Genomic DNA, 57,671 nt, shown 5'->3' with positions numbered 1-57,671 from the left:
GAGCAATCGTTGCCGCGCGTGCTGGCCGATCTGCCGGCCGTCGCGCGCGTGATCGTCGTCGATAACGCTTCGACCGACGGGACCGCCGAGGCCGCGGCCGCCGCCGGGGCGAGTGTCGTTCAAGAAGGTCAACGGGGATACGGCGCCGCGTGCCTGCGCGGCCTGTCGGAGATTGAAAGGGCCATTGCGGCGGGCCAACCGCCGCCGCGCGTCGTGGTCTTTCTCGACGGCGACTACAGCGATTATCCCGAGCGGCTGCCCGACCTGGTTGCGCCGATTCTCGCAGGCAAGGCCGATTTCGTGCTGGGCTCGCGGCTGTTGGGCGAGCGCCAGGCGGGGGCGATGCCGCCGCAAAGCGTGTGGGGCAATCGCCTGGCATGCTTCTTGATGCGGTGGCTGTTCGGTGCCCACTACACCGACTTGGGGCCGTTTCGCGCCATCGACTATCAAGCCCTCAAGTCGCTCGGCATGGTCGACCAGAACTTTGGCTGGACGGTCGAGATGCAAATCAAGGCCGCGCGTGCGGGATTGCGGACGCTCGAAGTGCCCGTCTCTTATCGCTGTCGCATCGGCCAGAGCAAAATCAGCGGCACGCTGGTCGGCACGATCAAGGCCGGGTATAAGATTCTCTTTGTTATTGCCAAATACGGTCTTACGCGCCGCCGATCATGACCTCGCTCATTAAATCGTTGCTGTTATTCCTTGTGGCGGGCCTCTGCGAGATTGGCGGTGGCTGGCTGGTGTGGAAGTGGCTGCGCGACGCTCGGCCCGTCTGGTGGGGCCTTGCCGGCGCGGCGGTCTTGGTGGCCTACGGGATCGTGCCGACGTTTCAGTCGAGCCATTTTGGCCGTGTGTACGCGGCCTATGGTGGGTTCTTTATCGTGCTCTCGCTCGGCTGGGGCTGGTACTTTGACGGCAACCGGCCCGACTTGCCTGATGTCGTGGGCGCCTGCATTGCATTGGTCGGGGTGTGTTTGATGATGTATTGGCCTCGCTACGCGTGAAGCGCATTTCCTCCACATCATCGCTTTTCACGCTGGGCGCCGTTTCAGCGTGCGCTTACCTGCTCATCGCCGCCAGTGGCCAAAGCCTGCACGAAGAAGGTTCCGGCGGCCACTCGCTGCTGGTGAGTCTCAGCTTGTTTGCTCTGTGCTTCGCCTGCTACCTTGCCGCCGTCGGCATCGCCATGCGCACAACTCGGAGTCGCGAGTCGCTGTGGATCGTCATCGCGGGAGCGGTGATTTTCCGCGGTCTGTTGCTGTTTTCCGGTCCGATCGAAGAGATCGACCTCTATCGGTATCTCTGGGACGGCGCAGCAAGCGCCGCGGGCGTCAATCCCTTCCGGTATGCACCGCAGCAAGTGCTTGCCGCGGACATTGCCGACGACTTGCCCGGCGATCTGGCGAAGCTCGTGGCTCTGCGCGATCGTTCGCCGGTGTTGGCCGGGATCCTGGCCCGCGTACACTTTAGCGAGCTGCCCACGATTTATCCGCCCGTGGGCCAGGTCGTGTTCGCATTGGCGACCGCCATGACGCCGGACGCGGCCTCCGTGCGGACGCGAATGACGATCATGAAGGCCTGGTTCGTGCTGTTCGACGTGTTGACAATGGCGATCGTCATCAAGCTGCTACGCCGCGTCGGCCGGCCAGCGGCTGCCGTGGTGATTTACGCCTGGTGTCCGCTGGTGATCAAAGAAATCGCCAACAGCGGGCATTTGGACAGTCTGGCCGTATTTCTTACAGCTCTCTCCAGTTACCTGGCGGTCAAAGCGTTGTTTCCTGTAGGTCAGGCTTTCCAGCCTGACGTTTGTCAGGCTGGAAAGCCTGACCTACGACTTGCCGTCGTCCTTGGATTAGCGGTGGGGGCCAAGCTTTACCCCGTCGTGCTCGCGCCGCTGTTGCTGCTGGCCATCGCCGCGCGGTGCGGCTGGCGAGCGGCTGCGATCGCGTCGTTCTTCTTCATAGCCACGACCGTTTTGGTGTTAATTCCCATGTGGCCGAGTCGCGTCGGTCCCGCGTGGAAGCCGCCGCCATCGGTCGAGCAAGCCGGCGCCGAGCATCCGCCTTTGCCGCCGGAAGAGACTGACCTCGCGCCGCGCGACCCGAGCCAGAGCGTGCGCGCCTTTCTGAGCTATTGGGAGATGAACGATTTTCTGTTCCTGCTGGTCATGGAAAACGTTCGCCCGACCGAAGAGTTGCCGGCGCGCGAGCGGGCCTGGTTTTCGCTTGTGCCCGAGGGTTGTCGCAGAGCGCTGGCCGGCGCGCTCGTCGACAGGCTCGGGCTTGATGCCGATGTCGCGCCGTTTCTGTTCACTCGCGCCATAACGGCGCTGGTGTTTTTGCTGCTGGCGGGAAGCTTTGCCTGGCGCGCCACCCGGTGTTCGTCGGCCGAAGATTTTCTCCGCCAGGCCTTCTTGACGGTCGCCTGGTTTTGGTTGCTGCTACCGACCGGAAATCCGTGGTATTGGACTTGGGCCATGCCGCTGTTGCCTTTCGCGCGCTCGCGGGTGTGGCTCGCGCTCAGCGGGCTGGCGATGCTCTATTACCTTCGTTTCTGGCTTGTGTATCACTATCCGCAGCCGGGGCTTCTCGGCACGCCTTACGCCGGCGGGCCATTTTTCGACTATGTCGTGACCTGGTTTGAATTTGCGCCGTTCTTCATCGCGCTCGCCTGCTCGTGGCTTTGCCTGAGGCGCGTGCCGGCCCTGGGGCGCAGCCACCGCATTCAACGGAAAACAGGCCGCCCAAGCATCGAAGGCCCTTGACAATTGGGCCCTCTAAGGGAAGAATTGGCCAAGTTGACGTGGTGCGCATGCCGATGATGCGCGCGGACTTCGCAAAATCGAGCCGTTTGGCCATGACCTTTTTCCGCACACGACTGTCGGCCGCCGTAGCCTGGGTGATGATTCCCCTGGCTGCGTGGGCCGGCATGCCCAGCACCGCATGCCTGTGTGCCAACGGCCACGTGAAGCTTTTCTGCCAGCACCTGCCGGCCAAAAAGCATTCTGCCGCGAATCAAACTGCCTGCGCAGCGAGTTGCTGCGCGCACGAAACAGCCGATGCGGAAGCCGATTGCTGTGGTGGCGGCTTCTGCTGTCATGGCGGCCAGTCAGACCACGCGGGCATCGGATCCAAGGCGTGCTGCAAACCGATTCTCTCGGCGCCGAGCGTGGCGCCGCAAATTGTGAGCGTGCCGTGCGATCAGGCTCCGGCCGTCGTCGCGGTCGTTCAGCAAGTCGGCGCGCTGGTCCACCCCTCGTTTATCGTGGACGCGGCCGAGTTCGATAGCGGCCCACCCCTTGACCGAGTCATCGTCTTTCGGTCGCTCTTGATCTGATTCTCTCTTTCTCCTTCGTGCTCGCGCAGCGCTTGATGCTGCGCGCGTAGGGCTGTTTTGGCCCGTTTCCTAAGCGAAGGCGACACTCGGCCTTTCGTCCGCGAGCGCGGACCGCCGCAGTGTGCCGATTTTCAATCAGGTGAGACCGCGCCGGTGCGACCTCCAGGCGGAAGTCGGCGGCGCACTCGATAGAAGGAGTGTTTTATGTTGAAGACGTTTTCCATGCTTGTTGTCGTCGCGGCCATGACCTTAACCGGCGCCAGTTCGGCACGCGCCGCCAGCGGCGGTTGCCCGATGGGCACGACCGCGGCGCCGGCCCCCGCCACGGCGCGGGCCCCGGCGCCTCGCGCTCCCGCGGCCGCGGCACGGCCGCGAACGCAAACCATCCGGCGTTACTCCGCCGCGCCCGGCGCGTACCGTGCGCCGTCGATGCGGAGCTACCGCTCGAACGGTTCCAGCGGCCCCTCGTACTCGGCCACTCGGAAGATCCTGGGTTACTAACGGCAGGGCGGGCACCGCCCACCATGAATTGCGTTGAGACGAGCCACGACGGCCAATCTCAGCACCGCTGATTTCGGCGCATTACCCGGCCCAAGACTCTCGTCTTGGGCCGGGGCCGCCGGAAACGGCCGGGGCGGTTGTGGCGCAGGCGTCCCGCCTGCTTTCCGCAGGCGGGACGCCTGCACCACAAGTCAGGCGAGGTCGATGCGTTGGTTTTTTCTCAACTACCTCGATTGTGAAGGAGAATGAAATGCAGAAGTTGTTTTCGATGCTCGTGATCGGCGGCGTGGTCAGTGCAACCGGGTTGCCCGCGTTGGCTTGCGGTGGCGGCGGTGGTGGGGGCTGCGCCATGTCGGGCGGAAGCGGCTACGGTTACGGCGGCGGCCGCGCCGTGGCCAGCGGCAAGATCGCCGGACGCGCTCCGATGCTGGCCCAAACGGCGCCCGCGACCAACCGCGCACCAGCCGGCGCTGCCACGACCGCGATTGCCCGCGGCAAGCCATCGGCCGCCTCACCGGCCGTTCGCACCGTGGCTGCCAGGGCGAAGGCTCCCGCCGCGCCGATCTATACCTGCCCGATGCACCCGCAAGTCCAATGGACCAAGCCGACCGACTGCCCGATCTGCGGCATGAAACTGAAGCTCAAAGCGACGAAGCCGGATGCCACGAAGCGCAGCGCGCCAGCGGACGAACACGCCGGCATGGAGATGGACGAGATGGGCGACATGCCGGGCATGGGTCAGGGCGCGATGAGCGGCATGGACGACATGAGAATGTGCCCTGGATGCATGATGAACATGGGCGGCATGTCGGGCATGAATGGCAAACAAGCGCCCGCCGCGTCGCAAAAAGCGTCCGGCGGAGCGATGCGCATGGCCGGCATGGGGTGCGGCTGTTGAAGTTGACCTGACCCGAAGTCCGTAGGGTGGGACCAGCGAGCTTGCGAGCGCCGGCCCACCATAATCGACCTCGCCAACGGTGGGCCGGCGCTCGCAAGTTCGCTGGTCCCACCCTACCTTTGAACACGAACAACTTAAGGGACTAAAACGATGAAACGATTGCTGACCGTTCTGGCGATCTCCGGAACCATGATGGTGGCCCACCGCGCGATTGTCGCCCAAGACCTGAGCTCTCGTGCCGACCGCAAAATCACCGGCCAATACTATCTGCCGCATTCGACCTCAGCCTATCACCGCTCGGCGATGGAGCACGCCCGCGTGCTGAACTATTACGGCGAGAACTACAAGGCCGTGCCCAAGGAAATCACGCAACAGCACGTGGCCGAGGTCAAGCGGAACGTCGATCTCGCCAAGAAGGAGTTGGCCAAGCTGAAGCCCGAAGCCGCCAAAGACAAAAAGCTGCAAAAGCCGCTGGCGGCAATGGAGGCCCATTTGGCCACGTGTGATGAGCTTTGCCAGATGCTCACCGACGTAGCCGTCAAGACCGGCGGGTCGGACAGCGAAGCGATTTGCGATTGCTGCCAGAAACTCGAAAGCGAGCTCAAGGCGGCCGAGGCGGAGAACGACAAGATCAAGGAGCAGCTTGGCGTGGCGCCGAAGAAGAAATAGGCGACTGGTGGGCCGGCGCTCGCAAACTCGCTGGTCCCACCCTACGGAGACGGCGGCCGCACACGGGACCGGAGGGTTAGCACCAACGGCCGGCCCGTGTCGCGGCCGCCCCGCCGAATTTCGGATTTTCGATTTTGGATTTTGGATTGCACGCCAAACGAAGCACCGGGGCATCGCCTGGCCGCAAAGCGATTCGGCAGCGCCGGCGCCGAACTGGCCAGGCTCTGCCCGAGCCACCTGAACCCTGAACCCTGAACGCTGAACCCCGAACCCTCAACCCTATGTCCGACCGCTACAACAACCGCCTGCCGCCGCCGCCACACGACGAACCCGAACCGATCGACGAGGGCGGCCTGCGCGCCCCGCCCGAACTCACCGGCTGGCGAAAAGCCTGGTGGTGGTTCGATTTCATCATCCTGGTCAAATTGGCCCGGCTGCGGTTCATCGGCATCCTGGCGGCCATCGGCATCGTGATCACGCAATGGGACACGCTGGTCGCCTACTACGACCGCTATACCCGCCCGGCCGAAGCGGCCACGGTCGCGTCGAGCGACGTCGAGTGGTTCTGCCCCATGCATCCCGCGGTGGTCCGCGACAACAGCAAAGAGAAATGCCCGATCTGCTTCATGCCGCTCTCGAAGCGCAAAAAGGGCGACGTCCACGAAGAGGCCCTGCCGCCCGGCGTGGTCAACCGCGTGCAGATCTCGCCCTATCGCGTGGTGCTGGCCGGCGTGCGCACCTGGAGCACCGACTACGTGCCGCTGACCAAGCAGGTGAGCGCCGTGGGCTTCATCGAGTTCAACGAACGCGAAGAGCGGAAAGTGAGCGCCTGGGTCGGCGGACGAATCGACAAGCTGTACGTGAACGAGACGGGCACCACCGTCGACGCCGGCGAGGTGCTGGCCGATCTCTACAGCCCCGATCTCTACAGCGGCATGCGCGAGTTCGTCGGTGCCGTGCAGGGCGGAGACCGGCGAATGGCCGCCAGCACGCGCGAGCGGCTGCGGCTGTTGGGCATCAGCGACGACCAGCTCGACGAGCTGGCCAAGACCGGCAAGGCCAATACGCACCTCAAGATTCGCTCGCCGATCACCGGGCACATCATCCAGAAGTACGTCGTCGAGGGGCAGTACGTCGAGACGGGCACGCCGCTCTACGACGTGGCCGACCTATCGACCGTCTGGATTCAGGCCCAGGTGTATGAGGAAGATTTTCCCTTTTTGCCTCAGCGGCAGACGCACCGGCCGATTCCCGCCGACAGCCCGGATGCCTTGCCCGTCGTGGCCACCAGCCGTGCCTTTCCGGGCGAGCCGTTTCACGGCAAGCTGGCGTTCGTCTATCCGCACGTCGACGAGGCCACGCGCACCGTCACGATTCGTTGCGAGCTGCCCAACCCCGGCCACAAGCTGCGTCCCGGCACGACCGCGACCGTGACCATCGAAGTGCCGCCGCGCGACGTGGAGATGCTCCGCGACGCGGTGGCCGACGATGCTCCGCGTCAGGCCCAGCTCGGCGAAGGGCTGGTGCTGGCCGTGCCGGAAAGCGCGGTGATCGATACGGGCAAGCAGCGGATCGTCTACCGCGAGAGCCTGCCCAACGTGTTCGAGGGGGTGCAGGTGGAGCTGGGGCCGCGCATGAACGGGCCCCAGGGTGCGATGTTTTACCCGGTGCTGTCGGGACTGAAGCCGGGTGATTTGGTGGTGGCGACGGGCTCGTTTCTGGTCGATGCGGAAACGCGGCTCAACCCGGCGGCCGGCTCGATCTACTTTGGGGGCAGCGGCGGCGGATCGAAGAGCGGCTCCGGCGTGACCACCGTGCGACCGTCGACGCCCGAGGATCCCGACGCCAAGATCGAGGCCGCGTTGGCCGGTCTTTCGCCGGCAGACCGGCGAACCGCCGAGTCGCAAAAGTTTTGTCCGATCTTGAAGAACAACCGCTTGGGATCGATGGGTCCGCCGGTGAAGCTCGAGGTGGACGGCCAGACGGTGTTCGTCTGCTGCGCGGGCTGCAAGAAGCAGGCGCTGGAAGATCCGGAGAAAACGTTGGCGCAAGTGACCAAGCTGCGCGGCGGCAGGCCCGCCAGCGGCGATGCGGCGAAGGCGCCGACACCCGCGCCGTCCAGGCCGGCCAAGAATGACCCGGATGCGCGGATCAAGGGCGCGCTGGCCAAGCTCTCGCCCGAGGACCGCAAGTTGGCCGAGGAGCAGCGCTTTTGCCCGGTGGAAGAAGAGAACCGGCTCGGCTCGATGGGCAAGCCGGTAAAGCTGCTGATCGATGGTCAGCCGGTGTTCCTCTGCTGCGCCGGGTGCGAAGAGGGCGCGAAAGCCGACCCGAAAAAGGCGCTCGCCAAGGTCAAGGATCTGAAAGAGCGGGGAAAGCCACGGATGAAACACAGATGAAACACGGATTAAAAACAAAGAATGTCGCTGGGCCGTGCCAGACGATGACCGTCGCCACGCCACAAACTAAGGAGTGTGCTGGTTCGATCCTTGACGAATGTTTACCTCCAGGCCGTCCCCTTTCATTCTTTATCCGTGTTCCATCCGTGGCCGTTAATCTTGACCGTTCCTTTTCCGCCACCGATGAAACCCTCCCATGATTGAACGCATCATCGAAGCCTCGATCCGCAACCGCTTCCTGGTGCTGATTCTCGGCGCCGCGCTGACGGTGGCGGGCGTCTATGCCATGCTCCATACGCCGGTCGACGCCATCCCCGACCTGAGCGAAAACCAGGTCATCGTGTTCACCGATTGGATGGGCCGCAGCCCCTGGGAAATTGAAGACCAGGTGACCTATCCCCTCTCGCTCAAGCTGAAAGGGCTGGCCGGCATGCGCGCCGTGCGCTCCAGCAGCGAGTTCAACTTCTCGATGATCACGCTGATCTTCGAGGACGACATCGACTTTTACTTCGCCCGGCAGCGCGTCACCGAAAAGCTGGCCGAAGCCGCCAACTTCCTGCCGCCGGGCGTGCTGCCTTACATGGCGCCCGATGCCACGGCCTTGGGGCAGATTTTCTGGTATACGGTGGAAGACAGTCCCTCGAACCCGGTCGACTCGGGCCGGCTCTGGGCGCTCAACAAGTTCTACATCGCCCCGCAGCTCAACGCGGCGGCGGGCGCGGCCGACGTGGCCGACGTGGGCGGCACGCCGCTGGAATATCAGATCGACGTGCGGCCCGAAGCCCTGCGGGCCTACGGCATCACCCTGGGCGAGCTGTATGCGGCGGTCTCGAAGAGCAACATGCCGGCCGGCGGCGGAGTGGTGCAAAAGAACAACGCCGAGTACATCGTCCGCGGCCTGGGCTGGATCAAAGACAAAGCCGACATCGAAAACACCGTCATCAAGGAGGTCAACCGCGTTCCGATCTACGTCAAGACCATCGCCAAAGTGCAACTTGGCACGCAGTTCCGCCGCAGCGTGTATGAAAAGGACGGCAACGACGTGGTGGGCGGCGTGGTGCTGATGCGGCACGAAGAAAACCCGTTGGAAGTGACCGAGCGGGTCAAGCAGAAGATTCAGGAAATTCAGCCGGGCTTGCCCGAAGGCGTTCACATCGTGCCGGCCTACGACCGCACGCGGCTGATTCACGGCGCCATTCACACGCTCAGCGAAGTGATGTGGCACGAGATGCTGATCGCCTCGGTCGCCATCCTGCTGATCCTCTCGCACCTCCGCAGCGTGTTCGTGATTTGCATCACGCTGCCGTTGGCGGTGCTGTTTTCGTTCCTGACGATGTGGCTGTTGCGCATGCTGGGCATCATCGACATCCAGGCCAACATCATGTCGCTGGCCGGCATCACGATTTCGATCGGCATCCTGGTCGACCAGGCGATCGTGATGGTCGAGAACGCCACGCACGCGCTGAAGGAGCATTTTGGCGACCGCCGGGTGACGGGCGACATCCGCGAGCTGGTGATCCCCGCCTGCCGCACGGTGGGCCGGCCGATTTTCTTCTCGGTGATGATCATGCTGATTTCGTTCATTCCCGTGTTCATGCTCAGCGGGCGGGAAGGGAAGTATTTTCACCCGCTGGCGTTCACCAAGAGCTTCGCCCTGTTCGGTGTGGCCTTGATTTCGATCACGCTGGTGCCGGCCTTGATTCCCACGTTCATCAAGGGGCGGTTGCGGAGCGAGGAAGAGAACTGGATCGTCCGCAGCTTCATCAACATCTACAAGCCGCTGCTGACGTGGGCCTTGCCGCGGCGGAACCTGGTGATGTGGATGTTCGCCGTGCTGTTGATTTTGGCGGCGGGCATGTTTCCCTTGCAGGCCATCATCGGGCAGGGGGCGAGCGAAATCGCCTGGCGGCAGACGTTTCTGGGAGTTTTCTTCCTGGTGACGTCGTTGACCGTGATGTCCATCACCGGCAAGCACGGCCCCGACTTCAAAGCGTTTTGGGGAGATTGTGGACTGGTATTGATCGCCGTCGCGCTGATGGCCCTGGCGGGCGGAGTTGTCTGGGCGGGAAATTGGATGGGTTCCGCGTTCAGCGCGTTCACCGTGCCGCTAGTGCTTATGGGACGCATCAATCCGGTCGAATGGCTGGCGTGGTTCATTGTCGCTTGCGCCGGCGTGCCGGTGCTGGCGCTGTTCTGGATTGCCTTTCGCACACAGCGCCGACTGCTTTGGCAAACCACCACCTTGACCAGCCTGATTTTGATCGGCCTTTGGGCCTACAAGTTTCCCAAGATCGGCGTGGCGTTCATGCCCGCCCTCGACGAAGGCACGACGCTCGACATGCCGATCACGGTGCCGCGGGCCAGCGTGACGCAATCGGGCGACGATCTGAAGGCCCGCGATGCGCTCTTGCGTGGTTTCCCCGAGGTCGAGTCGGTGATCGGCAAGGCGGGCCGGGCAAACACGCCGACCGACCCCTCGCCGCTGGATATGGTCGAGACGTTCGTCAACTTCCGTCCACGTGAGCTGTGGCCCAAGCGCGTGCTGAAGTTCAACGATGCTCGTGCGCAAGTCGAAGTCGAACTCGCGGCGTTGGAAAAGCAAGGCTATCTGACCGCGACGACCGGTGACGATCGGAACAATCTGGTGAACGACGCCACGCAAAAGGCGCTGGAGCGGTTCGACGAAACGCTGCGTGACTTGGCCTTGCTGCGGTATGAAGAGATGGAAAGCGATCTGAAGCGCGAACTGACGCGCTTCGCTGTGAACGAAACATTGCGGCAGACCGGTGCGGAAATGGAGCACAAGAAAGCCGAGGGAGGCTCCCATTTGCCACCAGCTTTAGCTGGTGGTTCGGGGGACAAGAAGGTTTCCCTTGAGCCGGCTTTGGCCGGGCTTCCTACCCCGTCGCCCAGTTCACCGGCCACGACGACCGGCACACGGTCGAGAAGCCCGGCTAAAGCCGGCTCCGGCCAAGTTGACGGACCTGGCTACCACCAGCTAAAGCTGGTGGCAGACGGAGGCGCGTCGGAAGGCGACCCCTTGGTCGATGAGCTGACCACCAAGTATGGCCACTGGCTGGCCAAGAACCCGTCGCTGGAAGACGTGACGCAGTTGAGCCAGGATGTCGCACGATCGCTCAAAGAACGTGGCCTGATCGACGACGAGGCCGAAGCTTTGGAGCTCCACGACTCTCGGTTTCGCACGCTGGCCAACGCGGTGGCCGAGGCGCTGGGCGGCGAGCATCGCACGTTCGCCGGCGAGCTGCTGGCCGCGGTCGAGCACCGGCGCATGGATCTGTGGCGCGACCGCGTGAAGCACGTCAATTGGGAACTGTTCGACGAAGGCGTCCGCGAGTTTTGCTGGTACGCCCTGGAAGAAACCGTCAAGGCCGCGAAGAACGTCGGACAGCTTGCCGGGGCCGCGCACGCGGCCGAAGCGGAAAAATTCGCCACGGCGTCGCTCGACGACCAACTTGGCAAACCGTTCGACGCCGGCGCGCTGCGGCCCTTCGTCGCCTTGCGCGAGCAACTGGAGAGCGACTTCAAGCAGCGGGTCTTCTTCTGGCCGCGGCAGACCGGTCCCAAGGGCGACCTGGTCGACGACGAAATGGGCCGCGTGCTGCAGGTGCCCGGCTGGAGCAACATCTTCACGCAGCCGATCATCAACCGCATCGAAATGCTCTCGACCGGCGTGCGCACCGACATCGGCGTCAAGGTATTTGGGCCCGATCTCGACACCATCGATCGCGTGTGCAAGGAGGTGGAGGCGGCGCTCAAGCCCATCAACGGCGCCCGCGACGTGATCGCCGCTCCGTTCATGGGCAAGGGTTACCTGGAGATCGACATCGACCGCGAGAACGCCGCCCGCTACGGCATCTCGGTGGAAGACATCGAGAACGAGATTGAAGTGGCCCTGGCGGGCAAGGCCATCACTTATACCGTCGAGGCCCGCGACCGCTTCCCCGTGCGCATCCGTTATGCGCGCAGCGAACGCGAGGACGAAGAGAGCGTGCGGCGTTTGCTGGTCAGTCCGGGCAGCATGGCCACCGGCGGCGGCTCGTCGATGGCGTCAACTGCCGGTTCCACGGGCGAGGCGATGAACACCACGGGCCAGAGCGCCGGGCACGCGGCCTCGCCGGGACATGCCGCCCGCGGCAAGCCATTGATCCCGCTGAGCGCCGTAGCCGACGTGCGCGTGGCCGGCGGGCCGGCCATGATCAAAAGTGAAAACAGCCAACTCTTGAACTACGTGACGCTCATGGTGCGCGGCCGCGACGTGGTGGGCTTTGTCGACGAGGCGCAGCGCGTGGTCGCCCAGAAGGTCAAGCTGCCCGAAGGCGTCCACATCGAATGGAGCGGCGAGTTCGAGCACCAGGTGCGGGCGGCCAAGACGCTGCGGGTGGTGTTCCCGGTGGTGATCGTGCTGATCTTCGTGATTCTCTATCTGACCTACAACGACCTGATGGACGCCATCCTGATGATGCTGGCCGTGCCCGAAGCCTTGGCCGGCGGGGCGTTCTTCATGTACCTGTTCCCCAAGATCGTGCAGGGCTGGGACGCGCCGCCGATGGATTTCAGCGTGGCGGTGTGGGTGGGCTTCATCGCCTGTTTCGGCATGGCCACCGAGACGGGCATCATCATGCTGGTCTATCTGCGCGAAGCGATCGAAAAGCGCGGCGGGCTGGAAAATATCGAGTCGTTGGCCGAATTGCGTCAGGCGGTGATCGAAGGCGCGGTGCACCGGCTGCGGCCCAAGCTGTTGACGGAAGGCGTGGCGATCATCGCCATCTTTCCGATGGTGTTTGCCAAAGGTGTGGGCGGCGAGATCCTGGCGCCGATGGCCTTGCCGGTGCTGGGCGGGCTGCTGATTTCCGACGAAGTGGTTGACCTGTTCTTGCCCGTGCGGTTCTATTGGGTCCGCCGCGGGCGGTGGTTGAGACTGCAAGAAGAGAAGCGGCGCACAGCGGCAGGGCAAATGTAGAGTCGAGAGGATGATGTTCGATTTGAAGGTTCGTGTCGTCAATCCCGTGAATCTTGCCCGCGAGGTGTTGCCATGACCCCGATCATCACCAGTCCGGTGGAGCTCCGCCAGCGCGGGTTCGAAGTGTTGGTGGCTTCTCTTGGCTGGGTCAATGCTGTTCGCTTTCTTCAGCAGTATGAAGTCAGCCCGCGCGACTATACCAAGGAACGCGATCAAATCCTGCCCAACTGGGATGCGGAAACGCTGGTTCGCCTCGCCAGGGAACGTAGTCGGTCCGAGCAGTAGCCGATTTCTGCACACATTGGCGGCTTCCAGTCGCAGACTTGGCCGCTGACCGGTGGCCGCCACGGGATTCGCAGCAGCTCACCCGGCGGCCCAGCCGCGCTGGACAAGGGAAGAGCTTGCGGCCCTGGCGTGGGAGAGAGTCAAGCACGAGGACTGGGACGAGTACGATAATTTGCCGGAGAAGCCATGCCCCACTTGACGCCTCCGCTGGCCGACACTATATTCGGTCAAACGCATGCCAGCCGTCGCTACCGATTCCCTGAAGGCGTCCAGCCAACTGCTCAAGGCCTTGGCCGATCCGGTGCGGCTGCGCATTTTGCACCTGCTCTTGGAAGCCGACGAAGTTTGCGTCTGCCATATCCACGAAGCTTTGGAACTGCCCCAGCCGACCGTATCCAGGCACCTGGCGTATCTTCGCAAACGTGGGCTGGTCACGGGCCGCAAGGAAGGTCTGTGGGTGCATTACCGGTTGGCGAAGGCAAAAACCAATCTCCATCGCGGCATCATGGTTTGCCTCCACACCTGTTTGACCGATATGCAAGAGCTACGCCGCGACCGCGAGCGGTTGAAAAGGGTCGCACCGTGCGGCGATGAACGCTAACGGCCTGGCGCTGTTTTTTTCGACAGATATATATGTTTAGGCAGATATGTAACGTAACGCGCGGAGAGGCATCGTGACGATCATCAGGGTCTGCTGTTGGTTTGGCGTGTTTGGGCTGATTGCGGCGGCGGCGGTCTGCTTGGCCGTTGAACGAGATGAAAAGCGAGACGCCGGCGCCTTCGTTCGGGCACTTTGGACGGTGCAGCGGTTTGGTACCGCGGAAGCCGCCGATCCCAGGCACGACGAGCGGACGAAGGCGCTGCTTACGGCCGCGCTGGCCAAAGACGGGACGATCACCAACCGGGCAATTGAGAACAACCTGATGGATGCGAAAACCTACCACACGCTGGCCGGCGCCGACGACCGTTTGCAAGCCTCCGAAATGCGTCAAGCGCTCGACTCGCAAGCGCCGAAGACGCGCCGCCGGCTGTTGCCCCGCGTCGCGGCTCACCTCGACGCTTTGACAACCTCCTTCGAACGGATCGACGCCGCACATCTCGCGGCCGGCGAGAAGCTGGCGGAGTGGATCGCGGCCAACTACCAGCCCGGCAGGCCGCTGGCGATCCTCTTCGTTTGCACGGGCAACTCCCGCCGCAGCATCCTGGGAGCCACGATGGGCAACGCGGCGGCCGCTTACTGGGGGTTGCCGCAGGTCCACTGTTACAGCGGCGGCACGGCGCCGAGTGCCTTTAACCCGCGGACGATCATCGCGTTGCGGGCGATCGGCGTCGAGATTGAGCCGACCGGCGAGGAGGCCGAGCGAGGCGCGGAGGGGTCGCCGAATCCAAGCTACGTGGTGCGCTGGGGTGAAGCGTCGAGCGACGCAACCTCGACCATGGAAACCATCGAATTCTCCAAGCACTACGGCCATTCCGCCAACCCACAGAGCGGCTTCGCGGCCGTGATGGTCTGCACGCAAGCCGACGCGGAATGCCCGTTGGTCAAAGGCGCGTCGCGGCGCATCTCGATGCCCTACCTCGACCCCAAAGCCTACGACGACAGCGAATATGAGGCCGCGAAATACGCGGAACGGCGCGACGACCTGGGCCGGCTCATGCTCGCCGTGATGCTCAAAGCGCGACGGCAATTGGAACGGCAAGTTGGCAAGTAGGGTGGGACCAGCGAGCTTTGCGAGCGCCGGTCCACCAAGATTAGGCGCCAGGCAAAGGTCAACTCAAGTATTTCTGAACCCTGAACCCCGAACCCTGAACCCTGAACCCCGAACCCTGAACCCTGAACCCTGAACCCCGAACCCTGAACCCTGAACCCTGAACCCTGAACCCTGTGACGGTGGGCCGGCGCTCGCAAGCTCGCTGGTCCCACCCTACAGAGAAACATCGAGAGAAAGGAAGTGTTCGAAATGACCCCCTCGTGCGCCTGTGACCGCCCGCCGCGCCTCTCGTGGCTCGACCGGTTCCTGACGCTGTGGATCGCTCTGGCCATGTTGGCGGGAGTGGCCCTGGGCAACTTCGCGCCGGGCCTGGTCAACGGCGTCACGCAGTTGGCGGTGGGAACGACGTCCATCCCGATTGCGGTCGGCCTGATTCTGATGATGTACCCGCCGCTGGCGAAGGTCCGCTATGAGAAACTCGGCGAAGTGTTTCGCAACACGCGCGTGCTGGGACTGTCGCTGGTGCAGAACTGGATCATCGGGCCGGTGCTGATGTTCGCGCTGGCGGTGCTGCTATTGCCGGACAAGCCCGACTACGCGGTGGGCCTGGTGTTGATCGGCCTGGCGCGTTGCATCGCGATGGTGATCGTCTGGAACGATCTGGCCGAGGGCGACCCGAAGTATGCGGCCGGCCTGGTGGCCTTCAACTCCGTGTTCCAGGTGTTCTTCTATTCGGCCTACGCCTTCGTGTTTCTCAAGGTCTTGCCGCCACTGTTGGGTGTCAACTTTGGCGAGGTCGATCTCTCTGGAATTACCATCAGCGCCGTGGCGCAAAGCGTGTTCGTGTATTTGGGCGTGCCGTTTCTCGCCGGGATGATTACTCGCTTCATGCTGGTGCGCGCTCGCGGACGCGAGTGGTACGAGTCGGTGTTCATTCCGCGCATCAGCCCAATCACGCTGATCTCGCTGCTGTTTACGATTGTGGTGATGTTTTCGCTGCAAGGGGAGTCGATCGTTCGGCTGCCGCTCGACGTGCTGCGGGTGGCACTGCCGCTGGCGATCTATTTCGTCGTCATGTTCGCCGTGTCTTTCGCGATGGGCAAGATGCTGGGGGCCGACTACTCGAAGACCACGACCCTCTCCTTCACCGCGGCCAGCAACAACTTCGAATTGGCGATCGCGGTGGCGGTGGCCGTATTCGGCATTGATTCGGGGGCCGCGTTCGCGGCCGTCATCGGCCCGCTCGTCGAGGTGCCGGTGCTGATCGGGCTGGTCAACGTGGCGCTGGCCCTGCGGCAACAATACTTTCGGTCGAATGAGGTCGTTGCGGCATCGAGTTCACCAAGCGAGCGGCCGACCGCGTCGTTGGAGCGATTGTCGAAACCGTCGTAAAAAGGAGTCAACAGTGCGGAACCCGGCCCGGCATGGACGCTCGGCGGTTGTGGTCGCGGTTGCGATGCTCGTGTTCGCAGCGGCGCAAGACTCGTTCGGCCAAAGCGGTGTCATGGACGACGCCGGGCCGTCGGACGAAGTCCTGGTTCCGCGCGCGCGGCGGCGTTATGGCCCGTTGGAGGTCGTGGCGGAGTCGATTTTTGGCAGTGGCACGGATGAGCCGTTCACGCCGTTGCTGCTCAGGAACTTCTTCACCGATGGCTGGGACGACCCGTGGATCGCGCCGCCCGAAGATGCCGATATGCCACGGCGGCAAGGGTGGGTCAACTCGGCCGACGGCCTGTTTTTTCGCAACCTGGTGCTGGTTTACACGAACACCGAAGGTTTGCCCTCGGGGCAGGACGCGAACCTGGGGCTGTTTCAGTTCCAGTCTCCCCTGAGCCGCCGGCTGTGGATCAGCCTCGACGAGCCATTCGTGACCACGGCGAGCAGCATCGGCGGAGTGGGGGGCGCCACCGCGTTCGGCGACTTCAACATCACGACGCGGGTGATGCTGCACGAATCGCGGCGGACGTCGGTGATCGCGGGCCTCCGCACGCGCATGCCCACCGGCACGCTTTCGACCTTCAACGGCCTGGAGAGACTCTTTCCCGACGTGCAGTTCTGGCATCATTTCGCCGGCCGTTGGAGCATGCGTGGTTCGATGGGCCTCGACGTTCCGCTGAACAACTTCAACGTGCTGCCGACGAACCTGCAGTCGATCTTGGCCATCGGGGAAACGATCACCGAGCACGATCGTTTCCTGATCGGCGACTTCCAATACTACGTTTCGGCCAATATGCACAACAATCTCAGCAGTGCGCCGGGCCACACCTTTTTCAGCCTCACGCCCGGTTTCCGCACGCACTTGGGCGGGGAATACTTCCTGGCCGGCGGCTATGAGATTCCGCTTGTCGGCCCGGATCCGTTCGGCAACCGGCTGACGTTCTTCTTTGTGAAAGGCTTCTAATACGCCGCTCAGTACAACCGCCGGCGAAAGAGCCATCCCGCCACGGCGAGGTTCACGACACCAATTAAGGCCATGGGCCAAAACTCGCCGAGCAGCATGTTAAAGGGCGTGCCTTCCAGGAATACGCCCCGCAGCACCACCACGAAATAACGCATCGGATTCAGCAAGGTGAGACGCTGCAGCAACGGCGGCATGTTCGCGATCGGCGTGGCAAAACCCGACAGAATAATGGCGGGCACCAAAAACAGAAACGCGCCAAGCAGGCCCTGCTGCTGGGTCACCGCCAGCGAGGAAATCATCAGGCCCACGCCAATCGCGGAGACCAGGAACAACGCCACCCCCGTGTAAAGCGTCAGTAGGCTGCCCAACAGCGGAACCTCGAACCAAAATACCGCCGTGGCGATAATGAGTGTGGCTTCCGCCACGCCGATGAAAAAGCCGGGCAGGGCCTTGCCCATCAGCACCTCGGCCGGGCGATAGGGCGTGACCAGCAATTGATCGAACGTGCCCTGTTCGCGCTCTCGCGCGACCGACAGCGACGTAACCAGCATCGTCACCACCAAGGTCAGCAGTGCGACGATGCCCGGAACGATGAACCAGCGGCTTTGCAGGTTCGGGTTGAACCAGGGGCGCATCTCGAGTTGAGCGGGCGGCTTCGCTTGTCCGTGGCGTGCCGCCCATTGGACGTTGAAACGGTGGACGATGCTTCTGACATAGCCCAACGCCAGCAGGGCGGTGTTGGAATCGCGGCCATCCACGAGCACCTGCACCCGCGAGGAACCGCCGGTCGCCAAGTCGCGGCTGAAGCGCGGGCCGACGTGTACCACCAGCAACGCCTCGCGGTTGTCGATCAGCGGAACGATCTGGCCGTCGTGCGTCAGCCGGGCGACTTCGCGAAAATGACGAGAAAGTCGGAACCCGGCCAGCAGTTCCCGCGCGTCCGGCCCCGTGTCTTCGTTATAGACGGCGTAGGGAATGTCGCTCAGATCGTAGGTGGCCGCATAGCCGAACACGAGCAACTGAATGATCGGCGGAACGACAATCACGAAGCGGCTTTTGGGGTCCTTGAGCAGCGCCAGGAACTCCTTGATGATCAGGGCGAACACCCGTTGCCAGACGGTCATTTCTCACTCCAGCCGCTTGCGCGATTTCCAGCGGGTCAAGCCCAGGAAGAAGGCCGCCATGACGAGCAACGCCGCGCCGTTTGGCAGAATGATTCCCGGCACATCGCCGGCCAGGAAGACCGTTTGCAGTATGGACACCAAATAGCGCGCAGGAATCAGGTGCGTGATCGCCTGGATGGGGCGCGGCATGCTGCCGATATCGAAAATGAAGCCCGACAGAATGAAGGCGGGCAGGAACGTGACAATGATGGCGACCTGTCCCGCCACGAACTGATTCTTCGCCACGATGGAAATCAGCAACCCCATTCCCAGGGCCGCCAGCAGGAACAGCGCGGAGGCGGCGAACAGCACGGCGAGCGAGCCGCGCAGCGGAATGTCAAACAGCCACACGGCGGCGGCCACCGACAACACCAGTCCTCCCGTGCCCAGAACAAAATAGGGGATGAGTTTCCCCAGCAGGATCTCGCGGACGGCGACGGGCGTGACGAGCAGAGCCTCCATCGTGCCGCGTTCCCACTCGCGGGCCATCACCATGGCGGTCAGCAGAGCGCCGATGAGCGTCATGATGACGGCAATCAGCCCCGGAACGAGAAAGTCTCGACTGCGCAGCTCGCTATTGAACCAGACCCGCTCCGTCACGCGCACCGGCGTTTGCTCGCCCACCGCGCTCGTTTGCGCCTCGTGCTCGAGCCATTTTTCCCACGCCCCAGTCACGTAACCGTGGACCAACCGCGCGGTGTTGGCGTCGACGCCGTTGAGAATGATCTGCACGCGAGCGCCACCGGGGCCGCGCCGCCGCCGCGCGAAGTCTTCGCGGAGATGGACGATGCCGTCCACTTGGCGTGTCCGCAGCGCCTGCTCGGCCTGGTTCATCGTCGACATGGGGATGGGGTCGAAGTAGCGGGAATGCTGGAACGCGCTGACGAAGCTGGCGGCGTCGGCGCTCGGTTGCTCGACGACCACGGCCAGCGGCACGTGTTCCGCGTCGAGTGAAAGTCCGTAGCCGAAGATCAAGAGCAGCACCACCGGCATCACGAAGGCGATGGCGATGCTGCTCGGATCGCGCAGCACCTGCAGAAACTCTTTCCGCACCAGTCCGCGGAGGCGCATGGCGCCCCCGCCCCGCGGCCGATCGGGAACGTGCCGTTGCCCGTCGCCTTCGTTCATGCGGTCTGTCCTCGCCGCCCGCCTTCGATCAGGTGGATGAACGCCTCTTCCATGGTCGGTTCTGGTCGCGTGGTCGAGCGGGCCAGAAGCTTGACGTCTTCGGGAGTGCCGAGGGCGAGTATTTCTCCGCTGGCCATGATGGCCAGCCGGTCGCAATACTCGGCTTCCTCCATGAAGTGGGTGGTCACGAGCACCGTCACGCCGCGTGCCGCGAGCTGGTTGATGCGATGCCAGAATTCGCGTCGCGCCAGCGGATCGACGCCGGAGGTCGGCTCGTCGAGAAAGAGAATGTCGGGCTCGTGCATCAGGGCGCAGGCCAGGGCCAGGCGCTGTTTGTAACCGAGAGGCAGCTCGGCGCTGGTCGCATCGGCCAGAGGTTCAAGTTGAAACTGTTCCAGCGCCCAGGCCAAGCGGTCGGCGCGGCGTCGGCCCGACAAGCCGTAGGCACTGCTGAAAAACCGCAAGTTTTGTCGCACGCTGAGATTGCCGTACAGGGAAAACTTTTGCGACATGTAACCCAGACGGGCCCGCGCCGCGGCCGCCGCGCGGCGAACGTCGACTCCCGCGACGCGCAGCGCGCCGGCGCTGGCCGGGAGCAGGCCGCACAGCATCCGGAAAGTGGTCGTCTTGCCCGCGCCGTTCGCCCCCAGCAAACCGAAGACTTCGCCCCGCCTGACGTCGAACGTCACGCGGTTGACCGCGACGAAGTCGCCGAACCGCCGTTCGACGCCGCGCGCTTCGATCACGCTTTCTTGCGAAGCGGCCGCCGCTGGGGGCAAGGCCGCGGGAACCGCGCTCGTTGCCTCCTTTTCGCCATTCGTCCATTCCTCAACGGCCGCTCTCGGCCGGCGCGATTGAAGCATGGCGATGAAGCTGTCTTCAAACCGCGGCGGCACGCGCTCCAGGGAAGCGCCCGCCCGCTCCGAAAGGAATCGCTGGGCATCAGAAGCTAGCCCGCTCTCCAGGACCAACCGCACCCGATCGCCCTGAATCACGGCGTCGACCACCCCGGGAGCGAAGCGCAGCCGGGCTTGAACGTCGCGCTTTTTCGCGGCGGGCGCCGACACCACAAAAGTGCGGCCCTGCAAAGACGAACTAAAACTCGCCGGTGGACCTTGTCCCAAGACCTCGCCCTCGTGCAGCACCACGACCTCATGGCACCGTTCGGCCTCGTCCAGATACAGCGTGCTGAGAAGCACGCTCATTCCCTCTTGCTCGACGAGACGGTAGACGATGGACCAGAGTTCCCGCCGCGAGACGGGATCGACGCCCACGGTCGGTTCGTCCAGCAGCAATACCGGCGGCGATCGGACGAGCGTACAGGCAAGCCCCAGTTTTTGCTTCATGCCTCCCGAGAGTCGGCCGGCCATGCGGCGAGTGAACGGCGCCAGCCCGGTCATGCCCAGCAGCTCGCGGTAGCGGTCCGCTCGCTGTTCATGGGGCACCCCTTGCAGGTCGGCGTAAAGAGCGAGGTTTTCGGCCACCGTGAGATCCTCGTACAGGCCAAACCGTTGCGGCATGTAGCCGATGGTGCTTTGCACGGCCAGCGAGTCGCCGGAGGCGTCTCTGCCCAAAACAACGACCTGGCCCGCTTCGGGCGCCAACAGCCCCGCCGCCAGCCGCATGAGGGTCGTCTTGCCGGCGCCGTCGGGACCAATCAGCCCTGTCACCGCTCCACGGCGCACGCCAAAGCTGACGTTCCGCAGGGCTTGAGTGCGTTTGCGCCCGGCGCCAAAGCCCTTGTCGACGCGGCGAAACTCGATGACGGCGGCGCGTGAATCAGCACCCAAAGTTGGCGTTTCACCGTTTGACGAGTTGGCAACCATTTCACTCAGCGGCTTTCCTCTCCGCCCAGCCTTCCGCGGGGCGAGGCTGGTCCAAGGGCACGTATACCGTCACAGGCATGCCGAGCCGAAGCTCGTCGCGCGGGTTCTTGACGAACACGCGAACTTGATAAACCAGGCGAGTGCGAAGTTGGCGGACCTCCACGGATTTCGGCGTGAATTCGGCCGTGGGCGCGATGAAGCCGATCCATCCCCGATAGCGCTTGCCGGGATAGCTGTCGGTCTCGACCTCGGCGGCCATTCCCAGACTTATCTTCCCCAGGTCCGGTTCCGAGAGATAGGCCCGCACCCAGACCGGGTCGCTGAGCGCGAGGGTATAAACGCTTTTTTGGGGCGAAGCCATGTCGCCCGGTTCCAGGATGCGGTCTTCGACGGTGCCATCGCTGGGCGCGTACAGAGAGCAGTCGGCCAACTCGGTTTCCGCCAGGACCAATTGGGCCTCGACGTTCTTCAGCGTGGCGCTGGCCTCGGCGATGTCCTCCTTCCGCGGGCCGGCGACGGCCAGATCGAGCAACGCTTGATTGGCGTTGCGTCGCGCCTCGGCCACCTCGGCGGCGGTTTCGGCGACGTCGGCCTCTTGTTGGGAAGCGGACTTCGACTCGGCCAGAGAGCCCCAACGGCCATAGGTCCGTTTGGCGTTTTTCAGGTCGGCTTCTGACAACTGCACGTCGGCGCGGGCCTTGCGGATTTCCTCGCTCCGCGTTCCCGCCTCCAATCGCGCCACGACTTGCCTTTGGGCCTCGACCTGCGCGGCGGTGCGCTCGGCTGCCGCTTTCAGGCGGCGCGCGTCGAGCGTGGCCAGCAGTTGGCCTTGCCGCACGCGATCGCCTTCTACGACGTGCATGGCCGCAATCCGGTCGTTGCCGTTGAAAGCCAGTTGCACCTGCCGAATGTCTACGTTCCCGTAAAGAACCAGCTCACTGGCGGGCTTGCGCTCGTGAACGAATGGCCAAGGCCAGGTTAGCGCGCCCGTGGCGGCGAAGCCGGCGACAAGCAAAAGCAAAACCACACGCGCGAGCTTCTTTCTCGAGATCGCCGCCTTTTCGACTGCGTGGGCTTCCGGACCAAAGGAAGGTCCGCTCTGCGTGGCCGCCGCCTGACTGGCGGCGACGACCGCGGGACTGGCTGACGTGCCGCGTGCTTCCGATACTTCTTGCGTTGTTGCCGTGCGCATCGCCGGGCCAATCAAACCTTGCGTTCGTTTGTCAGCACCAGCCCATTCCGCTGAATCAACTCGTGAATCCCTTGGACATACGGTTGAACGTTCTCATAGCATTCGGAGACCAGCCGAAAGCGGCAATGCGAGGGCGCCTTGCCGCCGAGGGTGCCTTTGAGCGTGGGGTTTTCCATGGCGAATTGCACGACGTCGCAATCGCGGTCCTTGATGAACTCGTAAAGTTGCATCATGAAGCGCTTGTCGCCAAAGTCGCCCGCCACCTCGAATTCGACCTGGGGAACAATGGCGGACACCGTCTCCGCCGCCCTGGCGCGCGCCTTGTCGAGGGCGACCTTGGCCTTTTTGGCCTTCGCTTCCTGATGCACGAGCTTGAGAATCTTGTTCTCCCGCTCGATCTTCTGGACCACACTCCTGTCGGGGAAAGCAATCGCTTCCGTCGGACAGATATTGCCACAGGTGGTGCAACCGACCATGCAGCGGTAGGGCTCAACCACCACGGCCTTCCGCTTTGCCTCGTCCATTTCAAAAACCAAGCGGCCGCAAGTCACGTAGCAGAGGCCGCAGTTGATGCAGGCTTGTTCGTCAATGGCTGGAAACCAAGGGATTTCCCTCCGCGGAATGCCGTGCCATGCGGCCTGCGCCGCGCTTGGCGCGGGCGTCTGGGTCGCTGCCATGATTGACGTTCTCCTTTGTTGGCCAAGGAACCCCACAGATTGGCAAAAGCCGTCGACTCGAGCGGAGACGAGTGATGCACGCCGCGCGCCGAAGCTGGTGATAAGTGAGCCGATGCCCGCGCACTTCCTCGAATTAAGCATGACAGGTGCCAAAGCGCTCGCGAAAACAACGGGCCTGAACAACCCACTCCCATGTCGCGTGTTCACCAAGATCGCCGTCCTTTGCGGCGGCATTTGCAGGTCAGGCGCGCTGCCGGGCGCGCGAACGGGCGAAATCGCACACGACGGCTCAAACCTTTGGATCTTTCCGCCACGGAAGAATCGCGATCCGCCCCGCCTGTTGGTCGATCACTTCGCGGAGGTACGCGGCCTCCTCTGCCTGGCGCGCCAAAAGCACCGGGTCGGTCACCACGAGCGGGGTCAGGCTTTGGTTGACGACCCAGGCGAACGGCTGGATCCCCGCCCGTAGAAGGTCTCGTTGCAACTTCGCCGCTTCATGCACCGGCGTGGCCTCCGGCAGCGTGACAATCAGCACCCGCGTGAATCGCGAATCGCGGAGCCGCGGCAGCAACTTCTGGACGGATTCGGGCATCCCGCTGCTTTGCCGGGTCACCTCGCGGTGGTACGCCAGTGCCGCATCCAGCAAGAGAATCGTGTGCCCGGTCGGAGCGGTGTCGAGAACGACGAAGCCCTTCTCTCCGCCCGCCACGGTCTGGGCGAAGGCCTGAAAGACCGCGATTTCCTCCGTGCATGGCGAGCGCAGATCTTCTTCGAGCAGGGCCTTGCCCTGTTCGTCGAGCGAAGCGCCGGCGGTCCGCATGACCTCGGCGGTGTAGGCGGCGGTCTCGGCCCGCGGGTCGATCCGGCTGATCGTTAGGTTCGGCCGATCACCGTTCACCGCGTCCGACACGTGCGCCGCCGGATCGGTGGTCGTCAGGTGAACCGGAAAGCCTCGCTCGACAAGGGCGACCGCGAGGGCCGCGGCCACCGTCGTCTTGCCGACGCCCCCCTTGCCCATCGTCAAAATCACACCATGGCCGGCGGCGGCCAGTTCGTCCAGCAGGCCGTCCAGGGATGGCAATGCGGCCGCGCGCCGCGGGCGATCCGCGATCGGTTTGAAGGATTCTCCGCGAACAAAAGCGCGGAGGGCATCGGCTCCGAGAAGGTTGCGCGGCGCCAAGGGCAGTATGGTGCGGACGAAGTGCGTCAGCCCGGCGGGAATCTGGTCCAGCGTTTCGCGGCTTCGCAGTTCCATCGCCAGCGCGACGGGGTCGCACTTGTCCGTGGCCACGAATACGCCGTTGACGACAAGCTGCTGATTGTCGATCCGCAGCGCCGACAGTTCCTGGCTCGTCCGTTCGGCTTCTCCCAACGCGTCGGCATCGGGCCGGCTGACCAGGACGAGCGTGGTCGTCGACGAGTCGGCGAGCGCCTGAATGGCGTCGCGGTAGAGTTGCTGTTGGGCCTGCAAGCCGGCCAGCGGCCCCAGGCACGACGCGCCGGTGGTATTCGTAGCCAAAAAGCCGTCCCAAGCGGAAGGCAGCGACATCAGCCGCAACGTATGCCCCGTCGGCGCGGTGTCGAAGATCACATGGTCAAAGCCGGCGGTGCCTTCGCGGTCGCCGAGCAGACGGGCAAACTCATTGAAGGCCGCGACCTCGATCGTGCAGGAACCCGAGAACTGTTCTTCCATGCTGGCCACTGCCGCATCCGGCAAGACGCCCCGGTACGGCCCGACCATTCGCTCCCGGTATTCGCGCGCCGCAGCTTCGGGGTCGATATTCAGGGCCCACAAGTTGGGCACGCCGCGCACCTGCGTCGGCTCGTGTCCTAACTCGGTGCCCAGCACCTCGTCGAGGTTGCTGGCCGGGTCGGTACTGACCAGCAGCACTTTCTCGCCCCGGTCCGCCAGCGTGACCGCCGTGGCGCAGGCGAGCGAGGTCTTGCCGACGCCGCCCTTGCCGGTGAAAAAGATGTTCCGCGTGGGAGTTTGGAGAAAGTCCATGCGGTGTCTCGCTTTCTTAACAACAGCCCGCCTGTCCACACGCACTGGCCGCGGCTTGCGCCAGCGGCTGGCTGAGCTGCAGACCGCACCAGCGGGCCAACATTTCGCGAGACGCGTAAACCCCCTTGCCCACCACGCGGCCGTCGACGCGGATAAGGGGCAGGCACTTCACGTCGTACCGGGCCAGCAGTTGCTGGACATCAGGGTGGGCCGTGAAGGCCGACGCCTGCTGCGCGAGGTTGTAACGCTCGACCGCCACGCCCTGCCCTTTGAGCCAGTCCAGGTCGGCGGCGAAACGCGGCAGCACGGGGTCGATGTTTGGGCCACACAGGCCGGTCGGACAGCACATCGGCCGATCGAAGACTTGGAGCAATGTCATGGTTTTGTCCTTTCTGTCAAAGACGCGGACTGTCACGAATTATTATCGTTTATCGTCGATTAACGCTGATTGTTTGAAAAAAAACCGCTCAGAGCGCGGCGACGAGCTGCTTGAGCCGCGCCAGCACAGCCGTGTTGACGCCGTAACAAACTTTGGGCCCGTCGATCTCGCCCGTGATCAGGCCCGACTCCTTGAGGGTTTTCAGGTGCTGCGACACCGTCGATTGGGCCAGGTCCATCTGATCGACGAGCTCGCCGCAGATACACGCCTCTCGGGCCAGCAGGATGCGCAGAATGCGCGCCCTGGCCGGGTGGGCGAGGGCCCAAGCCAGCTTCGCGAGCGCCTCGTCTTTGTCGCGGCTGTCCGGGACCGGCCGCGATGCCTGATCGGCCGGCGTCACGCAGCGTCGTTTGGCGTTCACCGTTTCGGTCCTTATTAAAATCGTTTATCAACGATGAACGATATGCGGCAATGGCGCCCAAGTCAAGAGAGGAACGTGCAGTGCCGCCATGGCAAGGAGGAGCCTTTTGCGCCTTTGCTCCTCAGGACGCTGTTCAACGGTGGCTGGGATTGAAGCGCGCCGTCAAGAAAAACCCGCCGTGTTCTGTAGGGAACGGACTCCGTGCCGTTCTGTGAACCGGCCAAATACCGTCGAATCGCACTTTCCGGAACGGCACGGAGTCCGTTCCCTACAGAGATGCTCTTTACATCTTGCCAAACGGTATCACCACCGAAAGTTTCGCTCCGTCGCCCAATACCGCTTGGTCCGTCGGAGTCGCGAGATGGTGCATTTTTTCGACGAGGAGTAAGCCATGCGGATCGCTGGCAAGCGAGTGACCAGAACGCGGCTCATTGAAAGTGGCCGGTTTGTCGTCGCGGTCGACGTGGAAATGGTCATCCCGGCCGACGATCCCTCCGAACCGTGTTATGAAGCCGAGAAAGTCGAATTGTTGAAAGAGGTCGCGGCCCCCGCGGAGAGCGGCGACAGACCTTGGCTACTCAAGCACGGCCGAGTGTATGAGCTCGTGGGTGCGGAGTGATCGTTGCCGGTGCGAAGGCACACACGAGGCGCAGGTGGCTTATTTGCGACGTGGACCGATCGGCACGCGCAGTGTCTGACTGTCGGCGGGAGGCGCGGGGCGATTGCCAGGGGTGGGCGGATCTTCCACGATCCGCTTCCAGCCGCGGGGCGTCCCCGGCACCTCGAACACCCCCCAGAACTTCTTCCACGGATTGTTGATGGATGGCGGGTCGAAGAGATAATTGATGCTGTTGCCGTTGGGCAGTTCCAGGCTGACCGCCTTCGGCATCATCTGTTTCTCGGCCAGGACTACGGTGGCACGCTGATAGTTTGCCCTGTCTTCGGGGTGCATCGGTTCCACTCGCAAGAGAATTTTTTTGCCCACCAGATCGGGCGGCGTGACGAGTCGCATCCAATAGCGCTGGCGCATCTGCGCCGCGGTGGTGCCAAACACAAATGGCAGGGGGCTGTTGGAGATCGCTTTGCCCTTCAATTCGTCGGGCAAGCGGCGCTCGATGAGCTGTTTTTCTTTGTAATTGAACTCATAGACGGCATTGCCGTCACAGACCCAATATTCGCCGTCTCTCTTCACAAACGACGGCGGATCGACCGTCGGGTCTTCCGCTTCTTCGGTGATGCGGTAATGCCCCTTGTCGGGCGCGGCATAGAGGATGACGCCGCGGTAGATACGGCTTGGCACGTCGGCTTTGCCGAAGACCTTGTCGTATTTCCAGCTTTGAAAGGTGCAATACAGCGTCTTCACTTCGCTCGTTTGCTTCTCCCAGGCCTGAAGCACCAGTTCGAGTTCCGATTCTTCTTCCGGCGAAAGTTGGCCCCACGAGGCCTGCGGCCGCCGCGGCTGCGGGGCGAACTGGCCGAGCCTGCCGCCCAGGGCGGTGTGGGGGCGGGCGGCGACCTGCGGCGGTGCTTTCGGGCCATATACCGACTGGCTCTTGCCCGCTCGCGGCGCCGGCGGAGCCGAACGGTTGGCCGTCCGTGCGTTGCGGCGCGGCGCGTCCTGACCCAGCGCGGGTCCGCACAGCACGCTCGCGAACAGTGAGTTTCCGATTACCAACACCAACCTGCTCCGGCCGGACAGCATAGAGTTTCCTCGCATCGAAAATGGGGCCGGATGGTAGCAAATCGGCGAGAAGCCCCCTAGCCCGAATGCTCCAGCCAAGCCAGGAATTCTTCGGGCCGGCTGAAACACTCGACCGCGAACCCCGCGCCCCAGGCTTCGACGTCGGCCAACGTGCGGCCGGCCGCGTAACAAACCGTCCGCACTCCGGCCCGGCGCCCCGCCTCGATATCGAACAGATAATCGCCCACCATCGCCACCTGCTCGTGCGGCAGTCCCCAGATCGCGCAGATATTCCAGATTCCGGCTGGGTTGGGTTTGGCGGGTGCGTCTTCACGAGCGACGACCGTGTCGAAGTGCAGATTCAACCGCCGCAGGGTGAGCAGCGTCGCCTGCCGCCCGTTTCGCGTAAAAACCGCCCGGCGAAGCCCGCGTCGTTCCAGGGCGGCCATCAAGTCGGCCACGCCGGGCATCAGCGTGGCCCGTTCGGCGCCCTCGCGCTCATGCCGGTCGAGGATGGCCCAGCACTCGCTTCGCCGCGGTTCGGGAAGGTCGGCGAGCGCTTCCAAAATCGGCTGCTTTTCGACGAGGCCCATTTCGCGGCGGATGCGATCGAAGTCGAGGCCCGAATCGACGAGCGTGCCGTCCAGATCGAAGATCAGTCCGCGGATCACGTTTCTGTGTTCTGTATTCCGATGAATCCCACTATAAGGTAGACGATGAAACTCGCTCTCGTCCACGACTGGCTCACCGGCATGCGGGGCGGCGAAAAGTGCCTGGCCGCGCTTTGCCGGCGCTTTCCCGACGCCGAGCTGTTCACGCTGCTGCACGCGCGGGGACGGCTGGCGCCGGAGATCGAGCGAATGCGCATCAACACCAGTTTCTTGCAACGATTGCCCTGGATCGAGCGGCACTACCGTTATTGGCTGCCGGCCATGCCGCGGGCCATCGAGAGCTTTCGTCTGCCGGCCGACATCGACCTGGTGGTCAGCTTCAGCCACGCCGTGGCCAAGGGCGTGCAACCGCCGCCGGGCGTGCCGCACGTCTGCTATTGCTTCACGCCCATGCGTTATGCCTGGCAGTTGCGCGACGATTACTTCGCAGATCGGGCGGCCCCGGAGCCGTCCGGCCGGCTGGGGTCCGTGCTCGGTCTTCCCCGCCGCACGTTGTCGTCGACGCGCGACCAGCTTCTCGACCGCATTCGCGAGTGGGACCGTGCCAGCAGTCACCGCGTGACCCACTACGTGGCGATCAGCCAGACGGTCGCGCGGCGGATCGCCGATTGCTACGATCGGCCCAGCGAGGTCATCTACCCGCCGGTCGATACCGACTTTTACGCGCCGGCGGCGGTGGGCCGCGAGAACTTCTATCTCTGCGTGTCGGCACTCGTGCCCTATAAAAAAACCGAGCTGGCGATCGAAGCCTGCCGGCGCATGCGTCGCGATCTGGTTATCATCGGCTCCGGGCCCGAAACACGGCGGCTGAAGCGGCTGGCCGGGCGGCACGCTACTTTTTTGGGCTGGCAGCCCGACGAGGTGATTCGCGATTATCTCCGCCGTTGCCGGGCGCTGATTTTTCCGGGGCAAGAGGATTTTGGCATCGTGCCGGTCGAGGCCCAAGCCTGCGGCACTCCGGTGGTGGCGTATGGCCGCGGCGGCGCGACGGAAACGATCGTGCCGGCGGACGAGCGGCGTGCCGGCACGGGGTTGTTTTTCGACGAGCAAACGCCCGAAGCGCTGGTGGCGGCGTTGCGTTGGTTCGAGGCCCATCCGCATCAGTTTCCCGCCTCGCTGGCCCGCAAGCAGGCGCTGCGGTTCAACGCCGAGCGTTACGAGCGCGAACTGCTGGATTTGCTGGACGCCATCGCCGGCGGGCGACTTGGCGGACTGCGCCGCGCCGCGTGACGCGTTTCACCTGGCGGCCGACGGTGAGACCGATTTGCCCTCCGATCCGCCACGGATGTTCAAGCAGATTCAAGCAAGCAACGGGTCATCGTCCGCATCGATGAAGAAGCGGACGCCGCTGTCGAGATCGAGGACAAGGCGTTTCTGACGTACTGCCTTTCGGAGGGAGATCCGAGTATTACCTTGGAAGAGGTCCGGCAGGCATTGGCCGTCATTCCCGGCTCCCTGACCGAGGCTTGCTCCGCCGAGCGCGATGAGCGTTAGATGCCTGGCAGTTTTCTCGATAGGAGCGCCCTGGCCAAACATCATCTTTCATCCCCTTACGAACGGGCCGGGTCATCGACGCCACCACCTGAAAGGCTGAATGCTCGGCCGAGCGCAGCAGCTTTTCTGGCCCCCACGTAGGGCGACGTGTCGGTCGCCTATTCTGTGAGGCAGCGCGCGGCAACAGCCGATGGCGATCGCGCGATCGAAAGGTGGCGCGTGCCGAAGGAGCTGCTGGAAATCGAGTTTCCGCGGGCCGATCTGGTTTGCGAGAAGGATACTCCCTGGCGTCAGTGGGTTGGCTTCGCCCTTAACTCGCTAGGTCTGGAATTCCTCGAACACTCATCAACGCTCATTCACACGAATCGGAATTGCTTGAGCTTTGACAATCGAGGCGATGTATTATAATGGCCGCAATCCCGCGCGAGTTGCGCGGCACACGAAAAACACGGAGGTCAAAATGTCACGAAAGGCCGGCAAGGACAAGAAAAAACAGCCTCGGCGGGCGCGGGTTGCGGCACAAGGGGTTTCGGTCGGGCCACACGGCGAGGCCAGGCCCGGCGCCACGCCGCCCAGGCTTCAAGTGGCGTGCGCGAGGTGGACCAGCGGCCATTATGACGAGGCCGAATTCTTTTTTCGCGACCTGCTGGTAACGGATCCCGACGATCCGCACTTTGCGCGCTATTGGTTGGCGTCGTGCTTGTTCGAGCTAGGCAGGTTCGGCGAGCTCGAGAAGTTGCTGCGCGAGCGCGACGAACACTCCGGCGTGTGGCGATTCGTTCAGGCGCTCGATGCCTTCCGCCACCGCGGCGACAGCGACGAGGCGCAGCGGCTGCTGGTCGAGGCCGACCGGCTGGAACCGGGTTTCAAACGCTACCTGTTGCAAGAGGAGTTGGTCGACGCGCGCCGCGAGGTGCGGTTCGACGCGAGCACCGCCGAGCGGGCCTTTGGCTGCGCCCGCCTGTTCCTGCCGGCCTGGCGGTCGGTGCCGGGTGCCGCGGTGTGGGCGAGGCGGATTTTGAAGGTTCCACCAGCGAGCGCGCAGGCGGATGACGTGCCGCGCCGCTTCCCGCACGACGAGCTGCGGTCGCTCCCGTCGCGGCGCGAAACGTGGCAAGTCGGTTTGAGGAGGTGCCAAGACGAGCGGCCGGGCGACGACGGGCTTCCGGGCGACGATGGGGCGATGTGGCTGTTCGGCGTGGCGAACATCGAAGGCCAAGAGATGCGGGTCATGACCGTGATCGACCGCCCGCTTACGGAAGTGGTGGCCTGGAACGAGCTCGTGCCGGCCTTTATCCGTCCGCTCGACGGCAAGCCCGCGCGGCCCGCCGAGCTGGTCGTGGGCCGTCGCGACTTGTGCGATGCCTGGAAACCTTGGCTGGCGAAAATCGGCGTCGGCTGCCGGTGCGAAAAAGATCCGCAACCGGTCGGGCAAATGCTCGAAGGCATGCACCGCCTGCTCGAGCAGGAAGACAAGCCGCCCGCCGAGGACGTCGATATCCGCGACTTTCCTCAGACCGACGCGGTGTGGCAGGCCGACTTTGTGCGGTCGCCGGCGTGGGTCATGAACGAACGCGAAGGGGCGTATCGGCCGTGGTCGGTACTCGTGCTTGAAAAGTCGCCTGCCAGCGCGCTGCTGACCGCGCACACGCCGGGCGGTCCCACGCCCGACATGCTGCTGGAGTTTCTCGTTCGGGCGATGTGCGGCACGCGCGGCCGGCCGGCCCAGCGGCCGCGGCTGATCGAGCTTTCCGATTCGGATGGTTACGACCACCTCCGGCCGCGGCTTGAGGCCGCGGGAATCGCTTGCCGGCTGGTTGACGAAATGCCCGAGTTCAACGACTTCTGTCTCGACTTGGCCCGCAGCATCGACGGCTCCGAGAAGTGCGCGTTGGCCGACGGCAAAGGCGTGACCCGTACCCAGATGGAATCGTTCTATGAGGCGGCGGAGTATTATTTCCGCGAGGCCCCGTGGCGCCGCGTGCCGGGCGAAGTGCCGATCGAAATCCGTTGCGACGACCCGGCGATGGGCCCGCGATACGCGGTCGTGCTCGGGCGAACGGGCGTGCAGTTGGGCCTCTGCGTCTACGACGACTTGGAAATCACCAAGGCGATGCTTGGCGGCTACGCCGGCCCCGATGAGAACCGCGCCTTGGCGGTTTGCTACGACGAGGCGCAGATCATGGCGGCGGTCGATCTGCAGCTCATCGAGCGGTTGGGCTGGCCGGTCGCCGCGCCGGAAGCGTGGCCCGCGGTGATGCGGCTCATGCCGGGCCGCACTCCGCGTTCTGCCACCGCCGAGGAACTGGTTTTCCTCGACGCCTGCCTGCGCGCCATTCCCGATTTCATCAAAGCGAAACGGACCTCGCAGACATGCCACCTCGACGTCGCCGGTCGCCGCGTCGAACTGCGATTGGCGTATCTGTAGCAGATTGGGAGCGGCCATGTCGAGATGGTCGTCAACCGGCGGCCGACAAACTCGCTGGTCCTGTCCCGCCACACCTTCCGCTTGTGGCCGTTAATCCGCCGGCCTAGACTCCGGTTATGGCAGCAAAGGTATCGAAATGAGATTGGGCACGTTCTTATTCTGCGCGACGCTTTCGTCGCTCGCCTGGGGCGGCGACGGCGATAACGCGCGCCGGCCGGGCGAAGAATCGGCCGCCGAACGGGGCTACCGCTGGCTGACGACGAAAACCTACTTGCCGCCCGACTTCGATCAGCAAGTGTTCGACGATCTGTGGAAGGTCTGGGAAGAACCGTCGCGTTCGCGGGCCGAAAAGGCCACGCCCGAAGAACGGCGGAAAATGGCCTTTTCCCGTTACGGGCTGACCGAGGCGCCCGGACGAACGGGCGGAGTGGCCTTGCAGTATGTCGACGATGGACGCGGCGGCTGGGTGATGAACTGTTTTGCCTGCCACGGGGGCAAGGTGGCCGGCCGGGTGATTCCCGGCGCCCCGAACACGCTCTATGCCTTGCAGACCCTGACCGACGACGTGCGGGCAACCAAGCTGCGGCTGGGCAAGACGCTTTCGCACATGGATCTGGGCGGCGCGGCCATGCCGCTGGGCACCACCATCGGAACCACCAACGCCGTGATCTTCGGCATCGTGCTGTTGACCTATCGCGACGCCGATCTGAACGTCCACCGCGACCGCTTCCCGCCCACACTTTTGCACCACGACCACGACGCGCCGCCCTGGTGGAACATCAAGAAGAAAGGCTATCTGTATGCCGACGGCGGCGTGCTGAAGAGCCATCGCGCCCTGATGCAGTTTCTGCTGCTGCCCAAGAACGGGCCGGAGAAATTCCGCCAGTGGGAAGGCGACTATCGCGATGTGCTGGCCTGGATCGAGTCGCTGGAGGCCCCCAAGTACCCGTTCGAGATCGATCGCCCGTTGGCCCGGCGCGGCGAGCGGCCGTTTGTCGAGCATTGCAGCGAGTGCCACGGCACGTACGGTGTCAACGGCAGTTACCCGGAGCGGAATGTGCCGATCGACGTGGTGGGCACCGACCGGGCGCGCTACGATTCGATCCCCGCCTCGTGGCGCGACAACTATAGTGCCACCTGGTTCGGTCATTACGGCGAGAAGGCGGTCAAGCACGATCTGCCGGGTTACGTCGCCCCGCCGCTCGACGGCATCTGGGCCTCGCCTCCTTACCTGCACAACGGTTCGGTGCCGACCTTATGGCACCTGTTTTATCCCGACCGGCGGCCGGCCGTCTGGACGCGCAGCGAAGACGGTTACGACACCGAAAAGGTCGGGCTGGAAATCACCGCCTTCGACGAGGTGCCGCAGCAGGCCCGGCACGGTGCGGCGCGCCGACGCTACTTCGACACCCGCGAGTTCGGCAAGAGCGCCGCCGGGCACCATTTTCCCGAGGCGCTCAACGACGACGAAAAGCGAGCGGTGCTCGAATATCTGAAAACGCTGTGAGGCCGGCCAGCCGATCTGTGAAACGGTCGGCACCGGACGCAATCAGATGAATCGGATCGAAGAAATCGTCGTCGCTCAACCAATCGTGACCGTCGACGATCGTCACCTCGCGCTCGCGACCAACGCTCCCGAGGGCAGCCATCACACGCGCGCGGAACTCGGCGGGGCACCATCGGCGCAGATCGCTGCCTTCGGGAAACAGAGCCAGCACCGTGCGAATTTGTTGGCTGTCGAGCAGCGTCAGCAGATCTTGGAAGACACGTCGAGAGGCGGGAGCAAGACGGCTGTTCTGAAAGTAGGGGCCGAGTGCGCCTCGCTCGGCGGCGACGAACTGGGCGTACATTTGGTCGCTGCGGCGGTCGCCGCCGATCGGCTCCCAGCCATGCTCGTCGAACCAGGACGAAAGAACTCCCCAGGGAATGCTGGGCATAAACCCGCGCGCCACCCAACGTACCAGCGCGAAACGGTGTCGATACCAGGGCACGAGCACCCCGGACGTCGTCGTCACCGACCGCGGATCGGCCAAGGGACCGTAGCTCTCCAGCCAGTTTCGTTCTCCCAGCCCGATGCCGTGGCTTTCCAGCCACGTCAAATTGTCGGGCACCGCGACCTCGGCGAAGAACGTGGGCGACGTCTCCAGGATGAGCGTGTCGGGCCGGATGCCCGCATCGAGCAGCCGACGCAGCAACAGCAACTCGGTCACCGGCCCGCCGCCCGGCACCGCGAAGTTATACACGACCACCGGGCGACGTCGCGTCTCGGCCAAACGTTGTTCGAGCCGTCGAGCGTTCAGGCCGGTCAATGCCCGCGAGCTGCCGAGCACCAGCACGAGCGGCGTGCCTTTCGGCGCCCGAGCAAGGTGGCTGCGAAGCTGGTCGAGCTTCTCTCCATACAGCGGATCGTGAAACTCGGCCGGTCCCCAGCCGACCAGCGCCGACAGGGCCAGGTGAATCAAACCGAGGCTCACGAGCGAGCAACCGAGCGTTGCGCGTGCGGCCCGTGCTGTGCATCGGCACTTGCTCGACATGTTACCTCGGCAGATGTCCTGTTAAACTGGGGAACGGTATTCAGCGCTGCGTCGGATGTCAAGGCGATTAAGGGTTCAGAGTTCAGGATTCAGGGTTCAGGTCTTTGGTCTTGGGAATCCCGATTCCATTCATAGCGCCATCCCTCATCCCTCATCCCTCATCTCTCATCGCCAACCGCTCGCCGACAACGTAACCCATGATTGACAAATCCGAAGCTCGCGTGCGGCAGATGTTCGGCGAGATCGCCGGCCGCTACGACTTCTTGAACCATCTGCTGTCGCTCAACATCGACCGCTACTGGCGGTGGCGCACGGTCCGCGCCGTGCCGCCGGCCGCGGAGGGGCCGATTCTCGACCTCTGCACGGGCACCGGTGATCTTGCCTTGGCTTACTATCGGGCCAGCGGCGGGCAGGCCACGATCGTGGGGGCCGATTTTTGCCATCCCATGCTGGTGCGGGGCGATGCGAAGCGAAAAAATGCCGGCTGCAACGGGCAACTCACGTTCGTCGAGGCCGATGCCCAGCGGCTGCCGTTTCCGGACCATTACTTCTCGATCGTCTGCGTGGCCTTTGGGCTGCGCAACGTGACCGACACCGACCGCGGGCTGAGCGAGATGGCGCGGGTCTGCCGGTCCGGCGGCAAAGTGGCCGTGTTGGAGTTTTCGTTGCCGACGTGGAGACCTGCCCGTGCCGTTTACCTTTGGTATTTCCGGCGTGTGTTGCCGCGCATCGGCCAGGCACTCGCCCGCAATCGGCACGAAGCCTACAGTTACTTGCCGGCCAGTGTCGGTGAATTTCCCTGCGGCGAGGCGTTGGCGGTGCGGATGAGACAGGCCGGTCTGGGCGAAGTTGTCTTTCGCCCGCTCACGTTCGGCATTGCCACGCTCTATGTAGGAACCAAATGATGTCGAATTACGTGCTGGCCATGACCGGCGCCAGCGGCGCGATCTACGGTGTGCGTCTTTTGGAGCAACTGCTGGTCGCCGGGGCGGAGGTCGAGCTGGTCATCAGCCCGGCCGGCGCCGCGGTCATCGAGCAGGAACTGGGGGTGTCGGTCGACCTCGACCACTTTGCCCTCGACGATTTGTTGCCGCTCACGTTGGACAAAACGCCCGCCTTGATGCAGGCCGTATTCGGCACTCGCGCGCGGCGCGCGGCCGGCGACGACGGCCTGCGAAGCACCAAGGTGTCGGGGGAAAGCGTTTTGCCGGTGCGCTATCACCACTACCGCGATCTGCTGGCCCCGATCGCCAGCGGTTCCTCGCGCACGTCGGGCATGGTGGTTTGCCCCTGTTCCGGCGGCACGCTCAGCGGCGTGGCCCATGGCACCTCGGTAAACCTGATTCATCGGGCGGCGGACGTACATCTGAAGGAGCGCCGCAAGCTGGTGTTGGTGCCGCGCGAAACGCCGCTCTCGATGGTGCAGCTCGACAACCTGCGCCGCGCGGCCGAGGCCGGGGCGATCGTGCTGCCCGCCATGCCGGGCTTTTATCATGGCGTGCAATCGCTGCGCGACGTGGTCGATTTCGTGGTGGCCCGCGTCCTCGATCAGCTTGGCGTCGAGCATTCGCTCATGCGCCGTTGGGGAGAGTAGCCGATGTTCCGCCGCATGCGATTGATGCTGGAGATGGTGCGGTTCAGCCACACGGTGTTCGCGCTGCCGTTTGCGCTGTTGGCGGCGGTGATGGCCTGGCGCGAAGGGGCGGTCGCCTGGCGCTGGCGAGACCTGCTGGGCGTGGTGCTGTGCATGGTGCTTGCGCGAAGCACGGCGATGGCCTTCAACCGCCTGACCGACCGCGAACTCGACGCGGCCAACCCGCGCACGCGGTCGCGGCATTTGCCGGCGGGGCTGCTCAGCGTGGCCGGCGTCACGGCCTTCGCCGCGGTCTGCGCCGCCGGCTTTGTGGCCAGCACGCTCTTGTTTTTGCCCAATCGCTGGCCGGCGTATCTCTCGCTGCCGGTGCTGATTTTCCTTTGCGGCTACAGCTTCACCAAGCGGTTTACGGCACTGGCCCATTTCTGGCTCGGCGCCGCGTTGGGTCTGGCGCCGGTCGCCGCCTGGATTGCCATTCGCGGCGAGCTTGGCTGGCCGCCGGTCGTGTTGGGGGCGGCGGTGATGTTCTGGGTGGCAGGCTTCGACGTCATCTATGCCTGCCAGGACGTGGAGTACGACTCGCAAACGGGCTTGCACAGTTTGCCCGCCAGGCTAGGAGTCGTGCGGGCATTGCGTGTGGCGGCGGTTTGCCATTTGGGGACCGTGATCGCGCTGGCTGCGCTGCCGCTGGCGTACCGCGAGCTGGGTTGGATCTATCTTGTCGGCATCTTGGCCGTGGCAGTGTTGCTGGCTTATGAACACCGCCTGGTGCGGCCCGACGATCTGACGCGCGTCAATGTGGCGTTCTTTCACGTGAACGCGGTGGTCAGCATCGGACTGTTTCTGGTGGGCACGGTGGATTTGTTCTTAGGATATGCACCCTGGGAATAGCCGGAGGCACAATGATCGCTGAAAGAGCCGCCGAGATTGCTGAGCTTAGTACGCGATTTCGGGCGCTAAGAGCTGACGAAATTGCTGCAGAGATAGCGCGGATAACGCACCTCTTGAACAATCAAACATGCGAACCGGCGCCGACCAACATGCTGGACGTCGCGGACAAGCCGCGGGCTGATGTAGCCGCATGGCTGGCCGGGCTGAATCTGCCAAACACTCGCGTGCATGCGTGCTGGATAAGCCTTCGAGAAGGCGTCGAGATGCAGCTTTCGGATTTTGTGCGGCACTACGACGAGCTCTGGCTTCCCGGCGCTGACGATGTCTGTGTCTCGGACCCGAACGGCCAGTTCGTTCTCTTCTTCGATCATGAAGAGCGAATCACGGCTTGGTGTCAAACATGCGTCGATGCGGCGAGCCACGCAAGCAACTGACTACGAACCGAAGCTCGTTCCGCGCGAGAACTGGCCCGCGACCGAAGTTGAACCGCCGGAAGCTAATCGGCTTGTGAAACGTGTGGTTGTCGTGTCAACTGTCGGTTTCCGACAGTTCACCAGAAGTGGGGTGATGCATGACGATCACAGATAGTGCGTCGGCCGTTGCCGCCTTCGCCTTTACGGTGAATGTCAAAAGCCGATCGACGAGTTACGCGCCGTCGCCGATTGCGGTTAGCATGGCAACGGACAGATTTGTCAGTTCGCTAAAGGGGGGGTGTCTTGCGCTTTTCGGTCGCCATCGTCGGTTTGCGCCCGCCCCATCTCGCATTAAGATAGTTCATCATGGCATCATCAGTGCAACCCACCTTCGCCTCCATCCGCGACAAAGTGCTGACCGGCGAGCGGCTGACGCTCGACGACGGCGTCTACCTCTATCGCCCGGAAGTACACCTCAACGACCTGGGCGAGCTGGCCAACCTGGTCCGCGAGCGGATCAACGGCAACGCCGCCTATTACAACATCAACACGCACTTGAACCCGACCAACGTCTGCGTCTATCGCTGCACGTTCTGCGCCTTTCGCTCCGACCTGCGCGATCCCAAGGGCTACTTGATGAGCGACCAGCAGATTGTCGAGCGCGGCCGTGAGGCGGTCGAGGCGGGCTGCACCGAGATGCACATCGTCGGCGGCCTGCACCATCAGATGAAGTTCGATTGGTACGTCAACGTCGTCCGCCTGCTGCACCAAGCCTTTCCGCGGCTGCACCTCAAGGCCTGGACCGCCGTCGAAATCAACTGGTTCCAGCATCTCACCCGGCGGCCCGTGCGCGAAATCCTGCAGGAGCTGATCGACGCGGGACTTGGAAGCATGCCGGGCGGAGGCGCCGAAATCTTCCATCCCGAAGTCCGCGACCGAATCTGCGAGCACAAGGCCGACGCCCAGAACTGGCTCGACATCCACCGCACCGCCCACCAGCTCGGCCTGCGGACCAACTGCACCATGCTCTACGGGCACATCGAAGAGCCCTACCACCGCATCGACCACCTGATCCGGCTGCGCGATCTGCAAGACGAAACCGGCGGCTTCCAGACCTTCATTCCGCTGGCCTTTCACCCCGACAACACCGGCTTGAGCCACATCCGAAAGCCGTCGGCCCTGATGGACCTGCGCACGATGGCCATCAGCCGCCTGATGCTCGACAACGTTCCGCACATCAAGGCCTATTGGATCATGCTCGGCATCGGCACCGCCCAGACGGCGCTCGCTTACGGGGCCGACGACCTCGACGGCACGGTGCGGCACGAGCTGATCTATCACGACGCCGGGGCGGAAACGCCGGAAGTCCTTTCGGTTGACGAAATCTGCCGGCTGATTAGCGAGGCGGGGCGCGAGCCGGTGGAGCGCGACACGCTCTATCGCCGCATTGTGCGCGAGGGGGCCGAGTGGCAGGCGGCCGAGCCGATCGCGGCGGCGGTATAGCTTGCCAAAACTCTCGCGTCGGCCAAAATGGGGCCAGCGGACCTGTTTGCCATGCACTCTCAACGAAGGAGCCACGCTATGACCGATTCTGCCCGACGTGAATTCCTCAAGACGACCGCCGCGGGCGTAGCGCTGGCGGGCATTGGCGACTACGTGTTGGCGGCACAAGAAGAAAGCTCCGACGGCCTGCCCAAGCGGCCCTTGGGCAAGACCGGCGAGAAAGTCTCGATCCTCTGCCTCGGCGGCTGGCACATCGGCGCCATCGACGAAAAAGACGCCGTCGCCATCATGCACGAAGCCATCGACCAGGGCATCACGTTCTTCGACAACGCCTGGGACTACCACGACGGCAAAAGCGAAGAGGTCATGGGCAAGGCCCTGGCCGGCGGCGGGCGGCGCGACAAAGTGTTTCTGATGACCAAAAACTGCGCTCGCGACCGCGCCGGCAGCATGAAGCATCTGGAAGACAGCCTGCGGCGGCTGAAGACCGATCGGCTCGATCTCTGGCAGTTCCACGAGATCAACTACGACAACGACCCCGACTGGATTTTCGACAAGGGCGCCCTGGCCGCGGCGCTCGAAGCCAAGAAGCAAGGCAAGGTCCGCTACCTCGGCTTCACCGGGCACAAGCACCCCGACATCCATCTGAAGATGATCGAAAAGCCCTACGCCTGGGACACCGCGCAGATGCCGATCAACATCATGGACGCCCATTACCGCAGCTTCCAAAAGCGCGTGGTGCCGGTGTGCAACGAGAAGGGCATCGGCGTGCTGGGCATGAAGTCGTTCGCCGGCGGCTCGCCCAAGGGGCGCTTGCCCGACAAGGCCGGCTTGAAGGCCGAAGATTGCCGGCGTTACGCCCTGTCGCTGCCGATCAGTTCGCTGGTGTGCGGCATCATGTCGCGCAAGGATCTGCACCAGGATCTCGGCGTGGCCCGCAACTTCAAGCCGATGCCGAAGGACGAAATGCAGAAGCTGCTGGCCAGCACCGCCAAAGAAGGCGCCGACGGCCGCCACGAGCTGTTCAAGTCGACGCAGGTTTTCGACGGGCCCTATCACCGCCTGCAACATGGCTTCGAGGTGGAGAAGACGGGATAGTTGTTGCCGTGCCCGAACATGCAACCGGCTGCCGACCAGTGCCGGCGAGCTGCCTGGCGTCTTGCTAGCCGAAACAAGCCTATCGAATCGACGATCGCCGCAGCAACCGCATGCCGTTGGCCACGACCAGAAGCGTGGCCCCCACGTCGGCCGCCACCGCCAGCCAGAGCCGGGCAAGCTCTTGCGGACCGACGATGGCCGCCAACAGCACCGCGGCCTTGATCCCCAAAGCCAACGCGATGTTTTGGCCCAAAATCGCCCGCGTGCGGCGGCCGAGTCGCACCAGCTTCGGAAGCAGCCCAAGCTGCGGCGATAACACCACCACGTCGGCGGTCTCCAACGTGGTATCGCTGGCCGCCGGTCCCATCGCCACGCCCAACCACGAGGCTGCCAGCGCCGGCGCGTCGTTCACGCCGTCGCCGACCATCGCCAGCCGCGCGTGCGTGATGGTCAGGGCTTTCACTTGGTCGACCTTTTCGTGGGGCAGCAGATCGGCGTGAAACTCATCCAAACCCAGTTCCTGGGCGATCTGCCGGACCACCGGCTTGCGATCGCCGGAAAGCATGACCAGCGGCCGCACGCCCAACCGTCGCAATTCGGCCAGTGCCGCCGCGGCATCGGCACGCGGACGGTCTTCAATCGCCAGTGCGCCCAGAAAGCGCTCTTGCGATCCGACCAGCACGATCGTCGCCGCGCCATCGGCCAACAACGCTTCGGCCACGCTTCGCACTGCCGCCGTCGGGCCTCGGGCGCCCTCGGCAGCCAGCGGCGGCTGCGAAAACAGCGACCAGTTGCCCACGAAGAACGTTTGTCCGTCGAGTTCGCCGCGGACTCCATATCCCCGCAGCGCCACCACGCCGGACGCCGCCGGCCACTCGACGTGACGCCGCCGCGCGGCGGCCACGATGGCCAGGGCCAGCGGGTGTTCGCTGCGGCACTCCACAGCCGCCGCCACGCGCAGCAGCTCCTGGTCCGACACGCCCGGTGCGGGAACGAGGCGCGACACTTCGGCGATTCCGCGTGTGAGCGTGCCGGTTTTGTCGAGCGCCAGCGAACCGATTTGCCCGGCACGTTCCAGGAATTCGCCGCCTTTGATCAGGATGCCGCCGCGGGCCGCCGCCTGCAATCCGCAGACGATCGTCACGGGCGTCGAAATGACCAGCGCGCAGGGGCAGGCGATCACCAGCAGCACCAGCGCCCGGTGCAGCCACTCGACGGGCCGGTGCGATTCGGCCCACGGCGCGTGCCAGCTCATGGCCACGAGCGGCGCCACGGCCAAGACCAAGGCCAGCGCGATCACCGCCGGAGTGTAGTAGCGAGCGAACCGATCGACGAAGCGCTCCGTGGGCGAGCGGCCGCGCTGCGCTTCTTCGACGAGCCGCGCAATGTGGGCCAGCGTGCTGTCGGCCGCCCCGCGACGGGCACGCACGACGAGCGCGCCCTCGCCATTGACGCTGCCGGCGTAGACGTGCATGCCGGGCTGCTTTTCCACCGGCAGCGCTTCGCCGGTGATGGGCGACTGGTTGACGTTCGACGCGCCGTCTTGCACCTCGCCGTCGACCGGCACTCGCTCGCCGGGCCTGACCAGCACGAGATCGCCGGGCGTCAATTGGGCGGCGTCCACCTCGCGCAGTTCGTCGCCCTCGTAGCGATGGGCCTGCGGCGGCACGAGCTCGATGAGCGAGCGGACCGCGGAGCGCGCACGCGTCAGGCTGTAACTTTCCAACCACAGCGAGACTCCGAACAAGACCATCGCCGTGGCGGCCTCGAAGTAATCGCCCGTGGCCAAGGCGCCCGCCGCGGCCAGCGTCATCAGGGCATTCATGTCGAGAGCCCGCAATCGCACGGCCCGCCAGCCGGCACGGGCCACGCTGGAGCCGGCCACCAGCGTGGCGGCGATGGCCAGCGCGTTTCCGGCCGCCGGCCAGCGCAGCAACCACTGCGTGGCAAACCCGATCACGAGCAACACCGCACCGCTGAGCGTGCTGCGGCGAATCCGCGCACGCGGCGAGGCGGTGGGCAGGCTGGTGTGCGACACGACTTCGGCCGCGAAGCCGATCTGCCGTACTTCGGCGGCGATGGCCAAGGCGTTCAGGCCGGCGTCATGCTCGACGACCAAGCGTCGATTGAGATAATCGGGCGCCAGGTCGACGACGCCCGGCAGACGTCGCAGACCTTTCTCGATGAGCGACAGCTCTTCGGGGCAATCGAGTGCGGGCACATAGAGCGTGGCCGAGGTTGTGGCGGGTGCGGAATCCATTGTGCTGGATTGTATACCGCGCGCCCGATTCCGGGCCACCGTTTGGAGAGGGAGCGCGGCGGCGTAGGGTGGGACCAGCGAGCTTGCGAGCGCCGGCCCACCGAGAGCGACGTCGTTTACTGGGAAGGCGCGGCATGGACCGCATGCGGCGGTTCGCCGTAACAGGCAGAGTGCTTTACTTGATGAGGGCTGGATTCCTACTTTCGGCCGCGACTGCGCCAGGCGAACAGCCGAAGGCCGACGGCGCCGAAGCCCGCCAGCACGACCAGCGCCGTTCTGACGACGAGTTGGTCCGTGGAAACGGCGGGGCCGTTGACCCAGTAGAGAAACGGGGCCAGCGCCAGCGTGGTCCAGCAGCAAAATTCGGCCGGCGCCGAGATTCTCGCCGAGCTCGGCGGCGCAAAGCCAACCGCCGGTGAGGTCGGTCCCATTAAGGCGCTCGTCGATGCCGAGAGGTTCGACGAGATCCGCCTACTGAGCAATTTCCAGCCTGCTTGGAGCAAACTCTACGGCGAATGGCTTGGCAAGACGCCGACGATCATCCCGGTCGAGCTGGCAAAACCAACCGACTATGTCGGAATCTTCCGCATTGCCGATGGCGAACTGGCGAGAATCGTGCGCGAGACGGCCGACGATCTGGTCGAAATCTGCATTCACACCAGTCCCGGCGCGCCAGCGATGGCCGCCGTCTGGTTACTGCTGGGAAAGACCCGCTACGCGGCAACCTTTTATGAAACACATAAAGGGCGATACTGGAAGACAGAGATCCCGTTCGACCTTACTATTGATGCGCTGCCCGAATTGCTCCGCGGCCCGGACAGCAAATTCGCGCACCTCGCCGCGCACGTCAAAAATACGGCACGAGGTTGAGCAAGCTCTCGACCGCGGCCACGTCGGGCGCCGCCGGAAGCGCATTGGTCGCCGGCCCGTAATACTGGCAATTTTCGGCGGCAGTTGCCAGAAACCCCTTGATCTTAGCGACGGCCGCAGTCCAGCGCTCCGCGTCTGCTGATCGAGCCGCGATCGCCAGCTCAAGCATTGCCGCAAACAGGTTGCAGATATTTCCGTCGATGCCGCCGCTCTCGTCATGCAAGAGCTTAATTGCTCGCCTCAGTCGTTCGATTGCGTCGCGCGCGGTCCGCGGGGCTTGCCGTGCCGTCGCTTGGGCGTAGATCCAAGCCGAGTACGGCTTCTTGCCTAATTTGAGCCGCTCATCGAGCGCCTCATCGCTCCAAACGCGACCTTCGAGCCGGGCCAGATCTGCGCGGAGGAACGGCAACCAAGGAACGGTGGTTGATTGCGCACTCCAATCGGCTTCCTCCAGCGCTTGGGTTGCACGCACCAGATCGCCGTGCCGCAATAAGGCGTGAATACGATCATGCGTCGTTCGCGCAAGGTTCCCGCCGTCGCCTAACCGGCGCTGCAGCGCTTCGGACCGCGCAAATAACTCGTCCCAGCCTTGCTCTCGGGTGATCGCCATGGCGCGGGCCAATGTGTTCCATAGCTTGACCCTCGTCAACGGCCTGAACCGCCGCGGTTCACTTTGAGCCTTCTCGGCCCATGCGCGGAGCAGCGCCGAAATCTCGGCGAAACGATGCGCGTTGAAAAGGCTTGCGGCATGTTCGGCCGCGGCGTCAGCCTCCTCGTCGTCCGACGTGAGCGGACCAAGAGCCTCGATTCGATGGTGCGCCTCCCCCGCAATAGAAACCGCGTCGGCGAACCGGCCATTGTGCCTGCAAGCAGCGGCGTAAAGTCTCGAAAACTCGATCGCCATGGTCCCGTCGATCGGCTGCAAAAACCGGCATCGACGAGCGCGGTCGCCTAAGTCGGCTGCCTCGCGATAGCGGTTTTGGTCATCGAGCCACCTCAGTCGCTCCAGCACTCTCGCCGACTCTCGCCTATCGAGCGGTCCAACCGCGTCGAGCAGTGGGGCCAGGAGGCCAGCATTGTGCAAACGGCCCGCCAGATCGGCAAGCGATTGCACTTCCCAGACCTCGGTCGCGACGCCGTGAGCAAACTCGCTGCCAGACGCACAGATGATAAGGCTCAATTGGCCGCACTCACGATTTGCGGCATCGAGTTTGGCACGGACGTCGCCCACCGCTTTCAGTCTACCGCCAGGCTCAAGTTGGACGACAACCGCCGCCGCCCGCAGCAACGGAAGGCCGAAACCAGTCATGCAGTCGAGCACAGCCAGCGCGGCCGCGATCGTCATCGATTCACCGCGCGCCCTGAGGCCGGTTAAATTCTCGAATCGAAACGCGAAACGCTCGGGCACGGTCCACGTCTCCGCGACGCCGCTCGCCTGCAGCAACGCGGTCAGAACATCGAGGATGTCTTCATGGTTAAACGGTAACTTCCCATCGACGCTCCAATAATCTTGGTCGCGAAGCGGCCGCAACGGAAAGACGTGACCAGTTCGGGATTCGTCAATGGCGAGACCGATAATACGCGGTTCCGGACGGTCGCTGACGGCCGTTATTTCGCGCCCCGGAGCCCAGCGATCGATTACCCCGACCGGCAGCAAAATATCGTGCTCCCTGAGCGCTGTCATTACGCGTTCGAGTTGCCAACCCGACATGAGCCACGCTGCGTCCGATCCCTGCCATATTGCGATGAGTCGGTCGATGCACAAGACGGGATTGGTCCGCCAAAGCGCTTCGGTGCCCGCCTCCGCCATGTCGGCCGTGAGCCACGGAGTGTTCACAATCGGACTGTGACTGTTTGAGGGTTGCCATTGCCGGCTTGAAGAATCACCTGCCCGTCTAGCCAGACAAAATCAGGCTCGGCCCTGTGGAAGTCGGGCCGCTCGCCGTTTGTCCACACTGCAACCTGCTTTCCAGCGCTGCCGAAACCCGTAAGTTGTGGAGGAGCAACGTCTTTAGCTCCCCTCCAGCCCACACGCACGCCGCCAGCATCGGCGGCAAGCACCAGCGCACCACCGGTTCGCAGGGGGACTTCAGCCCAGCGCAATGAAGCCGGTGCGCGCGACTCTCGACGATCGGCCGTCAAGCCGGCACCAGCGCTGGCCGCAAGTGCCAAGTCCGGCTCGACCGCGACGAGCCATGATGGCGGAGCTCTGCCGAGCTCATCGAGCTGAAGAACCGGTCCCTCGCCGGTCGGCGGCTGCGGCTTCCCGCGGTCGGCAAGGGCCTGTCGCGCACGAGCCACCTCGTCGAGCCAAGCCATGTACTCGGGGTCGGCTTCGGCGCACTCTCGCACCGGATCGTTCGGCATATTTCCGCGGGCCAACCCCGCGATCACCCGCCGCACCTCGGCGGCGGCCTCCTCAGGCACCATTCCAACCCGGAGATAGTCGGCGCACATGGTCGCGGGCAACCAGGCCGATTCGCCGCAACGAACGGTCAGCGGTCGATCGAGAAATTCAGGCCATAGTCCAACGTCGCATTGTCCCGCCAGGGGAAGATCATCCGCCGGGGCCAGTAATACAATCGCCGGATCGTCGACGTGGAAGCGGACCACTAGCCATTCGATGGCCGCCTCGACGGGCGTTTCGAAGACGTATAAATCGCCCGGTGCCGGCCCCCCACTCGCCCGCGCCGGCTCCTGTGCAGTTGCCTCCAGCCGTGCCGCTGCCTCGACGATCGCCTGCCGGAGCCGCTCCGCCCGATCCTGCCTGGCCATGGGTATACCCTCGCTTTTCATGTCTCTGTACCTGCCTGCGATTCATTAACCAGCACGATACTTATTCGTCCGGCTTTTCGCCCAGAATTTCCCGCAAAATGCTCCGCAGACGCTGCAGGTAGTCGGACAGCGTTTTGGCCGACATCGTCAGCCGCCTGGCCAGTTCGGCCTGATTGGGCCGCGATATACCTTCGTCTTCGATCGTTCGGATCCACTCCTCAAAGACCGCCGTAAGACCTTTGCGGACACGCGCTTGCTGCTCCTTCGCAATCCGCCCCGGAACGGTTCGCTTAAGCATCTCGAATAGGTCCCTCGTGTCGGTGCCGTCATCGGGCCGCACGAGCCTCACCAGGCGAAGCGACTCGTCCTGCCCCTCGTAGGCAAGCTCGCCCGCGGGTACCGCGTGCCTTGCCGCCCAGTCGTCCCGCGCGCGTGAGGCAATCGCCGCCACGAGGTCGGAAACGCGAAAACAGCCAATGCCGTCGGCCTCGATCCCGTTGAGAAAACCGATCATCCATTCGCGGCCGCTGTCCGAGGTCGTCACCAGCTCCGCCAGGGCGTCGCCCCACTTGGCTGCTTCCGCGACAGCTTTGCGCAATCGCTCAAAATCGCAGGGAGTCGAGGCGGCGTTGGCGGCGCCCAGCAGAACAATCGCTGCGCTTCGCAAGCGTCCGTCGTCGGTTCCCCTGACAGACGCTTTGCCGGATGTGGCCAAATCGGCCACGGCGGACTCCAGGTTTTCAAACACGGCGTAGCCAACCGGGTCGCGCCGGAGCTGTCGATCGAAGAGAAAGCGATCCACGTTTCGCCGGATCAGCCCCTCGATGTTCGGCAGCACCATTGCGCGGCTGGAAGAGGCGAAGGCCTTTCAGAACCTGGCCGTGAGCAAAAAGAAGGACGCCGATGAACGGGCAGAAGACGAGCGCGCCGGCCGCAAGCTGCAAAAGGCGATTCGTGCCATGCTGGCGACGTTGCCCGACACGTTGATGAAGGACCGCGCCGATTTTCTGACCATTTTCGACGAAGCCGTAACGAACGCCGGCTTGCGGTTGGCCGCGCCGGTGCGTCGGGCCATTCTCGACGCCCTCAGCGAGCGTGATGAGACGGCCGCCATCTGTCGCGATGAAGAGGGCAACCCCGAGCCTGACAGCGAGTTGCGCGACACCGAGAACGTGCCGCTGGGTGAAGACGTTTACGCCTATTTCGAGCGGGAGGTGAAGCCGCACGTGCCCGACGCCTGGGTCAACGAGACGGTCCGCGACGAAAAGGACGGCGGCATCGGCATCGTGGGTTACGAGATCAACTTCAACCGCTATTTCTACCGCTATCAGCCGCCGCGCCCGTTGGAGGAAATCGAGGCCGACATCAAAGCCGTCGAGCAAGACGTGCTGCGGCTGTTGAAGGAGGTGGCTGGATGAGCGCGGCGCGATACACACGCGAGAGACGCCGGACGAATTGTCGGGACGCCGTCCCGACAATCGCGCCGGTCCGTAGCACCGAAGGTGCGTCATTCGATAGCGCAGGGTGCAACCCTGGGTTGCGGTGGCGCGCAAATACCGTAGCCCTGAAAGGGCGTCATTGCGGAGTCCAACGCATACCGTCACGCCCCGATCAGGCGCCGGAACACGGGCACGGCTACAACGTAGGGCCGGCAACTTTGGCCCGTCGACGGACTGCCACTGACCTGCCGCCGGCGCAGGGAGGCCGCCGATGACAACCACGATACGCGATCAGGCCGCTGTTCGCTGCTGGAAGCGATATCCGGAATATCGACCAATAACGCATCGGTGGCTTACCTCGGCCCCCACGACTTGGGCCGTAAAGAAGGTTTCTTGGTTGTTCCACGCTACCGGTAGCGGGACGACACCCAACACCGGCGATCAGTCGTATTTTGGCGGGGATATTCCGTGGGTTAATACCGGCGACCTCAACGACGGGTGGCTTGATGACATACAGAAGTCAGTCACCGAAACAGCGATAATAGATCATTCCGCATTGAAGGTTTATCCAGCCGGAACATTGCTAATTGCCCTTTACGGGGCGACGATAGGCAAACTCGGCATCGTATCGAGGCCAGCAGTTACTAATCAGGCTTGCTTCGCGATGGCTCGGCCCAAGGGAGTGGATGTTCGCTATGTGCTTTATTGGTTCCTCGGCAATCGTGAAAGAATCGTCGCGATGTCGTATGGTGGTGGCCAGCCGGACGTTAGCGGAGAGTTGATTCGCAACCTCCGAATCAACGTACCGCCGCTATCGGAACAATGCTGCATCGCGGCGTTCCTCGACCGCGAGACTGCAACCATCGACGCCCTTGTCGCGCAAAAGGAGCGGCTGATTGCACTGCTGGAAGAGAAGCGGCGGGCGGTCATCAGCCACGCCGTCACGCGCGGCCTCGACCCCGCCGCGCCGCTTAAAGATTCCGGCTCTCCTTTTTGGGGACCGATTCCTGATCACTGGACCATGACTAAGCTCCGATACCTGGTCCCCGACGAGCGCCAGGTAATGTATGGGATCGTGCTTCCTGGTCCGCACGTTGACGACGGCATCCCAATCGTTAAAGGTGGGAACTGTGAGGAGGGCCGTTTACGACTTGAGTTTATGAGCCGAACATCCAAGGAGATTGAAGCTGGCTACGCACGATCCCGCCTCCAGGAAGGTGACATTGTTTACGCCATTCGAGGGAGCATTGGCGCCGCACAAATTGTCCCGGCCGAGCTAAGCGGAGCGAATCTTACTCAAGACGCGGCGCGAATTGCTCGGCACCCTGGCGTAAATGTGCGCTGGCTCCTCTACGCTGTTCGCTCGATGCCTTTTTTTGCCAAGCTTGAAGCCGGTGCGCTTGGGGCGACGATTCAGGGAATTAACATCCGCGACTTGAAGCGCGCGGACCTCCCGTGTCCGGGAATGGGCGAACAGGAGCAAATCGCGCGTTTCCTCGACCGGCAATGCTGCCAAACTGACTCACTCATCCAGCGAGTCGCGGACGGCATTGCGCACCTGCACGAGTACCGCGCCGCCCTGATTTCCGCCGCCGTCACGGGGCAAATCGACGTGCGAGGCGAGGTATGATGAAGGAGAAAGGAGAACCAACGATGACCCGTATTGTCGTTCAATCGAAGACCGACCCTGACGGCACGCTACACCTCGATGTTCCGCTGGGCAGGGATTTGGCGAACCGCGAAGTGTCGATCACCATTGAGTCGGAACCGTCAGTGCCGCAACAAGAATACTTGGAGTTCCTGCAAGCGACAGCCGGCGCCTGGCAAGGCGATTTCGAACGGCCAACGCCGACCCAGTCCGAGGAGCGAGACGCATGGCCTTGATTTGAGCCGGCTTTAGCCGGGCTTTCAACGCTTTGCCACCAGCTTTAGCTGGTGGTGCCGGGGTGCCAATCATTGTTGCTGTTGAGCCGGCTTTAGCCGGGCTTCCGAAATGTGGAAAGTGGCTTTGAATCAATGGCTAAAGCCGCAAATGCAAAAGCCGGCTGAAGCCGGCTAACGAAACGGGTACTCGGGGCGACAACCACCAGCTAAAGCTGGTGGCAAATACTCTAAGTCCGGCTAAAGCCGGCTGCAAGAAAACCGTCTTCGCCGGCGAATCATGAGCATATAGAAGCTGGAAACGCGGCGGCGAGCTGCAACCGCAGGGCGTTTCAAGACTGGCAAACGCATGAATAAAACCATCTCCGAACAGGCCCTCGAAACGGCCATCGTCGCCGACCTGGTCACGGCGCACTACGTCCAGCGGCCGCCGGCGGCGTTCGACAAGGCACTCTGCCTCGACCCCGGGCCGCTCGTCGACTTCGTCGAGGCCACGCAGCCCAAAGAATGGAAAAAATTCGTCGAGCAGCACCGCGAAGCGGCACGCGATCAGTTGCTCAAGCGCGTCGCCGACGCAATCACCGCCGACGGCACGGTTACGGTTTTACGCGAGGGAGTGAAGGCCACCGGCTGCAAATTCCGGCTGGCGTTCTGGAAGCCCGAAACCTCGCTGAATCCCGACACCGACGCGCTCTATCAGGCGAACCAGTTCACCGTCATGCGTCAGGCGCGGTACAGCGAAAAGAGCGACCACAGCCTCGACCTGGTGCTTTTTCTGAACGGCTTGCCGCTCTTCACGGCCGAGCTCAAAAACCCACTCAACGACCAGGACGTGACCGACGCCATCGTCCAGTACCGCCGCGACCGCGACCAGCGCGAGCCGCTGTTCGCGCTCGGCCGCTGCCTGGCCCATTTCGCCGTCGATCCGCTGCTGGTGTATGTGACCACGCAGTTAAAGGGCGACGACACCGCCTTTTTGCCCTTCAACCGCGGCGACGGCGAAGGAAAATACCGCGGCGCCGGCAATCCGCCGCCCAAGCTCGGCAGCGGCTTCAGCACCGATTATCTGTGGCGCGAGGTCTGGGCGCGCGACAGCGTGCTCGACCTGATGCAGTACTTCGTGCAGGACGTCCGCGAGCGCGACGAGCAAGGCAAGCTCAAACGCTCGATCGTCTTCCCGCGCTATCACCAGTTGGAATCGGTGCGCGAGTTGGTGGCGCATGCCCGCGAGCACGGAGCCGGGCAGAACTACCTCGTTCAGCATAGCGCCGGCAGCGGCAAGTCGAACTCGATCGCCTGGCTCGCGCATCGCCTGGTGTCGCTGCACGACCACCACGATAAGCGCGTGTTCGACTCGGTGATCGTGGTCACCGACCGCGTCGCGCTCGACCGCCAGTTGAGCCGCACCGTGACTTCCTTCGAGCAAACGGCCGGGCTGGTCGAGCACATCGACGAAGGCGGCAAGCATCTCAAGCAGGCGCTGGAGGCCGGCAAGCAGATCATTGTCACCACGCTGCAAAAATTCCCCGTCGTGCTGGAGGAGATGCGCAAGTTTGGCCAGGAAACGCTGCCCTGGAGAGCCGATGGGCTGCGGTTCGCCCTGATACTCGACGAGGCCCATTCGTCGCAAGGGGGCGATGCTGCCAAAGAGATGAAATCGGCGCTGCGCGTCGGCTCCGACGACGAAGAGGGCCAAAGCGCGGCCGACCTGGCGCGGAAAGACCAGCAGGCCCGCGGACGCATGCAGCACGTCAGCACCTTCGCCTTCACCGCCACGCCCAAGCACGAGACGCTGGAAATCTTCGGCGTGCCGAATCCCGGCGGCAGCCCGGCCTTTATGCCCTTCAGCCTCTACAGCATGCGGCAGGCGATCGAAGAGGGCTTTATTCTCGACGTGCTCAAGAACTTCATCTCTTATCGCACCTATTGGACGCTGCTCAAGAAGGTCAAGGAAGACCCCAAGTACGACCGGCAGAAGGCGAGCAAGATGCTCACGCGGTTCGTGTCGGAAAACCCCAAGACGATCCGCGAGAAGGTGCATGTGATCGCCGAGCACCTGGCCCACAAGATTTTAGACCAGATCGACCACCGCGCGCGGGCCATGCTCGTCACCAGCTCGCGGCAGCAGGCGGTTTCGTACAAGCTGGAGATTGACAGGTATCTGGACGAGAAAGGCTATAGTTGGAAGGCCGTGATCGCCTTTTCGGGCACGGTCAAAGACGAGGAGACCGGCAAGGAATACACCGAGGCCGGCATGAACGGTTTTTCCGAAGCCCAGACCGCGGCCAAGTTCGCCACCGATCCCTATCGGCTGCTGATTGTGGCCAACAAGTTCCAGACCGGCTTCGACCAGCCGCTGCTGCACACGATGTACGTCGACAAGCGGCTGGCCGGCGAGGTGAACGCGGTGCAGACGCTTTCGCGCCTGAACCGCACGCTGCCGCCCTACAAAACCGACACCTGCGTGCTCGACTTCGCCGACAACGCCGAACTGGTCAAAGAGGCGTTCGGCCGCTACTTCGGGCAAACCAGCCTGGCCGAGGCCACCGATCCCAACGACCTGCACAAAGTCGAGAGCGCGCTGAAGAAATACAACTTTCTCTTCGCGGCCGACGTGGAGAGTTTCGCGGCTGCGTTCTATAAGCCCCGGGCGGTGATGGAGAAGGTTTACGCGGCGCTCAAACCGGTGGTGGAGCGCGTGGAGGCCGGCCAGGAGGACGATCGCCGCGAGTTCCGCGGGCAGTTGCACCGCTACGCCGACCTCTATTCGTTCCTCGGGCAGGTGATCCCCTTTGCCGACCCCGAACTGGAGCAGCTCTACCAGTTTTGCCGTTGTCTGTTGCGCGTGCTGCCGGTGCCGCGCGAGGAGCAGCCGCGCGAGTTGAAGAAGTTTGTCGACATGAGCACGGTGCGTCTGGTTCAGGCTGCCCGTGAGTCGCTCTCACCGGCCTTGGGCAAGGGCGTGCTGGAGCACGAGAAGGCCGGCCTGACCGGCGGCAAGCCCGACGAGGTGCTGGAGCCGCTGTCTGAAATCCTCAAGCTGCTCAACGACCGCTTCGGGACGAGCTTCGCGGAGGACGACAAGCAGTTCTTGGAGACGCTGGAGGAGAAGCTCGACGCCGACGTGGGGATGGCGTCCAGCTTCGCGGTGAACACGCGCGAGAACGCGCGCCTGACGTTCGACCACAAGGTTCGCGACCACGTGCAGGACATGATCGACGTGAACTTCCGGTTTTTCAAGCAGATCAACGACAAGCCCGAATTCGCCGCGTTTTTGAACGATCTGCTGTTTGATCGGTACGCCCAGCGGAAGGAACGGACGGCGGATGAGGGCGCGACGTAACATGATTGGCGTTAACCCTGGGCCGCAATTGCCCAGTGTTTAACAGAACTTCGAAGAAGGATCGTCAGTGATGCGACTGTTGCAGCGACTCTTCGGTCGAGTGCGGGAAGCGACCGGGACCGACCCCATCAAGCACGTCGTCGTGCTGATGTTCGAGAACCATTCGTTCGACCAGATGTTGGGCTGCTTCAAGTCGGTTTATCCCGACCTGGACGGCGTCGATCCGCGGCAGCCATACAGTAATCAGGATTCGGCGGGTCGAAAATACTTCCAGCGGCAATCGAACGATACCGTCGTCAATCCCGATCCGAAGCACGAACTGGAGCACATCCTGAATCAGCTTCGAGGTGGCAATGCGGGATTCGTATCGGAATACGAAAAAGAGTATCCAGCCACCACGGCCGATGAACGCCAGCGAATCATGGATTATTTTGGCAAAGGCGACTTACCGGCGTTGCACGAATTGGCCGAATGCTTCACCATCTGCGACCATTGGTACTCGTCAGTACCCGGCCCGACATGGACCAACCGCTTCTTCGTGCATTCGGGCACATCCAAAGGTCTGGTCACGATGCCAGACGGCTTTGCGCCGGCCAGGTATTACCTGAGCTACAACCAGGATACGATCTACGACCGGCTCAACGAACGTCGTATTTCATGGCGCATTTATCATGGCGATGTGCCGCAGTCGCTGGTTCTTCGCCATCAGCAGCAGCCACACAACGCCCGCCACTACTTCTTTCTGGATCGCTTTTTCCGCGACGCCACGGGCCACGAACGCAGCTTTCCGCAATACACGTTCATCGAGCCGAATTACTTCCACCTGCCGTTCGAGCAGCAGCCGCAAAACGACGACCATCCGCCGCACTCGACAGTGGCAGCCCAAGAGCTACTAGCGAAGGTCTACAACGCCATCCGGAGCAACGCCGAACTCTGGAACTCGACGCTGCTGATCGTCGTCTATGACGAAAACGGTGGCTTTTACGATCACATCGAGCCGCCGGCTGCAGTTCCGCCTGACGAGCATCATGAGGAATACACCTTCGATCAGCTCGGTGTGCGCGTGCCGGCATTACTGGTGTCGCCGTGGGTTGATCGCGGAGTGCTGCCGACCGAGTTCGACCACACGAGCTTGCTCAAATACATGGCCGACAAATGGGGCCTTCGACCCTTGACCCAGAGGGACCGCAGAGCGAACAGCTTCGCCGCGGCGATCCGGCTTTCAGGTCCGCCTCGCACAGACACGCCTTTATCGCTCAGCGTGCCATCCCCGAAGCTGGCGATGGCCGCAGCACCGATGACCGCAGAACAGCCGGAACCCGCAATGAACGAGAATCAAAAGGCGCTTCTGCGGTTCACGGAGGATATCGAGCCAAAACCGGTTGCTGCGGCCGCCGCGGCGGCTCCCGGCGGATTTGCCGCGGCGGTCGCCGCTCCAACTCACGGCCAATTGGCCAAATGGCGGGTCGAAGCGTTTTTGCGACAGCAAACGGCTACCGCTGAAGCGTCCACAGCCGTTTCGCCTTAACCTGTGGCAGCCTCAGACACGCAAGCGCGCTTTACTGGCGAAAAGCGACCGGCTGGCGAAATCGCGCTGGCGAACGCCCCGCCCGAGGCGTCAAAGTAGCAGGCACGCTCCGCCGTGCCGTTGCCTTAAGCCGGTTGACGCTGCGCCCGAGACAACGTCGATCGGAGCGCGTGACTCGATTCAGTGGTGCGCCATCGGAAGTGCTGCAACGGCACGGCGGAGCGTGCCTGCTACTTTGCATATGCCAGATATTCGCCGGGCGAAAGGCCGGCGCGGATGGGGTTGGCGGCGATGTACCGCCGCAAATGCTCGAATTGTTCGACGCTCCGCACAAGATGATCGAAACTTTCTTCTTGCCAGAAGCGGCCATTGCGCCCGAGCAACTTGTTGATCTTGCCAGCCGTAAACGTCTTCCAAGACCGGCACTGGGCCTCGATTTCGGTCCCTCCGATGAGGCAGGCTAACAGATGTACGTGATTCGGCATCACCACGAAATCGCCCAAGTGGTAGCGGTCTCCATCAAAGTGCCGCAGGCTTTGCCCGACGATTTCCGCCAGTGCCGCCCTGCGCAGCACACAGGCGCCATAGCCGCGATCGAGGTAATCCATGAATTCGCGGGTAAACTTGCGGTGGTATTCGTCCTCCAGCTCGGCGCTCTCTCGCAGCGTTGCTTTCCAGTTGGGCTGGTGAGGATCGATGCCGTGGCGCGCCAGCCAAACGTCGCGTCGCTTGTGCCACGACCGCAGCAACGACTGCGGGACCGAATCGTCGGTGCGGAAGGTAACGAAGTAGGTCACGCCGGGCTGGTACCAGTGCGGCAGCGTCCCTTCTCGGATCGTCAATTCCCCGCGCGGATCAAACAGTTCAAAACACATGGTTGCGCCTCTCAGGAGAACTGCATACAACCGCCAAGATAATCAGCAAGCCGCATCGCGCGAAGCGTCAAAGTAGCAGGCACGCTCCGCCGTGCCGTCGCCTTAAGCCGGTGGACGCTGTGCTCCCGGCAACGTCGATCGCAGCGCGGGCCGGATCCGGTGGTGGCGTCTCTCGTGATGCGGCAACGGCACGGCGGAGCGTGCCTGCTACTTTGTGCCGGCTGCTGACGTTGTCTTGGTAAATATCGCCGTCTCACCGTTGAAGAAGTCGGACATCTGCCCCGGCGGCCCGTTAAGTACCTGTCGAACGAGACGTGGGCATCCAACATTCTTCCAGGATAACTACTCAATACCATGCTGAACGCCACCGCTGACCGCCTGATCCACGAAGTTGCCAACCAAATTGAAAGCGCCGATGCGCCGCTCCAACTGACGCTGCCGATCACCGACCCGATCGTCTATGGCTACATCACGCAATTCCCCAACGACCAGCGCGTCGAGAAGGCCGCCGAGGCGCTCAAGGTGGGTGTCATCGCCATCAAGTCGGCCAGCCCGACGCTCGATATGCGCGTCGTCCACGACAAATTCGCCGAGGTCGAATCGCGCTTCAAAGATTTTGTTGGCGAGTTTCAGGAAGAAATGACCGCACACCTCGGGCATTACTTCAAAGACAAAGACGGGCAACTCCCGCGCTCGCTCGACGGCTTTCTCGGTCAGGAGGGGCACCTGGCGCGGATCATCCGCGCATGGTTCGATCCGGCCGACGGCAAGCTCGGCCGACTGATGGAAGCCCAGGTCGGGCCCAACAGCCTGTTCGCCCGATCGCTCGATCCGAAGAACAAAGACGGCGTGATCATGCTCATCGAAGCTCGCATGCAGAAGCTGCTGGAAAACCGGCTCAATGAGGTGCTGGCCGAGTTCTCGCTCGACCAGGAAAAGTCGGCCATGTCGCGGCTGAAGACGCTGCTCGACGAGGGTTTTCAGAAGATCAACCTGGCGTTGGGCGTCAAAGAGGCCACCGCCGCCGAGGCTGCCCGTAGGCACGTCAAGGGGATCGAGTTTGAGGCCGATCTGTACAAAGTCTTCGCGGCGATGGGCCGCGGGCTGGGCGACGAGACGGAGTTTGTCCGCGGCACGCCCGGCGAAACGCGCAAGAAAGTCGGCGATTTAGTGGCTATCTTGGGCGAGACGGCCGGCGCGCCGGGCGTCAGGATCGTTTTCGAGGCCAAAGACTCTCGTTACAAGCTGAAGGAAGCGATCGACGAGTTGGAGGCGGCCAAGGAGAACCGTGCCGCCGGCATCGGCATCTTCGCCTTCGCCAAGGGGAGCGAGCCGGCCGAGATCGGCGATTTCCGCCGCATCGGCGACGATTTCTACTGCACGGTCGATAAAGACGACCTCGCCGCCGGCAAGCCGCTCTTGTTCTTCGATTCGGCCTACAAGATCGCCCGAGCGCTGGCCGTGGCCGCGGCGCGGCGCGAAGCGGCCGGTGGACTCGATTTGCAGGCCATCGAGCAGCACGTGCAGGAGTTGCTGGGCTGGGTCGCTCGCATCGGCGAAATGGCCACCAAAGCCCGCACGATCCAGACCAGCGGCAAGTTCATCGAAGAGCACGCGACGGAGCTCAAGCAAGACCTTGACCGGCGCCTCAACGGGGTCCTGGAGATGCTCCGCAACGGTCAAGAGGCCGGCCTCACGGGCATAGGGTAGGATGGCGTTCACATGACGGGCTGGGAAGCCCATCCTCCGCGCACGGCCGCGACCGGCCAAAGTGCCGGGGCCGTCGTACAGCAGCCGCCGGGCATGCAAAGAGACCCAGGCCACATCCCCGGAACTTTCTGGCCGCTGGCGGCGTCTAACGGTCAGCGGCGGCGGGTGGTGGGCGAGCCTGCCGGATTTTTCCGCGGGGGGTGATTTTTTGACGGTCGCCAAGCGTATTGCTGGCAGACGGGGAAAAGAGCGGGCCGATGGTCGGTCGCGCGTGCTGAGACATTGAGCAGTGACGCCGGCTGTTGGTCGACCGCACCCCCCGCGCACGGTGTGGGCAAATTTGCCCACACCGATGAAACACGAGGTTTTGGCTGTCGACCGACCTGATGCGGCCCGCCGGCTCCCGTCGAGGTGCGGTGAGAGATCGAAAACAAATCGGTCCAAGCCAACGGTGCGGTAGAACACAGGGAGCCACGCACGGCGCCTGCAACCGATCCAACCCAAGCCAGTCGCGAGATAGAACATAAGAATGTCTTGGTTCCGAGCGGATGCCGCCGGCTTGCCCGGCGGGGGTTCGCGTTGGCCGTCTACAGGACGACGCGCCCGACAGCCGCTTGCGGTAGCGGGCCGCCGCTTCCCGGTCACCCTCCCGCTTGCGGAGCAAGCGGGCTACGTAGCCCGCCCGCTCCGCGAGCGGATCGGCGATCGGG

The 57,671-nt window shown here is 63.5% G+C and carries 49 protein-coding genes (1 of these 49 running past the window's edge); 31 read left to right on the top strand and 18 right to left on the bottom strand.

Features of this window, described 5'->3' with window-relative positions:
• From VNH11_25015 to VNH11_24950, 14 genes are all read left to right on the top strand, one after another.
• Positions 1-672, top strand: partial view of a glycosyltransferase family 2 protein gene (locus VNH11_25015; GenBank protein ID HVA49651.1) — the 3' portion only. Its footprint begins 96 nt before the window's first position; 672 of the gene's 768 nt are visible here — the last part of the coding sequence; its start codon lies off the left edge, out of view; its stop codon occupies positions 670-672.
• Entirely contained in the window at positions 669-1,004 is a 336-nt protein-coding gene (locus VNH11_25010) for a YnfA family protein (protein ID HVA49650.1), read from the top strand. Before VNH11_25015 ends, VNH11_25010 begins: the two co-directional genes overlap by 4 nt.
• Positions 1,001-2,764 carry a hypothetical protein gene (locus VNH11_25005; GenBank protein ID HVA49649.1) on the top strand — a complete coding sequence of 588 codons (1,764 nt, stop codon included), beginning with the start codon at positions 1,001-1,003 and terminating at the stop codon, positions 2,762-2,764. The genes VNH11_25010 and VNH11_25005 overlap by 4 nt, the downstream gene beginning before the upstream one ends.
• Positions 2,765-2,856: 92 nt before the next feature.
• A complete protein-coding gene (locus tag VNH11_25000; GenBank protein HVA49648.1) occupies positions 2,857-3,336 on the top strand; it encodes a hypothetical protein in 480 nt (159 codons plus the stop codon).
• 204 nt (positions 3,337-3,540) lie between these two features.
• Entirely contained in the window at positions 3,541-3,837 is a 297-nt protein-coding gene (locus VNH11_24995) for a hypothetical protein (protein HVA49647.1), read from the top strand.
• A 250-nt stretch (positions 3,838-4,087) separates the two neighbouring features.
• A complete protein-coding gene (locus tag VNH11_24990; GenBank protein HVA49646.1) occupies positions 4,088-4,735 on the top strand; it encodes a heavy metal-binding domain-containing protein in 648 nt (215 codons plus the stop codon).
• 150 nt (positions 4,736-4,885) lie between these two features.
• Positions 4,886-5,404, top strand: a complete 519-nt coding sequence (locus VNH11_24985) for a hypothetical protein (protein ID HVA49645.1) — start codon at positions 4,886-4,888, stop codon at positions 5,402-5,404.
• Positions 5,405-5,685: 281 nt separating this feature from the next.
• Positions 5,686-7,803, top strand: a complete 2,118-nt coding sequence (locus VNH11_24980; protein ID HVA49644.1) for an efflux RND transporter periplasmic adaptor subunit — start codon at positions 5,686-5,688, stop codon at positions 7,801-7,803.
• A gap of 196 nt (positions 7,804-7,999) precedes the next feature.
• A complete protein-coding gene (locus VNH11_24975) occupies positions 8,000-12,784 on the top strand; it encodes an efflux RND transporter permease subunit (protein HVA49643.1) in 4,785 nt (1,594 codons plus the stop codon).
• Positions 12,785-12,856: 72 nt separating this feature from the next.
• Entirely contained in the window at positions 12,857-13,069 is a 213-nt protein-coding gene (locus VNH11_24970; protein ID HVA49642.1) for a hypothetical protein, read from the top strand.
• 235 nt (positions 13,070-13,304) lie between these two features.
• Entirely contained in the window at positions 13,305-13,670 is a 366-nt protein-coding gene (locus VNH11_24965) for a metalloregulator ArsR/SmtB family transcription factor (GenBank protein ID HVA49641.1), read from the top strand.
• Between the two features lie 73 nt (positions 13,671-13,743).
• A complete protein-coding gene (locus tag VNH11_24960) occupies positions 13,744-14,781 on the top strand; it encodes a hypothetical protein (GenBank protein HVA49640.1) in 1,038 nt (345 codons plus the stop codon).
• A gap of 249 nt (positions 14,782-15,030) precedes the next feature.
• Entirely contained in the window at positions 15,031-16,173 is a 1,143-nt protein-coding gene (gene arsB / locus VNH11_24955; protein ID HVA49639.1) for an ACR3 family arsenite efflux transporter, read from the top strand.
• 13 nt (positions 16,174-16,186) lie between these two features.
• Positions 16,187-17,182 carry a hypothetical protein gene (locus tag VNH11_24950; protein HVA49638.1) on the top strand — a complete coding sequence of 332 codons (996 nt, stop codon included), beginning with the start codon at positions 16,187-16,189 and terminating at the stop codon, positions 17,180-17,182.
• An 8-nt stretch (positions 17,183-17,190) separates the two neighbouring features.
• Here the strand turns inward: VNH11_24950 and VNH11_24945 are convergent, their stop codons facing one another.
• The 8 genes from VNH11_24945 to VNH11_24910 all read right to left on the bottom strand — a co-directional run bounded on the left by VNH11_24945 (position 17,191) and on the right by VNH11_24910 (position 25,883).
• A complete protein-coding gene (locus tag VNH11_24945; GenBank protein HVA49637.1) occupies positions 17,191-18,306 on the bottom strand; it encodes an ABC transporter permease in 1,116 nt (371 codons plus the stop codon).
• A gap of 3 nt (positions 18,307-18,309) precedes the next feature.
• Positions 18,310-19,473, bottom strand: coding sequence for an ABC transporter permease (locus VNH11_24940; GenBank protein HVA49636.1), 1,164 nt, complete (start codon positions 19,471-19,473; stop codon positions 18,310-18,312).
• Complete coding sequence (locus VNH11_24935; protein ID HVA49635.1) at positions 19,470-21,263, bottom strand: ATP-binding cassette domain-containing protein; 1,794 nt, start codon at positions 21,261-21,263, stop codon at positions 19,470-19,472. The genes VNH11_24940 and VNH11_24935 overlap by 4 nt, the downstream gene beginning before the upstream one ends.
• A 37-nt stretch (positions 21,264-21,300) precedes the next feature.
• Positions 21,301-22,491, bottom strand: coding sequence for an efflux RND transporter periplasmic adaptor subunit (locus tag VNH11_24930; GenBank protein HVA49634.1), 1,191 nt, complete (start codon positions 22,489-22,491; stop codon positions 21,301-21,303).
• An 11-nt stretch (positions 22,492-22,502) separates the two neighbouring features.
• Complete coding sequence (locus tag VNH11_24925; GenBank protein HVA49633.1) at positions 22,503-23,375, bottom strand: ferredoxin family protein; 873 nt, start codon at positions 23,373-23,375, stop codon at positions 22,503-22,505.
• An 82-nt stretch (positions 23,376-23,457) separates the two neighbouring features.
• Entirely contained in the window at positions 23,458-25,173 is a 1,716-nt protein-coding gene (gene arsA, locus VNH11_24920) for an arsenical pump-driving ATPase (protein HVA49632.1), read from the bottom strand.
• A 16-nt stretch (positions 25,174-25,189) separates the two neighbouring features.
• Complete coding sequence (gene arsD / locus VNH11_24915) at positions 25,190-25,552, bottom strand: arsenite efflux transporter metallochaperone ArsD (GenBank protein HVA49631.1); 363 nt, start codon at positions 25,550-25,552, stop codon at positions 25,190-25,192.
• 88 nt (positions 25,553-25,640) lie between these two features.
• Positions 25,641-25,883: a metalloregulator ArsR/SmtB family transcription factor gene (locus tag VNH11_24910; protein ID HVA49630.1), complete on the bottom strand. Its 243-nt coding sequence runs from the start codon at positions 25,881-25,883 to the stop codon at positions 25,641-25,643.
• Between the two features lie 481 nt (positions 25,884-26,364).
• Between VNH11_24910 and VNH11_24905 the strand changes: the two genes are divergently transcribed.
• The gene (locus VNH11_24905) at positions 26,365-26,592 is read left to right on the top strand and encodes a hypothetical protein (GenBank protein HVA49629.1); all 228 of its coding nucleotides are present in this window, start codon (positions 26,365-26,367) and stop codon (positions 26,590-26,592) included.
• Positions 26,593-26,631: 39 nt separating this feature from the next.
• Here the strand turns inward: VNH11_24905 and VNH11_24900 are convergent, their stop codons facing one another.
• Positions 26,632-27,675 (bottom strand): TIGR03009 domain-containing protein, encoded by a 1,044-nt coding sequence (locus tag VNH11_24900; protein HVA49628.1) that lies wholly within the window; start codon positions 27,673-27,675, stop codon positions 26,632-26,634.
• 56 nt (positions 27,676-27,731) lie between these two features.
• Complete coding sequence (locus VNH11_24895; protein ID HVA49627.1) at positions 27,732-28,325, bottom strand: HAD family hydrolase; 594 nt, start codon at positions 28,323-28,325, stop codon at positions 27,732-27,734.
• Positions 28,326-28,370: 45 nt separating this feature from the next.
• Between VNH11_24895 and VNH11_24890 the strand changes: the two genes are divergently transcribed.
• Positions 28,371-29,555: a glycosyltransferase gene (locus VNH11_24890; GenBank protein HVA49626.1), complete on the top strand. Its 1,185-nt coding sequence runs from the start codon at positions 28,371-28,373 to the stop codon at positions 29,553-29,555.
• A gap of 69 nt (positions 29,556-29,624) precedes the next feature.
• Here VNH11_24890 and VNH11_24885 read toward each other — a convergent pair whose 3' ends face one another.
• The gene (locus VNH11_24885) at positions 29,625-29,864 is read right to left on the bottom strand and encodes a hypothetical protein (protein HVA49625.1); all 240 of its coding nucleotides are present in this window, start codon (positions 29,862-29,864) and stop codon (positions 29,625-29,627) included.
• A gap of 415 nt (positions 29,865-30,279) precedes the next feature.
• Here VNH11_24885 and VNH11_24880 point away from each other — a divergent pair, with 415 nt between their 5' ends.
• Complete coding sequence (locus tag VNH11_24880; protein HVA49624.1) at positions 30,280-32,247, top strand: CDC27 family protein; 1,968 nt, start codon at positions 30,280-30,282, stop codon at positions 32,245-32,247.
• 136 nt (positions 32,248-32,383) lie between these two features.
• Positions 32,384-33,754, top strand: coding sequence for a cytochrome c (locus VNH11_24875; protein ID HVA49623.1), 1,371 nt, complete (start codon positions 32,384-32,386; stop codon positions 33,752-33,754).
• On the opposite strand, the gene VNH11_24870 is transcribed toward VNH11_24875, so the two are convergent.
• A complete protein-coding gene (locus tag VNH11_24870; protein ID HVA49622.1) occupies positions 33,705-34,721 on the bottom strand; it encodes a DUF1574 family protein in 1,017 nt (338 codons plus the stop codon). The genes VNH11_24875 and VNH11_24870 overlap by 50 nt on opposite strands.
• A 257-nt stretch (positions 34,722-34,978) precedes the next feature.
• Here VNH11_24870 and ubiE point away from each other — a divergent pair, with 257 nt between their 5' ends.
• From ubiE to VNH11_24855, 3 genes are read left to right on the top strand one after another with little or no spacing between them, the layout of a single operon-like run.
• The gene (ubiE, locus tag VNH11_24865; protein ID HVA49621.1) at positions 34,979-35,686 is read left to right on the top strand and encodes a bifunctional demethylmenaquinone methyltransferase/2-methoxy-6-polyprenyl-1,4-benzoquinol methylase UbiE; all 708 of its coding nucleotides are present in this window, start codon (positions 34,979-34,981) and stop codon (positions 35,684-35,686) included.
• Positions 35,683-36,375 carry a flavin prenyltransferase UbiX gene (locus VNH11_24860; GenBank protein HVA49620.1) on the top strand — a complete coding sequence of 231 codons (693 nt, stop codon included), beginning with the start codon at positions 35,683-35,685 and terminating at the stop codon, positions 36,373-36,375. Before ubiE ends, VNH11_24860 begins: the two co-directional genes overlap by 4 nt.
• 3 nt (positions 36,376-36,378) lie before the next feature.
• Positions 36,379-37,266, top strand: a complete 888-nt coding sequence (locus VNH11_24855) for a UbiA-like polyprenyltransferase (GenBank protein HVA49619.1) — start codon at positions 36,379-36,381, stop codon at positions 37,264-37,266.
• A 65-nt stretch (positions 37,267-37,331) separates the two neighbouring features.
• On the opposite strand, the gene VNH11_24850 is transcribed toward VNH11_24855, so the two are convergent.
• Positions 37,332-37,637, bottom strand: coding sequence for a hypothetical protein (locus VNH11_24850; GenBank protein HVA49618.1), 306 nt, complete (start codon positions 37,635-37,637; stop codon positions 37,332-37,334).
• A gap of 408 nt (positions 37,638-38,045) precedes the next feature.
• On the opposite strand from VNH11_24850, the gene mqnE reads away from it, so the two are divergent.
• Positions 38,046-39,182, top strand: coding sequence for an aminofutalosine synthase MqnE (mqnE, locus tag VNH11_24845; GenBank protein ID HVA49617.1), 1,137 nt, complete (start codon positions 38,046-38,048; stop codon positions 39,180-39,182).
• 78 nt (positions 39,183-39,260) lie between these two features.
• The gene (locus tag VNH11_24840) at positions 39,261-40,280 is read left to right on the top strand and encodes an aldo/keto reductase (protein ID HVA49616.1); all 1,020 of its coding nucleotides are present in this window, start codon (positions 39,261-39,263) and stop codon (positions 40,278-40,280) included.
• Positions 40,281-40,359: 79 nt separating this feature from the next.
• On the opposite strand, the gene VNH11_24835 is transcribed toward VNH11_24840, so the two are convergent.
• Complete coding sequence (locus VNH11_24835) at positions 40,360-42,540, bottom strand: cation-translocating P-type ATPase (GenBank protein HVA49615.1); 2,181 nt, start codon at positions 42,538-42,540, stop codon at positions 40,360-40,362.
• Positions 42,541-42,885: 345 nt separating this feature from the next.
• Between VNH11_24835 and VNH11_24830 the strand changes: the two genes are divergently transcribed.
• Positions 42,886-43,410 carry a hypothetical protein gene (locus tag VNH11_24830; GenBank protein ID HVA49614.1) on the top strand — a complete coding sequence of 175 codons (525 nt, stop codon included), beginning with the start codon at positions 42,886-42,888 and terminating at the stop codon, positions 43,408-43,410.
• On the opposite strand, the gene VNH11_24825 is transcribed toward VNH11_24830, so the two are convergent.
• The 3 genes from VNH11_24825 to VNH11_24815 form a co-directional block, all read right to left on the bottom strand.
• On the bottom strand, positions 43,388-45,247 hold the full coding sequence (locus VNH11_24825) for a hypothetical protein (protein HVA49613.1): 1,860 nt from the start codon (positions 45,245-45,247) through the stop codon (positions 43,388-43,390). The genes VNH11_24830 and VNH11_24825 overlap by 23 nt on opposite strands.
• Positions 45,244-46,185: a hypothetical protein gene (locus VNH11_24820; GenBank protein ID HVA49612.1), complete on the bottom strand. Its 942-nt coding sequence runs from the start codon at positions 46,183-46,185 to the stop codon at positions 45,244-45,246. Before VNH11_24820 ends, VNH11_24825 begins: the two co-directional genes overlap by 4 nt.
• 61 nt (positions 46,186-46,246) lie before the next feature.
• The gene (locus tag VNH11_24815) at positions 46,247-47,026 is read right to left on the bottom strand and encodes a hypothetical protein (protein HVA49611.1); all 780 of its coding nucleotides are present in this window, start codon (positions 47,024-47,026) and stop codon (positions 46,247-46,249) included.
• On the opposite strand from VNH11_24815, the gene VNH11_24810 reads away from it, so the two are divergent.
• The 5 genes from VNH11_24810 to VNH11_24790 all read left to right on the top strand — a co-directional run bounded on the left by VNH11_24810 (position 47,010) and on the right by VNH11_24790 (position 54,376).
• Positions 47,010-47,603, top strand: a complete 594-nt coding sequence (locus VNH11_24810) for a hypothetical protein (protein ID HVA49610.1) — start codon at positions 47,010-47,012, stop codon at positions 47,601-47,603. The two genes, VNH11_24815 and VNH11_24810, sit on opposite strands and share 17 nt — an antisense overlap.
• Before the next feature lie 292 nt (positions 47,604-47,895).
• Positions 47,896-49,254: a restriction endonuclease subunit S gene (locus tag VNH11_24805; protein HVA49609.1), complete on the top strand. Its 1,359-nt coding sequence runs from the start codon at positions 47,896-47,898 to the stop codon at positions 49,252-49,254.
• A 23-nt stretch (positions 49,255-49,277) separates the two neighbouring features.
• A complete protein-coding gene (locus VNH11_24800) occupies positions 49,278-49,508 on the top strand; it encodes a hypothetical protein (protein HVA49608.1) in 231 nt (76 codons plus the stop codon).
• A gap of 346 nt (positions 49,509-49,854) precedes the next feature.
• Positions 49,855-52,848: a type I restriction endonuclease gene (locus VNH11_24795; GenBank protein HVA49607.1), complete on the top strand. Its 2,994-nt coding sequence runs from the start codon at positions 49,855-49,857 to the stop codon at positions 52,846-52,848.
• 70 nt (positions 52,849-52,918) lie between these two features.
• Positions 52,919-54,376, top strand: coding sequence for an alkaline phosphatase family protein (locus VNH11_24790; GenBank protein HVA49606.1), 1,458 nt, complete (start codon positions 52,919-52,921; stop codon positions 54,374-54,376).
• 230 nt (positions 54,377-54,606) lie between these two features.
• Here the strand turns inward: VNH11_24790 and VNH11_24785 are convergent, their stop codons facing one another.
• On the bottom strand, positions 54,607-55,251 hold the full coding sequence (locus VNH11_24785; protein HVA49605.1) for a hypothetical protein: 645 nt from the start codon (positions 55,249-55,251) through the stop codon (positions 54,607-54,609).
• Between the two features lie 354 nt (positions 55,252-55,605).
• Between VNH11_24785 and VNH11_24780 the strand changes: the two genes are divergently transcribed.
• Positions 55,606-56,961, top strand: a complete 1,356-nt coding sequence (locus VNH11_24780) for a hypothetical protein (protein HVA49604.1) — start codon at positions 55,606-55,608, stop codon at positions 56,959-56,961.
• Between the two features lie 529 nt (positions 56,962-57,490).
• On the top strand, positions 57,491-57,671 hold a 181-nt coding region (locus VNH11_24775), incomplete at its 3' end, for a hypothetical protein (GenBank protein HVA49603.1).

Source organism: Pirellulales bacterium (genome assembly GCA_035533075.1).
Classification (GTDB): Bacteria; Planctomycetota; Planctomycetia; order Pirellulales; family JAICIG01; genus DASSFG01.
This window is presented reverse-complemented; position numbering and strand designations above follow the sequence as displayed.

Excerpts from the sequence above, each read along its gene's own strand:
- VNH11_25010 (HVA49650.1), top strand. The coding sequence starts at position 669 with ATGACCTCGCTCATTAAATCGTTGCTGTTATTCCTTGTGGCGGGCCTC.
- VNH11_25000 (HVA49648.1), top strand. The coding sequence starts at position 2,857 with ATGACCTTTTTCCGCACACGACTGTCGGCCGCCGTAGCCTGGGTGATG.
- VNH11_24995 (HVA49647.1), top strand. The coding sequence starts at position 3,541 with ATGTTGAAGACGTTTTCCATGCTTGTTGTCGTCGCGGCCATGACCTTA.
- VNH11_24990 (HVA49646.1), top strand. The coding sequence starts at position 4,088 with ATGCAGAAGTTGTTTTCGATGCTCGTGATCGGCGGCGTGGTCAGTGCA.
- VNH11_24985 (HVA49645.1), top strand. The coding sequence starts at position 4,886 with ATGAAACGATTGCTGACCGTTCTGGCGATCTCCGGAACCATGATGGTG.
- VNH11_24980 (HVA49644.1), top strand. The coding sequence starts at position 5,686 with ATGTCCGACCGCTACAACAACCGCCTGCCGCCGCCGCCACACGACGAA.
- VNH11_24975 (HVA49643.1), top strand. The coding sequence starts at position 8,000 with ATGATTGAACGCATCATCGAAGCCTCGATCCGCAACCGCTTCCTGGTG.
- VNH11_24970 (HVA49642.1), top strand. The coding sequence starts at position 12,857 with ATGACCCCGATCATCACCAGTCCGGTGGAGCTCCGCCAGCGCGGGTTC.
- VNH11_24965 (HVA49641.1), top strand. The coding sequence starts at position 13,305 with ATGCCAGCCGTCGCTACCGATTCCCTGAAGGCGTCCAGCCAACTGCTC.
- arsB (HVA49639.1), top strand. The coding sequence starts at position 15,031 with ATGACCCCCTCGTGCGCCTGTGACCGCCCGCCGCGCCTCTCGTGGCTC.
- VNH11_24945 (HVA49637.1), bottom strand. The coding sequence starts at position 18,306 with ATGACCGTCTGGCAACGGGTGTTCGCCCTGATCATCAAGGAGTTCCTG.
- VNH11_24940 (HVA49636.1), bottom strand. The coding sequence starts at position 19,473 with ATGAACGAAGGCGACGGGCAACGGCACGTTCCCGATCGGCCGCGGGGC.
- VNH11_24930 (HVA49634.1), bottom strand. The coding sequence starts at position 22,491 with ATGCGCACGGCAACAACGCAAGAAGTATCGGAAGCACGCGGCACGTCA.
- arsA (HVA49632.1), bottom strand. The coding sequence starts at position 25,173 with ATGGACTTTCTCCAAACTCCCACGCGGAACATCTTTTTCACCGGCAAG.
- arsD (HVA49631.1), bottom strand. The coding sequence starts at position 25,552 with ATGACATTGCTCCAAGTCTTCGATCGGCCGATGTGCTGTCCGACCGGC.
- VNH11_24905 (HVA49629.1), top strand. The coding sequence starts at position 26,365 with ATGCGGATCGCTGGCAAGCGAGTGACCAGAACGCGGCTCATTGAAAGT.
- VNH11_24900 (HVA49628.1), bottom strand. The coding sequence starts at position 27,675 with ATGCTGTCCGGCCGGAGCAGGTTGGTGTTGGTAATCGGAAACTCACTG.
- VNH11_24890 (HVA49626.1), top strand. The coding sequence starts at position 28,371 with ATGAAACTCGCTCTCGTCCACGACTGGCTCACCGGCATGCGGGGCGGC.
- VNH11_24885 (HVA49625.1), bottom strand. The coding sequence starts at position 29,864 with ATGATGTTTGGCCAGGGCGCTCCTATCGAGAAAACTGCCAGGCATCTA.
- VNH11_24880 (HVA49624.1), top strand. The coding sequence starts at position 30,280 with ATGTCACGAAAGGCCGGCAAGGACAAGAAAAAACAGCCTCGGCGGGCG.
- VNH11_24875 (HVA49623.1), top strand. The coding sequence starts at position 32,384 with ATGAGATTGGGCACGTTCTTATTCTGCGCGACGCTTTCGTCGCTCGCC.
- ubiE (HVA49621.1), top strand. The coding sequence starts at position 34,979 with ATGATTGACAAATCCGAAGCTCGCGTGCGGCAGATGTTCGGCGAGATC.
- VNH11_24860 (HVA49620.1), top strand. The coding sequence starts at position 35,683 with ATGATGTCGAATTACGTGCTGGCCATGACCGGCGCCAGCGGCGCGATC.
- VNH11_24855 (HVA49619.1), top strand. The coding sequence starts at position 36,379 with ATGTTCCGCCGCATGCGATTGATGCTGGAGATGGTGCGGTTCAGCCAC.
- VNH11_24850 (HVA49618.1), bottom strand. The coding sequence starts at position 37,637 with ATGATCGAAGAAGAGAACGAACTGGCCGTTCGGGTCCGAGACACAGAC.
- mqnE (HVA49617.1), top strand. The coding sequence starts at position 38,046 with ATGGCATCATCAGTGCAACCCACCTTCGCCTCCATCCGCGACAAAGTG.
- VNH11_24840 (HVA49616.1), top strand. The coding sequence starts at position 39,261 with ATGACCGATTCTGCCCGACGTGAATTCCTCAAGACGACCGCCGCGGGC.
- VNH11_24835 (HVA49615.1), bottom strand. The coding sequence starts at position 42,540 with ATGGATTCCGCACCCGCCACAACCTCGGCCACGCTCTATGTGCCCGCA.
- VNH11_24820 (HVA49612.1), bottom strand. The coding sequence starts at position 46,185 with ATGGCCAGGCAGGATCGGGCGGAGCGGCTCCGGCAGGCGATCGTCGAG.
- VNH11_24810 (HVA49610.1), top strand. The coding sequence starts at position 47,010 with ATGTTCGGCAGCACCATTGCGCGGCTGGAAGAGGCGAAGGCCTTTCAG.
- VNH11_24815 (HVA49611.1), bottom strand. The coding sequence starts at position 47,026 with ATGGTGCTGCCGAACATCGAGGGGCTGATCCGGCGAAACGTGGATCGC.
- VNH11_24805 (HVA49609.1), top strand. The coding sequence starts at position 47,896 with ATGACAACCACGATACGCGATCAGGCCGCTGTTCGCTGCTGGAAGCGA.
- VNH11_24800 (HVA49608.1), top strand. The coding sequence starts at position 49,278 with ATGACCCGTATTGTCGTTCAATCGAAGACCGACCCTGACGGCACGCTA.
- VNH11_24795 (HVA49607.1), top strand. The coding sequence starts at position 49,855 with ATGAATAAAACCATCTCCGAACAGGCCCTCGAAACGGCCATCGTCGCC.
- VNH11_24790 (HVA49606.1), top strand. The coding sequence starts at position 52,919 with ATGCGACTGTTGCAGCGACTCTTCGGTCGAGTGCGGGAAGCGACCGGG.
- VNH11_24785 (HVA49605.1), bottom strand. The coding sequence starts at position 55,251 with ATGTGTTTTGAACTGTTTGATCCGCGCGGGGAATTGACGATCCGAGAA.
- VNH11_24780 (HVA49604.1), top strand. The coding sequence starts at position 55,606 with ATGCTGAACGCCACCGCTGACCGCCTGATCCACGAAGTTGCCAACCAA.